Here is a 55,989-nt window from a genome sequence, read left to right as displayed (position 1 = left end):
CGATCCGGGCCCAGGCGGCGCGGGTCTGCCCGGCTCGTATCTCATCGTGTTCGGTCATGGTCTGGACCTTAACCACGGGGTACGACAACAGATGCTGCACACGAGGGAGCGTGGTGCCCGTCAGCGAAGGACCAGCTCGACCTGGAACAACTGGTGCGCCGGCGGGTTCGTTCCGCTGACCCGTGCGGGAGTTGAGGCTGTTCATGCAGGTCGGAGGCGCGGGCAGACGCTTCACTCGATCGTGGGGGGCCTGACGATTACTCGCAGATTCCAGGAGTTCTCTCCGCAATTTGCTTCCTTGCGACGGCTTCCGGGACTCGTCGTTTCTCCCTCATCACGGGCGGCGACGTAGCTGTGAAGGACCGTCCTGGGCGAGCAAGTGCAGCCGGAGCCGGGCGCTCCAGCGAGAGACCGCGGCGACCGCATCCGTGGAAGCCGAGCGGGCGCTCCTCCAGGACTCCCTCGCCGAGTACGTACGGGCCCGAGACGTCGCGGGCCTGGCACCACGGGCGCTGGAGTCGTTGATCCAGCCGGTGCTGGAGATCTGCTCGTACTACGACGTCATGCCGTGGCACCTGGCCGCGGCAACTGGACAAATACTTCGCGGGCCCAGGCAAGCGGCCGCGGCACACGACCGTCCGGTCGAAGATCAACCGAATCGACCCTTACTACGCCTTCCTTGAACAGCGGTACGCCGACGAGATCCACCGCCGGTTTGGCGCGGAGGTCCAGTCCCCCGTCGACTCGTTCAACCGGCCGGTCCACCGCGGGGACTTCGGGCTTCGAATCCCGCCGTCGGCCCGGGCGACGAAGGAGTTCTTCTGGTCGCCCGTGAAGTGGGCGAACCCAGGCACCCACACCGAGACGGCCGCCGTCCTCGTCACGGCGGGGGCAACCCTGTGATCCGCGTACCGGTCGAGCTTCCGCACCCCGGAGCCTTGGCGCCCAGCGCGCGCCCCCGCGCCTCGGTTTCCCCTCTTGGGTTCCCTCCGCGCAGAAGCTCGTGCGGGACCTGCCCGCTACCGTGAGACGTGTAGGTTCGCGTGCGACAGGGGGACGGACATGCCCGAGAGGACCACCGTTCAAGTTCCTTGCCCTGGCGGCGAGGAAAGATACGTCATGCTCACCAACGAGTTCACTACGGTCGGCGGCGTGGGGAATCCGACCAACACCGGCGACAACTACCTGATGCTGGTGCCCTGGGACCGGAACGGCCGGATGACCCAGGGCCGCGAGGTGATCGACGTCGGACAGCACCTGGACTGGTACTACGCGCCGTCGGGCGCCGTCGCCATCTCCGTGCACTCCGGCTCCAGCTGCCGGGGGCGCGCCCAGCTGACGTACGACACACCCAACACCTGAACACGAGGCAGGGGCCGCCCTCCGCGCTTGCGTTCAACCCGGGTCGAGCGGCAAGAGTCGCGTTCCACCAGCCGCCGGGCACCGGAGGAGCCCGTCGTTCGCTGCCGCCGAACTGGCTGGGGGCGACCAGCGATCAGGGGGTTTGGGCTGCTCGGGACGTGCGGGACGTGCGCGAGCCGGGGAGCGGTGAACGACCAGGCTATGTGCCCTCGGTGCGCCTGGCGTGGATCCGAGTGTCCTCGGGCCGGGACGGACGGCTGGAGCGAGACTCCGTGCCGCCGCTGCGCCTGGACCGTGCGGTGACACGGGCGGCCGTATGCGCCCCCCTGTCTGCTGACAGTCCGCCTTGGAGAGGACGACCCCTGGGTCTGAGGCAAGCTCCACGACGCACTTCCTGCCCCCGGCCGGCCGCGTCAGCTCGCCCTGGACATCGACGGGGCCGCCTGCCCGAGGCGAGGCCGCCGCGCATGCCCCAGGCCAAGCCCGGGCGGCGCGCGGCCATCCCCCCCGTGGTTACGGGCTCGGCTCCCCCAGCAGGTCCACGACGACACCCGGATCTGCCCGCCCCAGGTCCCCGGGCGACTCGGGCTCTCCCCCACCCCGGCCCGCCAGTCCGCCCGCACCCACGCGGCCCGCATCCGCGACCGCCACATCCCGGCTTCGAGGCCGTCTCCGCGCAGCCGCAGCAGATGGCCGACGAGCACCGGGTACGCGCCTGGGAAGCTGGCTACGGGTATCGGCGCGGAGGCAGCGCACGATATTTGGTGTGCACAGAGGGCTGGGTTGTCGTATCGTGCATGGGTTCCTGCGCCGGAACTTGTCGGCGGCGGTGATCAGGCTTCCTGTTCCTACTGTGTTGATCTTGAGGTGACTTCGTATTCCCCAGGCCATGTAGCGGTCCGCATTACCCCCACGTGCCTAGTCTTCGCACGTGTCCGGGGGCGGACGTCGCGCTGGCCTGAGTTGCGTCACCCTCCCCCGCAGTTCTCTGTCTTTCCCGGGTGCAGCTCTGCCGTCTGCCCCGGGTTTCGTGTTTTCCGGCCCCGGTGCGGCTGTCGGCAGGGCTCCCCGATTCCTTTGGATCAGGAGTTTCCCGTCGTGTCTTCCTCCGCGCTCGACAACGAGCCGCAGCACACCACCCAGCCCCCGACCCGCCCCTCACCTGGACTGTCGAAGATGGGCCTGGCGGCCTGGGTCGCCCTCTTGGTGCTGCTGGGCGCCGAACTGATGGACATGATCGACCAGTCGGTCGTCCTGACCGCCCTGCCCGCGATCCAGGAGTCGACCGGCGCCGGACCAGACGCGTTGCAGTGGCTGACCACCGGCTATTCACTGCCCGTCGCCGTCGGGCTGATCACCGGCGGGCGCCTGGGCGACCGCTACGGCAGGCGCAGGATCCTCCTCATCGGCACCGCCGTGTTCACCACGGCCTCGCTGTTGTGCGGGCTTGCCGCCGGGCCGGGCGTGCTGATCGGCGCCCGCGCCCTCCAGGGCGTGGGAGTGGCCATCATGGTCCCGCAGATCCTGGCGACCCTCCATGTCACCTTCGAGGGGCAGAACCGCAGCAAAGTGTTCGGTCTGTACGGGGCCGTCATGTCGCTCGCCAATGTCCTGGGTCCGGTGATGGGCGGTCTGCTGACCGAGGCGGACCTGTTCGGGCTGTCCTGGCGGCCGATCTTCCTGGTCAACGTGCCCGTCGGCCTCGCTGTGATCCTGCTGGGACGTCGGTTCATCCCCGAGTCGACCGTGAAGAAGGCAGACCGGCCCGACCTGACCGGCATGCTGCTGTCCGCGCTGGCCATCGTCCTGATCGTCTTCCCGCTCACCGAAGGGCACCTCCATCACTGGCCCCGGTGGTGCTTCGGCATGCTCGCCGCGGGCCTCCTCGTCTTCGGTGTCTTCCTGCGCCAACAGCAGCGCAAGCAGGGCAACGCACCCCTCGTGGCCCTGTGCCTCTTCCGGAGCCGGCAGTTCTCCGGCGGCATGGCCGCGCAGCTGATGCACGGCCTGCTGTGCGGGCTGTTCTTCATGACCTGGACGCTCTACCTCCAGCGCGGACTGGGCATGAGCCCCTTCCACGCGGCCCTGGCCTTCGTACTGCTGTCCCTCGGAGAGCTGGCCGGTGCCACGGTCACGGCGAAGAGCGCCGGGCGCTTCGCCCGCCGCCTGCCGCAGACCGGAGCCCTCATCACACTCGCCTCGACGGCCGCCTACGGGCTCCAGATCGGCGCAGGCAAGGAGGGCCTGACTCTGCTCGGGATGACCGCTCCGGTGGTACTGATCGGCTTCGGCCTCGGCATGGTCGGCGGCCCGCTCGCCGACATGTCGCTGGCCAGGGTCCCGCACGAGGACGCCGGGTCCGCCTCGGGCCTGTTCAATACCGTCATGCACCTGGGCATCGCCCTCGGGACCGCGCTGACCGCCTTGGTGTTCTTCGCCACCACCGGCGGCTCATCCGACGCCGGACTCAACCGCGACGCGTTCATCACCGTGCTGTGGTGGGTCGGCAGCCTCCTCGCCCTGATGTGGGCCCTGCTGTTCTGCCTGCCCAAGAGAGCAAACAGCCAGGCTGGCTGAGTCACCTTCGACGGCTGCGGTACCCAGCTCGGGCGCCGCAGCCCCTCGGCCGAGACGTAGGCATCGTCCAGGGGCCGTTCTCAAGCGAAGCCGGCCGGAGGGAACCCACGGCAGACTTGACGCTGAACCGGCACAGCTGCGACTGGTTCCCCGAGAGAGTCCTCCGAGATTCGGCGAACCCGTCGGATTCCCGTCGCCGTCCAGAGCATGACCCACGCAGGCACCCGGGAGGGCCACCTCGTCACCATGCGCCGTCGTCCCACCGCGGAGCACAGCGGAATCGCTGTGCGGTGCGCGATGGGGAGCGTCTAGAGTCAGCGCGGTTACAGGGGAGGGGACTTTCACAGGTGAGAAACGCAAGAGGGATGGCCGCCGGCATGGCCGTCGGCGTCGCTGTGCTCATGATGGCGGGCTGCGCGTCGAAGGCACAGTCCACCCAGGGCAAGAGCACAGGCACCTTCCGGCCCAAGATGTACGGGGGTGCTGGGGAGCTGCCGGAGAAACTGGCCGCGGACGGCACGACGATCGTGGTGGGCGATCCGGCCGCGGCGACCACGGTCCAGTTGTACGTGGACCCGCGCTGCCCGGTCGTCGAGCAGTTCGAGGCCATCGGTGCCCCGTCGCTGCGCGAGACGACCCTGCGCCGCGAGACCAAGACCGCCTACACCCTCGCTTCCTTCCGGGACGACCGCGCGGGAGGCGACGGCTCCAAGAGGGCCGTCAACGCCCTGCGTGCGGCGCTGGAGGAGGGCAAGTTCACCGAATACCACACCGTGCTCTTCGCGAACATGACCAGAACCGAACTCACCGGCGGCTACACCACCTCCTCCCTGCTGAAACTGGCCGGGCAGGTCAAGGGACTGCGCAGCACGCGCTTCGACACGGCCGTGAAAACGATGAAGTACCAGGACTTCGTCACCGCATCGGAAAAGGCATACGAGGCAGCCGGCGGCGACGACCCACGCGGCCCCGGCACCCCCACCGTCGCCATCAACGGCACGCAGATCAGCGACGAATGGAAAGGCCTGATCTACGAGAAGAAGACGTTCCGGCAGCTGCTGGACGCCTTCCGCGACTAGGTAGTTTCGTTTGATCCACCGGTCGTTGATCTGGGTGTGCCGTTAACAGAGGCGCAGGGGGCGCGGATCGAGCCGTTGCTCTTTCACCTGCCGGAGAAGTACGGCAACAGGCAAGGCCTCTCCAACCGGCTGCGCATGTAGGCCGTCGATGGCACCTGGGAGCGGGTGTCACCGCGCTGATGGCCCAGGCTGACGCCGGTGAGGACCTGGCCTGGGCGGCGTCGGTGGACTCCACTGGGTGCTGCGGGCTCACCAGCGGCCGGGGCCCGCGAAAGGGCCCGTCAGGTGGACCGGCCGAACACGCCGTCGGCCGGCCCCCGCGGCGGGGCCGCCGCCCAAGATCCACCTCGCGGCCGATGCCCGCTACCGGCCTCTGGCGTTCGTTCTCACCGCCGACCAGGCCAGCGATGCACCGGCTCTCCCCGACCTCACAGCCCGTCCGCGCAATCCCCGGCGGCGTGCTCGACCGCGCACCAGCCCGGCCCTGGCCCTGGCCCTGGCCGACAAGCCGTATTCATCCCGAGCGATCCGTGACCACCAGCGCAAGCGTGGCATCCGGGCGGTGATCCCGGCCCCGGCAGCCCAGCGTGACCACCGGCTGCGACGAGCCGGCCAGGGCGGCAGGCCTCGGCCTTCGACCGCGAGGCCTACAAGCAGCGCAACACCGCTGAGCGGTACATCGACCGCCACAAACCACGGCGCGGAATCGCCACCCGCCACGAGCAGACGGAGGCCACCTACCTGGCCGGACCGCACATCGCCGACATCTTCCTGTGGTCCGGCCCGCCGCTCCGAAGAGAAGTCCCTGAGGTCTGTCCGACGGGTCATGATCCGGAGCTGCCCCAACGTTTCACTCCTTGATCAGAAAGTCCTCCAGAGACTTGCCCTGCTCACTGATCGCCTTCCTGAGGACCGCGGGTGTACGCCCCTGCCCCGTCCATGTCCACGCCTCACCACTCTCGTCGGTGAACTGGTACCGAGCAGCCAAAGGCCGACTGATGCGCTTGGCACCCGACATCGCACTGAGCAGCTCATCGGAGTCGATGCCGTCCGCCAGCAACATCTCGCGGTACTGCTGGAGCTTCCTGTTCCTCTCGTCAGCCTCCACCTGCTCCGGGTACGCCTCCCGCTGACGCTCCTCAACAATCACTTCCAGCTTGGCCAGCATGTCCTCCAAGGTCTCCAAGGAGACCTCACGCGCCTGATCCCGCAGCGTGCGGATGTTGCTGAGTACCTTGAGCCCATCGGACACGGATACCCCTCCACCGATTCGGCCTGCCCGGCTCCTGTCGACCATCAAGGGCAGCCGATCGAGTGCCCGGGGCACACCGCGACAAACAGACCACCAAGTCCCTTCGCCCGCGGCGGGCCACCTCTCCCACACCACCCCGGCAGGATCCATCAGACAGGCCCTAGCTCAGACCCACGAGGCGAAGACCCACTGATGCCCGATCGTGATCCACAGGCGCACAACCCCGTATGAACCCCGGATGTCTGAAAGGCGCCGGAGGAGGGCTCTCCGGCGCCTTTCGGTACGGACATACGGAGATCGGAGTTCAGGTGGGCAAGAACGTCTGGAGAGCTGGCGTGGCCGGTGGCGCGGCGGCGGTGTTCACGGGCCTGGCCGCGGTGCCGGCCGGGGCGGCCGAGGGCGGAGCCTCCTTCACCCGCGTCCAGGTGAACGGCGGCAAGCCGATCGTGATCGGGGTGTCCGAGGCCGCGGTGCCCGCCTCCTTCCGGATGACGACCACCCGCAAGTGGAAGTGGTCGGCGGTGTTCCTGTACCGCGGCAACACGGAGGACCGACTGTGGCACGCCATCGAAACGAGTGACTGCCACGAGGTGAGCGCGGGTGTCTGCGACTTCAACGAGAGGATGTACTTCGACCCCACTGAGTGGGACATGCGCAACAGCGAGGCCGGGGCCTGGAAGGTCGCAGCCGAGGTGTCCTTCAAGGGCGGCGGCGCTGACACGGACGACAAGGGCCTGACCGTCTACGTCAAGCGCAAGTCCCGCCTGAGTGTGAACGCCGCACCCGAGCCGGTGTCCAAGGGCAAGCCCATCACCGTGACCGGCAAGGTGACGCGGGCCAACTGGGAGACGAAGAAGTACGCTTCCTACGGAAGCCGTCTGGTGAGCCTGCAGTTCAAGCCCAGCGGGGCCACCTCCTACACCACGGTGAAGAAGGTGCACGCCAACGGCTCGGGTGCTCTCAGAACGACCGTGAAGGCATCCCAGACGGGCGCGTGGCGCTGGGCCTACTACGGCAACACCACCACCGGCCCTTCGACTTCGGCCCCGGACAACGTCGTGGTGCGATGAGAAGCCGCCCTGATCCTTCTGAGGTGAGTACGTACTGGTCCTTCGTGTGACCGGGGGCCCCGGGCGGCTTCGGGCATGGCTTATGGGGGGCTCTCGCGTCGTGCAGGGGCCGGAGGAGCCGCGCGGAGATGGTAGTGCGGGGGCTTCGCGGCGCGGCACACTCGGGACATGGCCGACATCGAGGTCGATGACCACACCGTGCACACCTTCGAGGACCTGGCGCGGGACGCGGGGCTGTCCGGCCCGGAGTTTCTGGCGAAGGCAGCGCAGGAGAAGGAGCGCGCGCGTGCCCCGGAGGCCGGGGCCGCGGCGTTTCGCCGGGTGACCAGCGACCCGGCCACGGTCGTTGGCCTTCGCCGCCGAGTTCAGGGATCCGACCTCGGCGCCGCGCGGCACGAAGGCGGCCTGAGTGCCCGGTGAGTACCTGATCGATCATGGGTAACGCTTGAGCACCAGACGGAAATCCTGCTGGACGACTTGAGCGTCAACGACTTCTCGGTGCCCCGCCCCAAGGTCGATCCGCCCCGGCACGACAAGGGCTCCGGCGCGTGGTGGCGGGCCGCGGTGCTGCTGGAGGAGCGCGTGCCGCTGCGCCCGCGGCCCTCCCCCAACGAACTGTTCGCCTACGGCCTGGCCATCGCCTACCTGGAGCTGTCCGGGTACCAGGCGCACACCAAGTACGAGCAGTGGCGAGATCTGATCAGCGGCATCCGGCTGCTGCACCTGGCCGCCTTCCAAATCGCCGGCCGGCTGCCCGCGCTGCGGGCGACGTAAGTCTCCAGCACGGGCCCCAGGGCTCAGACGGGCAGGCCCGCCGCTGCGACGAGCGCGGGCACGCCGGGCGCGCCACTGCCCGGCGCCTATGCGGGTGCAGGGCCGCTCGCGTACCTCTGCGGGGGCGATGCGGACGGCGTGGAGGAATGCGCCCACGGCCTGTTCGGGACAAGCGGGCCGGTGCTGGGCCAGTCCGTCCCGGTGGGCCGCGACACCGGAAGCGAGGGCGAGCGCCCAGCCTTGGGGTCGGTATGTGTCTCGTGAGCGCACCGGGCTCATCCCGAGTCCAGCAAGGCCAGAGGGTCAGGTGGATGCGCGTATCGGTCCCCGGCCCTCCGCGCGCCGGTACCCCGACGGGCTGCTGCCCGGCCTGCGGACGGATCAGGGCAAACCATGAAGTACCAGGTCTCCGCCCGCCGTTCAGGAGTACCGTCGCTTCATGGACGACGCACGCCAGGAGTCCCCCGCGAAGCCGCGTCCCGACTACCCGCCCAAGGCCCCTCCCCCGCCGAAGAAATCCCCCTCGCAGCCCCCTCCCGACCCACCGACGCCGCCGCACAAGCGGGCTGGCGCGCCGCCTGCCCGCCGTCGCCCGGCGGCGCTCATCGCGAACCGGCGCGCCGCCAACTGGGCGCTGGAATCCGCTCCCTGGTCGCAGGCCAAGGCCGCGGCCAAGGTCGTCGGACAGCTGCGCTCCTGGGGACACCTCACCAGCGCCGCGCAGCGCGAGCAGTACGCCGCGGTGACCCGTCTCCTGGCGAAGACCGCACTCGGTGACGGCAGCCGGCGCATCACCGTCCACGTGGCCGACCAGGACGGCGCCGCACCCATCATGGTGCTCTCCCACCAGGACGGGCCCGGCCAGGAAGATGAGGCGCTCCTGGAGGAGGTCACCGGGCTCAGGGCGCTGTCCTGCGGCGCCGATACCGAACGCGACGAACCGGGGAACCGCCGCTGGGCCCTGCTGGAAGTGTGACCCGACCCGACCCGACAAGCGAGCCGTGACCGTGACGATGTTCTGGACCTGACGAGAGAGCTTCCGGGGCCGGGCTTTCTTCGGGGGCGGTCCGATGCTGCCGACTCCACCGGGCGGAACGGTTTGTTCCCGCCGAGGGCTGAACTATGATCCACGCGACCACCGAAATGATCATGGGGGAACCTGATGTTTCTGCTGTCCAAGCGCACCGTCGTCGCCGGCGCGGCCCTGGCCTCCGCCCTCGTCATGGGCGTCACCACGTCGGCCAGCGCGGCCACCGTCCCCTTCCACCAGTACTCCGGTACGGGCAAGGCCGAGATCGGCGGAACCTACAAGTACTGGAAGTCCGGAACCGCCACCGACGGACGGACCCTGTACGACGGCTCGTTCTCCGGAGCCACCGCCAAGGACCGCATGAGCGGTGACGGCTATGAGGCTGTCCTGGCCCTGAAGTACGACTCGTACGAGAACGGCGCCTGGCGCACGGTGAAGAACAAGGTCGCTGTCGTCAACGGCACCAAGTCCTGGACGTTCAAGAACAAGGACAACGTCTACGCCTACGCCTGCGACCGCAAGGTCGGCAAGGTCAAGCTCGAGAACTGCAAGCGGGCCTGGTAAAGCAGGTCAGCCGCAGCAGCAGGCCCCGCCCCGGCCCACGGTGCCGGGGCGCCCTGCCCCTGCTGCCTGACTCCAGCGGGAGTCGCCCAGCTCTCCTACGGACGCGGCGAAGCCTCGGCAGGCCGGCGCGAGTGGGTGCTCCGAGCGGCGGGTAGATATCCACGGTCAGCGGGATGGCGAGGGCAGAGGATGGGCGATGGCCGCTGCCGGGAGCAGGGTGTCGTTCGGCCGGGTGCCGGGGGCGTGGCCTCTTGTGGGGCATGCGGTGCCGCTGCTGCACTCCCCTTTGCGGTTCATCAAGACGCTCCCGGCGTACGGGGACCTGGTGGAGATCAAGGCCGGCCCCTTCCCCGTCCTGGTGGTGTGTGAGCCGGAGCTGACACATGAGTTGCTCGTACGAGATCACCACTTCGACAAGGGCGGGCCGATTTTCGAGCGGGCCCGCGAAGTGGTCGGCGACAGTCTGATCACCTGCCCGCACACCAGGCACCGGCGTCAGCGCAGGCTCACCCAGCAGGTGTTCCAGGCGTCCCGCATGTCCGCGTACGGGCAGGTGATGACGCTGCATGCGGATGAGGCCCTGTCCGGCTGGCGGCACGGGCAGAAGGTCAACGTCACCGACGCGATGATGGACCTGAACGCGCGGATCACCGCTGCGGCCATGTTCGGCGGCAGTCTTGCCCCTGAGGTGTTCCGTCAGGTGGTGGCCGACCTGCACACGGTGTTCAACGGCATGTACTGGCGGGCGTTCACTCCGCCTGGTGTGTCGTGGGTGCTGGCACCGTTCAACCGGCGTTACGACGCGGCGCGTGGGCGGCTGTACGGGGCGGTGGAGGGCATCATCGCCGAGCACCGCCGACGCGGGAAGGACCAGGGCGATCTGCTGTCGATGCTGATGGCGGCACGGGACGAGACCGGCGAGCACACGCACGAGGGTGACCGGTTCAGCGACAGTGAGATCGCCGATCAGGTGGTGGCGTTCTTCGTGGCCGGAGCGGAGACCACCGGCGCGACCCTGGCCTGGGCCCTGCACGCGCTGACGAGACATCCGGAAATCGAACGCGGGCTGCACGAAGAAGCCGATGCGGTACTCGACGGCCGGGCTGCGACCTTCACCGACCTGGCCGGCCTTCCGGTGACACAACGGGTGTTGCAGGAGACGCTGCGGTTCTACAGCCCGGTGTGGATGCTCACCCGCACCGTGACCGAGGACACCGAACTGGGGGGCCATCCCGTCAAGGCGGGGTCGGCCGTCATGTACTGCCACTACCTCATCCACCACCGGCGGGACCTGTACCGGGAGCCGTACCGGTTCGACCCGGACCGGTGGGCCGAGGAAGCGCCACCGGTCAAGCGCAGCGCGGTCATCCCGTTCGGGGCCGGACCGCACAAGTGCATCGGGGACAAGTTCGCGATGCAGGCGATGACGATCATCCTGGCCACGCTCGCGGGGCGGTGGAGGATGCAGCCGGTGCCGGGAAAGCGAGTGAGGCCGCGCGCTGTGGCCGTACTCAAGCCGGACGGGCTGGTGCTCCGGGCCCGGGCCCGCTGAGCGACCGGCAGGAAGGGGTGGCGGTGACGGCTTCAGGACTGCGGATCCCCTTCCGTCGGCGCATCGGCCCGGATCTGGAGCGGGCACGTGCACACGGCTTGGCGTGGGCCCGGAAGGTCGGGCTGGTGAACGGGGACCAGGCGGTGGCGTACTGGAAGGCCTGCGGGTGGGAGGAGCAGTCCAGCCTGTACTGGCCGTACGCGACCGGCGACGACGCCGATCTCGCGGTGGACGCGATCACCTTCTACTTCTTCTTCGACGACCAGTTCGACGTGGAGCTGGGTGAATATCCACGCGAGGTGGCACGCATCCAGAAGGACCTCGCGTCGATCACCTGGACGACGGGACAGACGCGGTCGACCGCGCCGGTCATGGTGGCGTTCGCCGACATCTGGCGCCGGTCGGTCCAGGGCATGTCCCGCACGTGGATCGAGCGGGCCGGGCGGCACTGGCGACAGTACTTCCACGGCCAGATCGGGGAGGCGGTCGCCCGCAAGCTGGGCACGCTGCACACGATGGAGAGCTATCTCGCGGTGCGCCGGTACACGGTGGGGGCGGAGACCTCCACCGACCTGATCGAGCGCCTCGCACACTTCGAGATCCCGGAGGACGCCACGGGGTGTCCGCACCTTCGGGTGATGCGGCAACTGTCCTCGGACATCCTCATGCACAGCAACGACCTGCACTCCTTCGCCAAGGAGGACGCGCACGGAGAGACCAACAACCTGATCACGGTCACGGCGCGGGAGCAGGGCATCAGCACGCGGTCGGCGCTGGCACGGGTGCGCGAGAACGGCAACGCGATGATCGACCGGTTCTGCGCCCTGGAGAAGGAACTGCCCAAGGTCATCGACGTCCTCGGCCAGGAGTACGAGGAACGGGTGCTGAAGTATGTCGACGGCCTGAAGGCCGGAATGTACGGATATGACGCCTGGGGCAACACCACCGCCCGCTATCTGGGGGATCTGCGGCCCGAGGTGGCCTTGTCGTACGTGGAAGACCTCACCAGCGACCGGTGAGCAGGGACGGGCCCGTCGTGCGTCCGACTTTGCTTCGTGGGCGCCGGCCGGATGGGCTGTGGGCGGGTCACGTATTTCCCCAGGCTTCGGGATCTGAGCGTCACGTAGTTCCCCCACCCCGGCGGCCACGAGTCAACCATGGGGGCGGTGACCGTGGGCGATCACGAGTCCCCATGGGGGCGGTGGCCGTGGGCAGTCCCCAGTCGGCAGCCGAAATCCGGTAGACGCGGCAGAGATACTGCCGTCATGGCGGTTACTCAGCAGCTCGCCCGCATCCCGTCGGGCTATCTCGCCGCGTGCCGCCAGGCACCGAAGGGGGCTACGGCGTGCGGGGGCGCATTGAGGAAGCCGAGGTCCAGAGCGGTGTCGCCGTACCGCTCTGGGCGTCCCTCAAGTGGCGCGCGTCCCCGAACTGCTCAGCCAGATCGACATGCCCCTTCTCCTCGACGCCCTGCCGGCCGACGACCGTGACGCCGGATCCTTGAACGGCCACGGGGCCGACCGCCTCACCGGCGGTCTGAGGGCGTACGTGCTGGAGCACTTCAACGCCTTGCGCGACTTCTACCTCGACGCAGCAAAGCGCCACCTGCTCATCGTGCTCTGGTGGGACTGACCCGTGACTCGCCCGGCGTTGCCATCATGAGTACCTGGGGATTACGTGACCGTCGGGCGGGGGGATTGCGTGACCGTCCACATGGGTCGCGCACGCGTGAGTGAAGGGTCATCCATGCGATCAGAGGCCGCGCCTCCTCCAAGTCTGCGCACGCCACAGGGGGCGCGGCGGCCGGGCTGAGGACGAGCCGGCCCTCGACGCGGAAACGGTTCACAGGTCGGCGGCGTCCAGCAGACGGAGCAGGGCCTTCTTGGTGCGGTGTCGGTGGCGTAGTGCGCGCAAGCGCTCGGTGAAGGCTTCGCTCGTGCCGTCGCGGTCTGCGAGCACGGACAGGTCCCCCAACAGCTGCACGGCGGCGGGGTAGTTGCGGCCCTTCTGGTACGAGATCATCTCGCTGATGCGACTCCAGGCACCCTCGGGGTCGTCTTGGATGGCAGCGAGGCGGCGCTGCCGGGCCGCGTGAGCCTGTTGACGTTCGGCCTCCTTGCGTTCGGCTTTCTCTTGCGCCTCGTGTGTGAGGCGCCCGGCGGCAACTGCGGGCACAGCGGCTCGCAGCTGGGCAACGGTACGGCCGGGCGCGAGAGGGGCCGCGCCCGGGTGGGCCAGGCGCAATTGTCGGCGCAGGTCAGTGATCGCGTAGGGATCGACGTCATGGAGGAGGCGCACCAGGGCGGCGTCCTTGTCCGCCTGCGGCAGCGTGGTGACCCAGGCCTCGTACGCGGCGCGAGTGAGGTCTGGGCCGGGGTGCGGGAGGGGCAAGGACGCTGCGGTGATCAGATCGGGGTCGATGCGCAGGAAGGCGACCAGGTCGGTGAGGGAGTCGGGGAGCGCAGCGAGGCCGACGGGAAGTGCGGGCTCGACGTCGTCGTCGTGCAGATCGCCGTTGTTGAGGCAGAGCAGCCAGGCCAGGTAGAGCAGACGCATGTCCCCGGCCGCGACGTCGAGACGCGCCTCGGCGATCGAGGGCAGCCATTCCTCCTCACGGCCGGTGTCGCCGTGGTCGTCGAAGCCAAAGAGGTCGTTGAAGTCCTCGTACTCCCCGTCCTCGTCATCGGAGACCAGCGTGATGAACACATGCTCGCCGACCTGGCAGGCGTCGGCTGACGCGCCGGTGCAGTACTGCTCGGCGACGTGCAGCGGAAGCTGGTCGGCGGGCCAGCGCAGGACGACCTTGCGACAGCCCCAGTTCGCGAAGTACAGGTGGGCGTCGTAGTACTTCTTCATGAGCTGGTCGCAGCTGCCCTTGAAGTCGCCCCACTGATAGCTGTTCACGAATGTGGTGCGGGTGAGCGTCGCGCGGGTGGTCAGCTTGCGGACCTCGGCGATCTGCTCGTCGGTCAGGGGCCGGTCGACGGCAAGGAACTGATAGTGCTGATACTCCGACATCGCGGCCTCCGGCCGGGGTTACGCTCCGCTGGTGTCCAGCCCCACGATAGGGCGACTCGGGAGGGAAGGTCCGGCAGCGAGGGCTCGCGCTACCAAGGGTCCGGACCGCGATCGCACGCATCACGGCGGCCGGGCGGTCGCGCTCAGCTCGGAGTGCCCTGCATGCCGAGCACCGCCTTGGCTGGCGGCTTGCGATCGCGCGTCGACGACACGGTGGTCGACGGCCGGCCGGAACCGCTATCCCGCGAACGAGGGCAACGCCTGGCCCAGTTCGTGCCACGGCGGGCGTGCCCGTCGACCACGAGGCGGGGCGGCGCGTCGCCGGGGTCCCACCAGTCGGCCTGCGTTCAGGGTGTGCCCGTCGACCACGACGTGGAGCGGCGCGCCGCCGGGGTCCCACCAGCCGGCCTGTGTTCTCCTCGCCCGCCACCCTGTCATCCCTCCCTCTGCTCTTCCGGTCCCAGGCATCGGCGGCTGATCTCTGCCTCGGCCTCGGGCCGCACTCGTGTCACCAGGTGGTTCACGTCGGCCTCGTGGTCGCCGAGCACTGCGCACTCGAAGCCGTCGTCCGCCGCCCTGTGCTCCTCGACCAACCGTACCGAGATCCCGGGGGGTGTCCGCTACCGCCTGTGGCGCAGCACATACCCACGCCCGTCCCCGCCGCCGGTTTCCACCGAGGGCGGGGTGAGCGGGAGCCTGGGCATGCCTGTGGTCGCCGCGATCCGCTCGTCCAGACACGGGCCGTACAGCGGGCCGTTGTTGAGCCGCCGATCCGCCCGGTGTCGGTCGCGGTCCCGGCACCTGGTCTCGGCCCGCCCGCAGTTCCTCCATGATCCTGACCTCGTATGCCTACTGCTTTCTGCCGCTCGCGGCTGCGCAGGATGTGCACGATGCCGCCACAACTGTCCTCCGCATGCTGCCACTACGCCACGCGCGGGGGCATCAGCGCGGGGACCACCTGTACGGGGCCCCCTGTGGGCGGCTCCTGCCCGGCTCCGGCGCAGGAGTCGGGCCACTGCACCCGCGCCGCCTGTCAGTCACAGCTCAGACGGTGGGCGCACCACCGTTGTGAGGGTGGTCCAGCCGGAGGACTTGTTCATCGGGTGTGACCATGATGCTGAACCGGGCCCGTACGGGCTGCCTCACGCGATCCACCGCAGGTGCGCTCGGACACTTGCTGGCACAGGTTGCGCTCGCCCCACCAGGTGTGTCCAGCCCAGGGTGCGCTGCTGGGAGCGGAGCATCATGAACGATGCCGTGCGTGTGAAGCGGCCCATCGCCTGGCCGTCGCCGGTGACGACGAGGCGGGCCAGCAGTCCGTGGCCGTAAGTGGGGTGCCAGGGCGCGACGATGACGCCGCTGGCCGGGTGTTGCGCACCCAGGCCTCTGGGAGGCGTTGGACCGCACAGGTGGCGTGCGCCCAGTCGAAGGGGGCGGCCGGCGCGTAGCCGTCGGGTCCGTCGGCGACGGCCAGGCGGAGGGGTAGCCGACGCGCGCGAGCACGTCGGCGGCACGCGCGGCGACGTCGTCGTCCACCTCGCCCGCAGGAAGCCCATAGGCCCAAGTCCCGCCGGAGCGGGCCACGGCCGTCCCGGGCCGACGCCGACCTCGTCGGGTAAAGCCTGTTGCGGAAGACCGGGTTCGGGCCCTCGGCAGCCTCGAGGACCGTCGGCAGCCCCTGGTTGAGCAGGCCAAGTCCCTTTCCGGCAAGCTCAGATCATGGTCCAGGGCAAGGTTGGGCATGTGAGCGATGGCGCGGACGGCGTGGTAGAGGCCGTTGCTGTCATGCCCCGGTGTCCGTCCTAGGGTGGTAAGCGGACCCGAGGACGGTGAAGGTCCGGTGTGGCAAAGGAAGTTGCTCACGAACCCGGCGCTGACAACCGCCGCAGGGGCCACCGCCCCGCTGACCCCCGGCCACCCCCGAGCCCGCCCCTGAGACACTTCAGGGGCATCCCCGATGCCGGGGTGGCCGGCCGGGTGGTGAGCTTGATCCATGCACCGACATCTGCGGTTCCCGACATCTCCGCGCGCCCTGTCCGCCCTTGCTGCCGCCGTGGGGCTGCTCTGCCTCGTGCCGGCACCTCCGGCTCTCGCTGACGAGTGCCGCCCGCCCCCGCGGCCGCACGCCCGGCTCCAGGCGGCCCTCGACCGGATCACCGGAGAAGGCACACCGGGCGTCGTGGCCCAGGTCAAGGACGCTCACGGCGTGTGGAGCGGCCGGGCCGGCGTGGGCGAACTCGACAACGGACGGCCGCGGAGCATTCATGACAAGTTCCGTGTGGCCAGCGTGACGAAGCCGTTCACCGCCGCCGTGCTCCTTCGGCTCGAAGCGCGGGGACGGCTCTCGCTCGACGACAGCGTCGAGCGATGGCTGCCGAAGGTGGTGCACGGCAAGGGCTACCGCCCACGGCACATCACCGTCCGGCACCTGCTCAACCACACGAGCGGCATCTTCGACTACAACATGGACGCGGGCTTCCGCGCCCGGTACGCGGGCGAGGCGTTCGACAAGAACCGCTACCGGAAGTGGACCCCCGAGCAGTTGGTGGGCATCGCGCTCGCCCACCGGCCGAACTTCCAGCCGGAGCAGGGCAGCAGGCCCGACAGGCCCGGGAAGTGGGACTATTCGGACACCAACTACATCCTCGCCGGAATGATCGTCGAGAAGGCCTCGGGGGTCTCATACAAGAAGGCTGTCGAGCGGTTCGTGATCGAGCCCCTCGACCTGCACGACACCAGCGTGCCCGACACCTCACCTCGGCTTCCCGGCCCGCACGCGACGCACTACTCCACGCTGTTCGAGGAGGGGCCACAGGCGCGGGTGCGTGACGTCACCGAGTTCAGCCCCACGGTGGCGTTCTCGGCAGGGCAGCTGATATCGACCGTCCGCGACATCAATACCTTCATGGCCGAGCTGCTGGGCGGCGGTCTGCTCCCAGCCGCCCAGCAGCGGGAGTTGCTCGACGCCGTGCCCGTCGACGGCGACAAGGGACACGGCGGCCCGCAGGACGTCTACGGCCTCGGCATCCGGCACTTCAAGCTCGCCCCGGGCTGCTGGGCCTGGGGCCACGGCGGCATGATCCCCGGCTCGGCCACCCGGACAGTGGTCTCGGCCGACGGACGGCACGCGATGACCATGAACAGAAACGGCGACTGGGGCGAGCAGGACCTGGAGGACGCAGCGGTTCGCACGGAGTTCTGCGACCGCTGACAGTACCCGGCACGACGGCATAGGGCAGCGCGACCAGTGAGCCGGGGCGAGCCCCACTGCCTGCGGCCGCACGGTGTCATCCGCAAATACTCAGCAACCCACAACGTCAGACCTAGCGGCCTCCAGGTGCACCCGCACGCGACAGAGCCCGGCGACACAACCGCCGTGAACAGCTGTCAGAAGTCGTCTCGCAGCCGCGCCAGGACACGGAGTCGACCGACGACAGCGGCCTGCGGCGTCGCGCATTTCGTCCTCTCAGGCCGGCAGAGGCCCGGTGCGGCTCTCGTGTGCGGCGCGCTCGCGGTCGCCGGGTCCGATGTCGTCGCCCGCGTTCGGCGGGCGGCCAGAAAGGACGGTGTCCAGGTGACCGAGCAGACCTCGCCATGGCGCCGGGCTGGCGCCGCGCCCTACCCGCGCGTCGCCGTCGGCCAGCCGTGGCCCCAGCCGCCCTGCACCATCGTCTGGAACGCCCATCCGTCCTCGGTGCGGACGAGCAGGTCGACGTAGTGCATGTGCTGCTCGCTGCCCTCGATGGTCATCGTTGCCTCCGTCTCGACGACCACGAGGTTCTCGCTGATGAAGCGGGGGGTGCGCGTCGACTTGAGGTCGAGTCCTGCTGTGCCCGTACCGATGGCCTGCTGCATGGCCTCTATGTACTCCGCGCGCGTCCACTGCCGCACCGTGGCGTGGCCGCCGGGCACGTCGGTGGCCAGGTTCATCGGGAAGACCGCCAGGTCTGCCAGTTCCTCGATGGCGCCGCGGTCGGCCAGCGCGTCGTAGGCGGCGAACCAGTCCTCGATGCTCTTCAGCTCTTCGGCGGTCGGCTGGTACATGGGGTTGCTCCTTGCTGTGTTGTTGTTCTGCGCTGTCGCTGTTGTGCTGGCCGCAGGTCAGTCCGTACGTCAGGCCGCGTCGAGGAAGTCGCGCGTGAGCTTGACGAGCCCGCTGGGGTCGGCGAACCAGTCCATGTGGCCTTCGTCGCCGAGTTCCACGAGGCGGGCGTCGGGGATACCGGCGGCCAGCTGCCGCGAGCCTTCCAGAGGGATCATGTTGTCCCCGCCCAGGCCGACGACCAGGGTGGGCGCCGTGATGCGGGGCAGCAGGTCGCGGATGTCCACGCGCGCGCCGAGGTCGATCTGGCGGCCGATGCCGGGCGGCGGCCATGCGTCGGCGAGGGAGTGGGCAAGCCCCTCGTGACCGAACCGGTCGAGGGCGGCGGCGCTGAAGCCGGTGAGTGTGGAGAACCGCTTGAACAGCTCGCGGTCGGTGTCCAGGAGCTTGCGCCAGGTGTCGAAGTAGAAGCCGTCCCGAGGACCGCCGGAGTGTGCCCAGCCGCCGACCAGGACGAGGCGCCGCACCAAGCCGGGTTCGGCCGCGGCCGCGGCTGCGGCGGCGACCGCTCCCAGGGAGAAGCCGAGCAGGTCGACCGGGCCCTCGACCGCGTCACGCGTCGCCGCGAGGACCTGGTCGGCGATCAACTCGACGGTCAGGTCCGATCCGTCGTCGGTGGTCTCTCCGCTGCCGCTGAAGTTGGGCCGCACGACCGTGCGGTCCTGACTGAAGGGCTCCACCACGTTGCCGAAGACCTTCTCGGCGTCGCCGCCGGTGCCGTGGACCAGGACCAGGCCGGGGCCCTGGCCGTCGACTTCGTAGTGGACCTGCGTGTCGCGGACCGAGGTGTAAGGCATGAAGCTCACCACTCACATGGCTAGTACTCGTTGAATGAGCGCTAAGGTAATGAGCACTTACCTGAGTGTCAATTAAGCCAGTGCTAAAGTAATTTGCACGTGGAACTTGGGAGGTGCCCATGACGGACGCGATGGACGCGGCAGACGCGGTAGACAGGACAGACGCGGCGGACGCGGTGGACGGCGTGATCGAGCAGTGGAACCGGGAGCGTCCCGACATCGACTTCTGGCCCGTCGGCATCGTCGGCCGCCTGATGCGCATCTCCCGTCTGTGGGACAAGGAGATCAAGGACTTCCTGGCAGGCCACGGCCTCGAACCGGGCGAGTTCGACGTTCTGTCCACGCTCCGGCGCTCAGGCGCACCCTATGAGCTGACCGCGGGCGCGTTCCTCAAGACGTCCCTGGTCACCACCGGCGCCATCACGCTGCGCGTCGACCGTATGCAGGGCAAAGGCCTCGTCGTCCGGACCCGTGCCGAGGGCGACCGGCGCTCGGTGAAGATCTGCCTCACCGAGCACGGCCTCGAGGTCATCGACCGCGTCCTGCCCCTGCACATCGCCAACGAGGCCCGCCTGCTCCAGGCCCTGGGTCCCGAAGAGCGCGAGCAGCTGGCAGCCACCATGAGCACCGTCCTGCGGTCCTACGGCGACCTTCCGGGCTCTCCCGCGGCGGGCAAGTAGGCCCCTGCTTGACCTGGACGAGCCACTTCGGCCGCCACCAGAGTGCCGTCGAAGCAGCAGGTCGCACACACATCCGTACGTGGGTGCTCCGGGGCGTCGTGACCAGCAGGCCCTGGGGCGCAGCTGTTGGAGCCAGGTGGGCGGGATGCGGTAGACGCTGGCGGTGGAGATGATCGCGTCATAGGGCGCACCGAGGGGATGGCCCCCTTCGCCACCCCCGGCCACCGCGGCCGGGTGGTGTCCGGCCTGGGCCAAGCGCACGAGGCCAAGGCGGTGAAGTCGCCCACCGCGGGCCCGGCGGGCGGGGGCGTCCGAAGCAGCCCTGTTCAGGCAGACTCTTTCGCCAAGCTCCAAGCGGGTTCGCTGGAGCCTAAAGCCGGTCCTTTAGCCTGCCGAGACGCTGAGAGGATCAGCACCGCACGCCGTTGAGGCGGCGGCTCAGGCGGACCTCATGGCCCCGGTACGCGCCCGTGGCACATCACCCGGGCGTGATCGGCCCGAGGTAGGTGCCGCCGGAGACGTCGATGGTCTGGCCGGTCACCCAGCGCCCCCGCGGTCCCGCCAGGAAGCCCACCACGTCCGCGACGTCTTCCGGCTGGCCGATGCGTCCGAGCGCGGTGATCGACTCGAGTCCGGCCACTGCCTCGGGCACCTCGGCGTAGTGGGCGATCATGTCGGTCAGCACCACCCCGGGTTCGACCGTGTTCACGGTGATCCCACGCCGGCCCAGTTCGTTGGCGAGCGACGGGCCGAGGGCGGCGAGCGCCGCCTTGGTGACGGTGTAGCCGATCTGGTGGGGGTCCGCGATCCGGGTGGACGCCGAGCCCACGTTGACGATCCGCCCGCCGTCCCGCAGCAGCGGCAGCGCCCGTTGGATCACGAAGACGGGCGTGCTCACGTTGATGGCCAGCAGCCGCTGGAACTCCTCCTCGGTGAGCTGCCCGATCGAACTGACCGAATGAATACCCGCGTTGTTGACCAGAATGTCCAGACCGTCCGCACCGTGATCGGCGAGCCCGGCAGTGAGTCCGTCGAACAGCCGGTCCACCGCGCCGCTTTCGCCGAACCGGGCCTGCACCGTGAACGCCCGGCCGCCGGTCTCGGTGATCCGTGCCACGGTCTTCGCAGCGGCCTCGTCGTTGCTGCCGTAATGGACCGCGACCAGCGCCCCCTCGGCGGCGAGCTGCAGGGCGATCGCCCGCCCGATCCCGCGCGAGCCGCCCGTCACCAGTGCGGTCCCGCCGTCCAACTCCCCCATGAACGCCTCTTCCCTCGTGATGTACCCGGCGTACCCGGTGTGCCTGGTCGGGTCCGAGAGCGATCAGCTTAAGGGGCCGCAATGGGACACGGTGCCGATCCTCCCGTGCCCGCCCAGTTCGGTGCCTGGGTGGCCCCAGGATCAGTTGTACGGCTCGCGAAGGTGGTCGCGGTCGGTGATCCGGCTGCGGGGGCGGATGCCGGGGTGGCGCAGGGCAGGTTGGTTGGAGCCGAAGCGATGCGGATCGTGCGCCTCCCCGGTGGTGCCAGCCCACTCCCGGGGGCCGGTACAGGTCACCGTCATGGGCACGCCCCGCGTGTCTGAGTGCCGCGTGCGATCGACGCCCCAGGGCATTCCGGGCCCGTCCAGGTCATCCGTGACGTCGCTGCCATCGGGGTTCTGGGCCGGGGGGAGCAGGTGCGGGACTTCGAGGTCCCCCTCGATCCCTGGCAGACCGTGCGTCTCGGTCCACGCATTGAGGATGTACCTGATAGATCAGGCGGGACCGCTCGCCGGGGCGGTAGAAGCACAGAGCGGTCACCGGGACCCGGCCCCGGGAACGTGCCCGGAGCCGGATGATCGGGATGTGCCAGCGTTTGGACCAGGTGCGGAGGTGGGCGGCGTCATCGAAAAGCCCGCCTCTCGGTTACCGCCGTGGAACCCAATGACGCCACGTGGCGAAGCGGCCGGTGACCGTCATCGCTGTTACGTCCACCTTCGCTCCTGATCCGCCGAGCAGTCCTTAGGCCACGGAGAGTGCCTTGACACCGGACAGGGTCGGGACGAGCTGGTAGTTCCCGTCGCCTGCGCCGCAGGACACCTGTGTATCAGCGGCGCCGGAGACATTCGTCCCGGCAGCGAACCGCCCGTCATTGCTCGTCACCACCGTCGTGAAGTGATTGCTCGCCGAGGACGAGTAGTACACGCACTGGTGCAGATTCATGTAGCTTCCCGAGGTCAGGTCCAGCGCCTTGACACCCGACAGGGTCGGAACGAGCTGGTAGTTGCCATCGCCCGCACCGCAGGACACCTGCGTATCAGCGGCGCCGGAGACATTCGTCCCGGCAGCGAACCGTCCGTCATTGCTCGTCACCACCGTCGTGAAATGGTTCGTCGCCGAGGACGAGTAATACACGCACTGGTGGACGTTCAAGTAGCGCCCGGAGGCGAGGTCCAGCGCCTTGACGCCCGACAGGGTCGGAACGAGCTGGTAATTCCCGTCGCCCGCACCGCAGGACACCTGCGTATCAGCGGCGCCGGAGACATTCGTCCCGGCAGCGAACCGCCCGTCATTGCTCGTCACCACCGTCGTGAAATGGTTCGTCGCCGAGGACGAGTAGTACACGCACTGGTGGCCGTTCAGGTAGCCCGAAGCGGCAGCCTCAGCCTGAGGCTGCTGCTTCGGTGCGGCAGGCGCGGGCGCCGTCATTCCCACGAAGGCACACACGCCCGCCGCGGCGGCGACCGCCGGCCTCCATGCGCGTCTGATCATCGATCGCATCATTGCCGCTGCCTCCTCAAGGTCCGCTTGACGCGGGCACCCAGACGCGCGTCAGAACAACGCCAGGAGAGCACCGACATCCGCCGCGGGTAATGGGACGAACGCAATAACCACCCCATCCAGTGACGTATCGATCAACCTTGCGCACCGCCGCGCTTACTCTTCCCGCGTGGTTCGTGGGCACCTCCGTCGACGCGGTATCCGTGCCGTCACTCCTCAACCCGCCGACCAGGTCGGGCATCGACTGCGGCAAGGCCCCGCCGGAGGCCGCCCGCCCGGCTTCGACGCAGAGACATACAAGGAGCGCATACCGTCGAGCGGTGCATCGCCCGACTCAAGCAGTGGCGCGACCTCGCCATGCGCACGGACAAGCTCGCCATCGCATACCGAGCCGCACTCCACTTGCCGCCGTCCTCATCCGGATTCGGCGCTGAAGGCGCCGAAGGTTCCGTCAGGCCAGCCCGTGGACGACGAGCCGGTTCTGCTCTTCGTCGAAGATGCCGGCCAAGACGTTGCCCTCCTGCCGGTGCCCGCTGAAGAGACCCCGCTTGTCGACGTGCACAATCAGGATGTCGTGGCTGTCGATCACTTCGGAGATACCCCGGGTCTCGATCGTGTCCGACCACGCGTCCAGGTTCCGGCCGAACCACTCCGGCAGCCCGCACGGCTCGCTCACCGCATCCCAGAAGTCGTCGAGTGTCTCGATCAACCGACCGCGCAGGCCAACGATCAGCTCGCTGTCTGTCATCGGAGCAGAATAACCAGCCCCGCCACGAGCCACTCACCGGTCAAGGGGGCAGGCTCTAGGCCCGGGCGAATTCACGCTCGAGGCTCCGTACCGTCTTGGAGCACTTGGCACTCGACGTCTTGCCGTACTTGTTCCGCGGGATCGGGGACACCCACTTGCCATAGATGAAGCCCTTACCGGGGCGCACGGCAACCACCCGGTACTTGTAGTAGTGCGGAGCGTTGGTGTAGCCGCACTTGGCATTCGCCTGGTGGCCGCCCTTCGACTTCCATGTCTTGCATTTGGGGACACTCATCGCCTCAGCGGGACTCGTGATGAAGGTGCCCGACATCAACGCCATGACGGCGACGCTCGCCGCGGCGGCCACGCGAAGAGAACGCATGCTTACCACTTTCGCTCGAATCGGATACAGGGAGGATCACGTGGGCGCTACGGGGCCACGAGCTGGTTTTCCTTGCCGATGCCGGAGGCATTTCCTTCGGTGTAGAGGCTGAGTTCACCGTCGGACCAGCGTACGACCGTGTCGTCCGGCCAGGGGTTGGAGCTGAAGTCCCCGCCAGTGACGAGCTTGGCGTGGGTCCAGAGTTCGTTGGGAGCCTTCCACCGGTGCTCGCCCCAGGTGTCGCCGGTGCCGGTGAAGTCGTCGTAGAGGGTGAGTTCGCCGTCCGACCAGCGCACGACCAGGTCGTCCTGCCACTTGTTGCCGCCGTAACGGCCGGCGGTGATGGCTTCAGCGTGCTTCCACGTGCTGTTCGGCGCGACGATCTGCTTCTCGCCGTGGAAGCCCTTCTCGTCGACGGACGGGTAGAGGGTGACCTCACCGTCGGACCAGCGCACGATCAGGTCGGAGCCGTTGTCGCCGGTGAAGTCGCCCGCGACGACCTGCTTCGCGTGGTCGGCCCACAGCTTGTTGGGCTTCATGACCCTGAACTCCTGGTCGAAGTAGTTCAGGCCTTTGTCCGCGCCCCGGTAGACAGTCAGCTCACCGTCGGACCACTTCACGAACATGTCCATGCGGTCTTCCGAGACGGGCCCCTTCAGGGCGAAGTAGCCCGAGGCCATGTCCGTGGAGTGCTTCCAGGTCGACGCCGACGGCAGCACGATGGGCGTCGGCTTCTTCCCGGCCGCGGCCGCGTCGTAGATGGCCTTGAGGTCGTTGTCGAAGTAGCACGAGTACGAGGTGTCGGGGCTGTGTCCCCCGGTCTTCCAGCCTCCCGTCACCCCGATGACCCGGGGCTCTTCGCTGCCCGCCGTGATGAAAGGCCCGCCGGAGGTCCCGGAGACGTATCCGTCGCAGTCGATCTGCGAGAAGGTGCCGCCCTTCCAGCCGTTCGCACTGCCGGCGGTGAACTTCTTCATGGGCGAGATGCAGTCCAGGGGGTCCTGCTTGGGCTTGAACCCCGGGTATCCGATCACGCGGGTCTTGGGGTGGTCGAAGCCGGTGCCGTAGCCGATCTTGATGGCGCCGACGACGTCCTGGAGCTTCTTGCCGTCGCTGCGGGTGCTGGTCTTGAGGAAGGCGAAGTCCAGCCCGGTGTGGTCCTCGTCGCCTCCCCGTCGCATGTATCGGGGATCAGCGTAGATCTGCCCCTTGGCGATGGGGAAGATGCCGTGGGGCTGGGGCTTGCTCTTGCTGTGCTGCGGGACGAAGACGAGCTTCTCCTGCCGGTCACTGCTGTCGAAGCAGTGCGCGGCGGTGAGCACCATGTTCTATCCCGGCGAGGGGACGACCGTACCGCCGCAGAAGCGGTAGAAGAAGTCGCCGCTGTCGTTGCGCTCGGCCCAGTAGAAGGTGCCCACTTCCTTGATGCCCTTGAACGGGTGAGAAGGGGAACGCAGCATCTCCTGGCGCGCGGCTTGGGCAGTTGTGCCTCGCGGGCCTGCTGCTCCTCGACCGGGTCAGCTTCGTCCATGCGCTCCGGGGTCCAGAACTTCTCCAGCTCGCTGGCTTCCTCCGTAGCCGGTTCGCCCATGGTCGGTTCGTCCGCGGTCGGTTCGTCCGTGGTCGGTTCGTCCGTCGCGGACTCGGAGGGCGCTGGGGCAGAAGGAGACGGGAGGCCGGGTTGCCCGGCAGTCGGGGCGGGGCTCGGCGGCAGGCGGGTGGAGGACGTCTCCGGCGCGGGACTGGTCGACGGGCCCGGACTGCCGGCTTCTGGTGCGGGCCACGTCGTGCCTGGCGTGGGATCAGCCCACGCGGGTGCGTGGATGGTGATGGTGGCCGCCATGGCAGCCACGACCGTCAGGCTGCGTCTCAGCCTCAACTTTCCCCCCTCGTACGGACGTACACCGTCGCACGATCGATTGGAGAGCACGGCAATGAGCCCACGTGCAGGTAGGAGGCGTCGGTACGCGGCCTCAGCCGCCGTCATGACCGCGGCAGTGCTGGCCGTCCCGGCGTGCGGAACCGACAGCGCACCGCAGTCATCGGAGAAGCACACCTCCAACCCGCCTGGGCAGCACGGCGACAAGACCTCCGGCTACCAGCGCGCCTACGCCGCCGGTTACGAGGAAGGCCGCAAGGTCTACGAGGACGGAGGCAAGGGCGCGGCGGTGGTGAAGTCGTGCACGGTGGCTGTGCCCGCCGTTCCCTGGATGCCGGTCCTCGCGCCGATGAGGACCGCGGGTCCTGGGTGAAGGGTTGTCAGGATGCCGTCCAGGGTGCGCCGAAGGAGCCACCGGCCGGTCCGCTGAGCAAGAGGGAAGCAAACCCCGCGCTCCTCAAGGACTTTCGCGCATGGGCGCGCACCGAGGGGGGTGGGCGCTGGGCCGTCACGCCGACCAGCTCTTCACCGTCAAGCTCACCGGACCTGACTACGACGTCGAAGTGCGCACCGATCACACCTCGCGGAGCCAGGCCGAGAAGTTCGCCGGCGCCTTCGTGGAATGGTGGGACGGAGATGACGGCCGCGGCGTCGCCAGGAGCGTCCTCATTCTCGATGGGCACAACCGGCGCATTGCCGTTCAGTCACTGTGAGGGAGCGTCCCGGCGGCCCACCCCACCGGCTCGTCATCGTGAACTGCCAGGTCCGGGCCAGCCGGGCCGGCTGATGCCCGCCCCTGACCTTTCGCGGCGTCCACCATCAGAGCGACCAGCTCGGCCTTGCCCGGCACGTACCGGTACAGCGCCCTCTTGGTCACACCCAGTTGCGCGGCGACCCGCTGCATGGAGACACCGGCCAACCCCGCCGAGTGGGCGATCTCGACCCCGGCCCACGCGACGCGGTCCAGGTCGCGTGCCGGCCTGGGGCCTCGCGCGGGCGTGGCGTGCGGACCCCGCGGCGACCGCGCCACCTCGGCGTGTTCGCCACCCATGGCTGTCGACTTCCCGCCCTGCCTCACCGACTCAACTGTGTCTACGGTGCACAGTACATATCGGTGTCCATGGGACACAGTTCGTCGAGCGGAGGGAAACCTCGTGACCTGGAACGTCCTCATCTCCGGCGCGAGCATCGCCGGCCCGGCGCTGGCCTATTGGCTGGGCCGCCACGGCTTCAAGTCCACCGTCGTCGAACTGGCCCCGGCCCTGCGCCAGGGCGGTCAGGCCGTCGACTTCCGTGGAGAGGCGCATCTGACGGTGCTGGAACGCATGGGCCTGCTTCCCGAACTGCGCCGCATCCAGACCGGTGGCAACCCGATGCGCTTTGTCGATGACCGGGGCCGCACGCTGCTGGACCTGCCGGCCGAGTTCGCCGGCGGTGAGGTGGAGGTGCTCCGCGGAGACCTGGCGCGAGTGCTGTACGAGCACAGCGCCCCCTGCGCCGAGTACGTCTTCGGCGACTCGATCGTCAGCCTCACCGAGACCTCCTCCGGCGTGCGGGCCGACTTCCACAGCGGTGTCTCACGCGACTTCGACCTGGTCATCGGTGCGGACGGGTTGCACTCCAACGTCCGTCGCCTCACGTTCGGGCCGGAGGAGGACTACGTGAGCCACCTCGGCTACTACGCCGCGACCTGGCAGCTGCCCAACGTCCTGGGAACGGGCAAGGGTTGGGTCGGGTACAACGTGCCGGGGCGGCTTGCATCCGTCGGCGCCGACCACCGGGAGCCGGCACGGGCGGGGGCGTTCTTCGTCTTCGCCGCGCCGGAGCTGTCGTACGACCGCCATGACCCGGAACAGCAGAAGCGTCTGATCGCAGACGCGTTCTCCGGCCTCGGCTGGGAAGTGCCCCGCCTGCTCGACTCCCTGCACCAGGCTCCCGACCTGTACTTCGACTCGATCAGCCGGGCGGACGTGAAGACCTGGTCCACCGGGCGCGTGTGCCTCGTCGGCGACGCCGCCTGCGGGGCCACCATCGGCGGCATGGGCACGGGGACCGCGGTGGTCGCCGCGTACGTCCTGGCCGGCGAACTCGCGCGAGCCCAGGGCGATCACCGGGCGGCCTTCGCCCGCTACGAGAGCAGGGTCCGCAAGTACGCCGAGGGCTGTCAGGCAGGCGGCGACCGCATCGGGAAGTTCCTCGCCCCCGCTACCGCCACCGGCCTACGGCTGCGCAACACCCTGCTGTCCCGGCGCCTGTTCCTGAACGGCATGCTCAAGATGGGCGAGAGAGTCAGCAGCACCGTGGCCCTGCCCGACTACCCAGTCGACGCCGGGCGGCGACGAGGTCCTCGGTTGGGGCAGCCCCGCTGACCTCGGGGCCGCCGGCGACCATGGCCGACCGGCGGCCCTGCGCGGCAGGGCCGCGGGACAGCGGCCTACGGCCGCTGCCTCACCCGGTCGACGATCCCCCAGTCCACCACGTGCGACAGCTGGGTGTACGTCTTCTTCCCGGAAGCCGAGGTCCGCTCGTCGCGGAAGCCCAGGAACGCGTACGACACCGGGTCGAAGATCAGGTACGTGCGTTCGTAGGACCCGCGCCCGGTATGGGCGATCCCCACCCCGGTCCGCCCGGCGGAGTCCTTCACGCCCGGGATCGTCCTGACGCCGGGCACAAGGGCCAGCGCCTCGTACGCCGCGGGGCGCAGTCCCTGGGGCAGCACCGGGTTCTTCAGGAGTTCACCGAGCAGCCAGTAGGCCTCGTACCGGTTGAGCTTGTCGAGATCTCTGATCGACCGGCCGTCGGACCGGGAGCCGTAGGAGACGATGGCCAAGGCGAGCTTCTCCGGGTCCTGGGGCAGCTTCCTCAGCTCGCTCCACTTCCGGGGCGGCCACACCCCGCCGCCCTTGCCCGCGGGCTCCTCCCACATCTCACGGCCCAGTTCCATGGACAAGGAGGGCTTGGAGACGTCCACCGAGTCCCACATCTCGTCGGTGTACGACTTGACCTCGCCGGTCTTCTGCTCCGTCTCCTTGATGATCCGCTTGGAGTAGATGAACTGGTCGTCGCGCGGCGCCACCGGCTCCTTCTCCTGCCGGCGCTCCCGCGCCGCCGCCTTGTTCAGGACCGTCGCGGCGGCGATCCGCACCCGCGGGGTGCTCGTGCCCGGTGTGCCGTCCTCGCCGGAGCCGTCCGTGCCGATCAGCACCGCCGTCCCGGTGACCGCCGTGGCGACCACCGCGGCCCCCGCGAGGCGCAGCACATGGCGGCGACCGGGGCTGCTGCCGGTGCGCCGGTCCGCGTGGACCATCGCGTTGAGCAGTTGGTGCCGGGCCCGGTCCCGGGCAGGACCGGTGAGCGGGGCCGCGTCCGCGTCCCACTCCCTCAAGAGTTCGAGTTCGTCATTCATGGTCGGATACCTCTCGCAGTGCCGTCGGATCGGATCCGCCCAATGCTTCGCGCAGCTTCCTGCGAGCCCGGTGCAGCCGTGATCTGACCGTGCCCACGGGGGTACCGAGGGCCTGGGCCGCCTCCTCGTAGCTGAGATCCCCCCAGGCCACCAGCAGCAGTACGTCCCGGTGCCGGGCGGGCAGCGCGGCCAGCGCCGCCGCCAGCTCGCGGCGTACGGCCCGCGCCACCACCCGGTCCGCGGCCCGGTCGGCCAGCGGCTCGTCGTGGTCGGCGAGGGCCGGGACCCGGGCCATGGCCTTGAACCGGCGGGCCTCAGCCCGCCGATGCCTGCCGACCAGGTTGGTCGCTATGCCGAACAGCCAGGGCCGGGCGTCGGCGCCCGCGCCGCGGGCCGGGTCGTAGCGATGGCGTTGCTGAAAGGCGGTGGTGAAGGTCTCCGCCACGAGGTCGTCGGCGGCCTCGCCGCCGAGGCGGCGGGCCACATAGCGGTGCACGGCGTCGGCGTGCCGGTCGAAGAGAGCGGCGAACGCCTCGGGCTCGTCCCGGGACCGCGCGATCACTGAGGCGTCGCTCTCCGCAGCGGCACGCGTGGTGCCGATGCCGACGCCTGGTCCGACGGTCATCGGGGCTCCTCTCGTCCAAGGGACGATGCTCGAATACTTGGGCTTTCACCTGTCCTTCGCCCCTCGCGCCGAAGCGGTTCCCTCTGGCCCCCTCGGCGACACCACAGTCTGCGGCCTGCCGTTCGTCCAGGACGCGGAGTCGGGCCGCGCGCACCTGCCCGTGCCCGGCCGGTCAGGCCGCGGGCGGGATGTTGTGGTTGACGCGGAAGAGGTTGTGGCGGTCGTAGCGGCGCTTGAGTGTCGCGAGGCGTTCGTAGTCCCGCGGCCGGTAGGCGCGGCGTACCCGCGTGGCGGTCGTGTCGTGGTCGGTGAGGAAGTTGGGCAGAGCGTGCCCGGTCAGCGAGGGGCCGAGGAGGTCGAAGGCCCGCTGCTGTCCGGCTTCGAGGGCGGTGTCCTTGGCCGGGTCCGGTGCCACGTCCGCGACGAACAGGTTGAACGCGGCATCGCGCGGCCCGACCGCGTTCGGGTGCTTCGGGGCACGCGCGAGCGCACCACCGAGGTGACGGATCTCGACGACCATCGGGGGCCGGTCGGCGTCAGGGCCCACGACCCGCAGCAGGCGCCGCAGCGTCACGTCGTCCAGCGCCCGCAGCGCACCGGCGCGCTCGCGTGTACGGATCGGGCCCGCCGGATCGGCGTAGATCTTCGCGATGTCGGTGTACGGCATCTCGGCCACACCGTCCTGGGCGGGGCCGAGGGCACGCAGCGGACGCAGCAGCTTCTCGCCCTCGGCCGCGTCGCCGGTGAACGCCACGCGCAGCTTGGCGAGGGTCTTGCCGCGCGGCGGCTCGGGGGAGGCCGGGCTGTCGGCCGGAACGTTCACGATCACCAGCGAGGTCGTCATCCGCTCGGTGAGGTCGCGGGTGAACTTCTCGTACGCCCTGAGCAGTTCGGGCACACCGCCGACGAACAGCATGTTCCCGCCGTACAGCCGTGTGAGGGGAAAGAGCGCCGTCTCGATCTCGGTGATCACGCCGAAGTTGGACTTGCCGCCGCGCACCGCCCAGAACAGGTCGGCGTCACGGTGCGGGGTGAGCCTGCGCCGCCGCCCCTTGGCGTCGACCAGGTCGACACGGGTGACGTGGTCGGCCGCGAAGCCGACCGTGCGTCCGATCACCGGAAGTCCGCCGCCGCTGATGTAGCCGGTGACGCTGACGTCCACCGCCGAGCCGCTGGCGGGCGCCAGGCCATGCGCGGCCGCCGCGTCGATGAGTTCGGAGAAGAGCACGCCGGGGCTCACCACGGCGGTGCGCTGGGAGGTGTCGATACGGATGCGCTTGAGCCGGCGGGTGTTGATGAGCAGCCCGCCGTGCGCGGAGCGGGAGATTCCGTGACCGGTGGCCTGCACGGCGATCGGTACGCGATGGCGCGAGGCGACGCGCACGGCGGTGGCGATGTCATCGGCATCGCGCGGCACGACGATCGCCGCCGGGTGGTGGTCGATGACCCGGTGGTACGCGGCGCGCTCCGCGTCGTACGCCGCGTCCCCGCGGACCAGCACCCGGTCCTCGGGCAGCGCGCGGCGCAGCTGTGCGGCCAGAGCGCGCTCGCCTCGGGGCGCGGCCGTGCTGTCCTGGGCGGACGCCGTGTCGGCGGCCACCGCACCGGCGGCGACGGCCAGGGCGCCGGCCCCCGCGGCCTTGAGCGCGGTACGGCGGCCGGGCTGTTGCTGTGGCACCTGGTGGTCCCCTGTCTCTCGTGGTATCTCGTGAACGCTCGTGCCGTACGGGTACGGCGACGCCGGGGGCGCCACGGAGAAAGCTGGCATCAGGTGATCAACAGCGGCTCAACGGTGGCTAAGCGCGCGGGCGTGCGGCTCCTACGGCCGCGGGGGAGAGCGCGGGGCACCTCCGGGTACGACGCGGGCACCCTGGCCGAGGACGCCTCGGCGCTTCTCACCGCACTCGGTGTCTCCTCGGCCGCGGTGGTGGGCATCGACGCGGGCACCGCGCCGGCCTTCCTCCTCGCCCTGCGCCGCCCTGGTCTCGTCCGGCGCCTGGTCGTCATGGAGTCCCTTCTGGGCCGGCTGCCCGGCGCCGAGGACTTCCTCGCCGACGGGCCGCCGTGGTGGTTCGGCTTCCACTCCGCCGCGCCCGGCCTCGCCGAGACCGTGCTGGAGGGCCACGAGGCCGCCTACGTCGACTGGTTCCTGCGCGCCGGTACGCTCGGCGACGGGGTGCGCCCCGCCCTCCGGGACGCGTTCGTCCGCGCATACACCGGCCGCCAGGCTCTGAGCTGCGCGTTCTCGTACTACCGTGCCCTGCCCGAGAGCGCCGTACAGATCGAGCAGGCGGTCGCCACTGCCCGCCTGACGGTTCCGACGATGGCACTGGGCGCTCGGCCCGTCGGTTCTGTGCTGGAACGCCAACTCCGCCCGGTCACCGACGATCTCACCCGACACGTCATCGAAGACTGCGGCCACATCATCCCGCTGCACCGGCCGCAGGCCCTGCTCGGGCTGCTGCATCCGTTTCTGGCCGGTGAGGATGCGAAAGCAGCGTGACCGGGCGGGGCTGGCATGCGGTACACGCTCTATCGAGGTGTTCACCCGTGCCACCAGGGCGTCGTTCAGGCGGGTGTCGAGGATCCGGTGCCACGGCCCTTCGCCCTGGCCATCGGGCATCCCGCCACACCGGCCGGTGAAACCGAGGCGTCGACCTCGCAGGCGGAGGCGAAGCCGTCGCCGGAGGTGGCCGCCTGGCGGGCCGCGCAGCAGGACCGCACCACCGGCCGTCGTGATCGCCGAGACGAGAGCGGTTCTGCGTGTTCTCCGGGCACGCCGAAGCGGCGCGCTCGTGGCACGCGAGTGCCTCGCCCCCCCCACACAGGAAGCCGGATCCGGCAACCCCACCGATCACCAGTGACACACAAGCTGTCACAGGAAGCACACAAATCGGTGCGGTATGCCCCTGAACATCGACTCTATGCAGGCCGGAATCGGCCCCGCCACTTCGGCCGCCCATACGGGATATAAAGACCTCAATCACCCTAATGGAGGCCGGGAATTGTTGCTGCTGCACGCGAGTTCAGGGCGATGCTTGGCCGAAATTCTCCGGTGCTGACGCTTCCCTGGGTTTTTGACGTAGGAGACCAGCCACTTTCGGCCAGGTCCAGACCTATCGGGAACACCCCCGGACCGCGGAATCAACGCCTACACGCTGGTCACGACGCCCCACGGGCGAGCGGAAAAGTTGTCTCAAGGCGAACCGGCGCAGATCGGGTGCTGATGTGACCGTGCTTCACATCATGCACACTTACGCCGTCCTGCATGCGTGGTCCCCCAGCCCGCGGCAACCACCCCTGCTGTGAAGGACCCTTCCCGGATGCGTACGCCCGGCAGATGCCCGCCCGCCTCATGTGCCACCCGACGACGCCACCACCAGGGCCGGCTCACCCGAGCCGTGCAGTGGGCCGGCCGCCTGCTGTGCTGGAGCCTCGCCGCCGGCATGACCACCGCCGCCACCGAGCTGCTCTTCACCCCGGAGGCCGGTTGGTGGCCTGCCCTGTGGCCCCTGCCCTGGTATCTCACTTGCTTCACCGCATTCGCCTGGGCAGTCCTCCGTGCCCGCGAGAAGGCCGCACAACACCCGCCGGACGAGGACACCCTCCCGGATCAGTTGGACCAGGCAGCGTAGTTGCGGACCACACGGGACGCGGCCGCGGCGATCCGGCGCCTATGTCCCGACTTGGCCAGGTGAAAACCGAACCCGCAGGGCCCGCCTCTCGGCGCGTGACCGAATCGGGGCTTCCGCATCCTCCGGTCTCGGCGCAAGGCTGTCTCTGCCGCTCGCTCCGTATCCGAGCGGAGCAGGCCCGCACCCCCTTTCCCCAGGGCCTGCGTCGGGCTCCGCCCTGAGCGCATCCCCCCTCACGCGCGGGGCCCGACCCTCCCGGGGGCGGGAGGGATGGCGTAGCTCGCACAGGGCAAGAGAACCTCAGAATCCGGCAGTCCCACGTACTGATCGGAGGCCCGCCGTGCCCGTCACCGCTCCCCCCGCGCCCGCGCCCCTCACCGATCAGGTGCGGGAACTTCAAGAACAAGTCGAACAGCTGAAACAGGCCGTGCACTCGCACGCGGTCATCGACCAGGCCATCGGCGTCGTCCTCGCCGTCGGCCGGATGACACCCGAGGAAGCCTGGGACGTCCTGCGCGAGATCTCCATGCGCAGCAACACCAAGCTGCGCACCGTAGCCGAACATCTGCTGTCCTGGGCCCGGAGCGGGGAGCTGCCGGCCGCCCTCCGCGCGGAGCTGGCCCGCCAGTTGACGCTGCGCGAGGCTGCCTGTGCGAGAACGTCCAGCGAGGCGTGATCGCCTGGCCGAGCCGGGGGAAGCTCGTGCTGTGAGTCTCTCAAGCCACGCTGACGCACCCGGCGTACTCAGGTTCGCCACCCGGGCTGTGTCACCGATCCAGGCCTCCAGAGCCCGTGCAGCCACACGACCCGGCGGGCCCGCAGCTGACCGGACCGAGCGCAGACGAGGGCCCGCATCGAAAGTGGCTGGCTGTGACTCCGTGGCCTGTGTTTCCATGCCCGAGTGAACATCGAAAGCTCCGGGGTGCCCGGCGAGAGGCCGAGCCGCTGGGTCCGGCAGCGGGCTGACAGCGACATCGAGGAGTGCGTACGGGTCCTCGCGGAGGTCCACGCGCGCGACGGCTACCCGGTGAACTGGCCGGCTCATCCCGGCCAGTGGCTGTCACACGGTTCCCTGCTGGGCTCCTGGGTTGCCGAACTCGAAGACGACCTGGTGGGGCATGTCAGCTTGTCGCAAGCCGACGAAGGCGACCTGGCCCCGCAGTTGTGGAGCGAGCGCAACGGGGTGAGGCGGGCCATGACCGCTGTGGTCAGCAGGCTGTTCGTTGCCCCGCAGGCGAGGGGACATCGGATCGGTGCGCTGTTGATCGGTCAGGCTGCGGAGGAAGCGCGGCGTCGTGGCCTGCATCCGGTGCTCGACGTGGTCGCGACCGACACCGCGGCGGCCGCCCTGTACGAGCGGCTGGGCTGGGAGCTGATGGCCACGGTCGAGCAACAGTGGAGTCCGCGCCAGAAGGTGACCATCCGCTGTTACGCAGCGCCGTCGTGACGAGGGTCGGTCACAGCCACTCGTTGAGGGTCGCGCCCGGGGCGGTCGCCTCGTGGCGGACCGCGAGCTTGTCGTGCCTCGTGGCCACGGCCCCCGGCGCCTTTTGAGGCGATCGATACCCTGGCCATGCTCGCCCACACCATCCTGGCCGTCCTCGCAGCCCAGGCCACCGAAAAGGGGGCTGCAGAAACGACGCCACCAGCACTGTCCCCGTCACCGTGGCAGAAGTCCGGCGACTCCTGGACGTACTACTTCCCCACCCCAAACCCCGAGGCGACCCCATCGCACACGCCCTGAGCTGGTCTGGCCGGCGCAGACGCCACCAGGTCACCGCCCGGCGCTGCCACTACCGGAGAAGAACCAGCACAGCCAACGATTTCTGACTGGAGTACTAGGGCTGTTCGGCGAGAGGGCCTGGCCGCGGCTGAGACGGAAGGGCCTGGTAGTGCTTCGTCAGGTCTGGTCGATGGGGCTACTCAGGAGCGTGTTGGACGGGTGGAGGCAGATGAAGTGAAGGGTCTGCGGGCGGTGTTGGGACTGTTCGTCGTCGATGTGTTCGCCTCGGTGCCGCGTGAGGTCCAGCGGGCATGGGGCAAGTGCTGTCTGCGCGGGATGATGCTGGACGGTCGGCGCAAGAGGAGCCGCCTGCCCGCCACCACACCGGTCACCGTTGCGAGGAGCTGGGCCAAAATGCGCTGGCGCATCGCGCATGACTACCGCGAACTCAGGCCTTCCCGCCCGGGCTGGGTGGAGTCCGCGTACAGGGCCAGTACCACGGAGCCGCCGCACCGTACCGCCACCGCTGGTCGTGGGGTGCCGCGAGGCCCGGTGTCGAGGTCGGCGGTGTGCCATGCCCAGCCGACAGAGCGGCAGGGGCACGCCGCCCCAGCATGCGGGCGCGCAGACCGGGCGGGAGCAGGAGAGCTTGACCGCGCCAAGGGGGCCGGAGGGCAGTTCGCGGGTCTGCTCGGAGAGGACGGTCGTGTATGTGTCGCCTTCCAAGACAGAGGCTGTGGTCTGCATGAATGTGACGTACACCCCTGCTCTTGACGCACAACCCCCGCCCTCACCCACCGGTCTCCCTTAGGTCCAGACCAGCACCTCCAGGAGAGATCTCCCGTATGACCCTCCGCACTACCCCCGGCCGACTGGCCGCCGCCACCGCGGTGGCCGCCGGCCTGACGGTCGGCTTCCTCGCCGTCCCCACGACGGCAACGGCCGTCCCACCCCCTTCCCGGCTGGCCGGGGACTTCAACGGTGACGGCTACCGCGACGTCGCCGTCGCCGCCCCAGCGGCCACCGTCGGTGGCAAGGCCTGGGCGGGGCAGGTCGTCGTCACCTACGGCACAGGCCAGGGTCTTGCCTCGACGTCACGGCGGACCGTCATCAACCAGAACTCCCCCGGCGTTCCGGGCGCCGCGGAGAAGAATGACGAGTTCGGCAAGCAGCTCGCCGTCGCGGACCTCAACGGTGACGGCTACAGCGACCTCGCCGTGTCCGCCCCCAAGGAGAAGGCGGGCCGGAACGAGGCCGCCGGGGCTCTGGTGGTCGTATGGGGCTCCCGCAAGGGTCTGTCGGGCGCGACGACGGTGAAGAACCCCCAGCCCCTGTGGGGGAGCTACTTCGGCATGGGGCTTGCCGCCGCCGACTTCACCGGGGACGGCAAGCCGGACCTGGCCGTGGCCGCGCAGAGCGACACGGGCCGCAACGCGTACCGGATCCGCCTGATCCGCGGCCCGTTCACCAAGCAGGGCAGGACCGGCAAGGTCACCACCTACCAGGCCCCACTGGAGCGGCCCGGCCTCACCGCGGGGCACGTCAACGGTGACAAGAAGGCCGATCTGATCGTCACCGGCCAGCAGACCGACAAGGACGTCCTGGGCGCCGCCGTCTTCTACAAGGGCACCGCCTCCGGCCTGGCCAAGGGCGCCAAGCTGCGCGCGGGCACGACAGCCGCCGTCGGCGACCTGGACGGCGACGGCTACGGCGACATCGTCCTCGGCAACCCCGACGAGCCGGACGACGAGCCGTCCGGCTCCAAGGGCGGCGAGATCAGCGTCATCTACGGGACGAAGTCCGGGCCGAGCAAGACCCGGCGCAAGACCCTGACCCAGAACACCCCCGGGGTCCCCGGCACGTCAGAGGCCTACGACAACTTCGGCAAAGCCGTGGCGATCGGCGACTTCGACGGTGACCGCCGCGCGGACCTGGCGGTCGGCGTGGACGGCGAGACGTACGGCAAGGACCCCTATATCGATGGCGCGGGTGCCGTGGTCTACCTGCGCGGCTCGGCCTCCGGCCTGACGACGGCAGGCGCGACGGCCGTGCACCAGGACAGCCCGGGCGTACCCGGTACACGCGAGACCGGCAACAGCTTCGGCGAGGCGCTGCTGGCCAGCGATGTCAACGGCGACGGCCGTGCCGACCTCACGGTCGCCTCGTCCCAGGCGCACTCCGACGAGGGCGCGATCTGGCACCTGCCGGGCGCCCAGGGCCCCGTCCCCTACTCCACGACGGCCTCGACGGGATTTGGGCCGGGGCAGCTCGGCCTGTCCAAGAAGTACTCGTCGTTCGGCGCCATGCTCGCAGGCTGACGCACCCAGGTGCCGGGCGGGTCTGTCCCGCCCGGCCCATGGAGCCGGCAAGCCGACGGGCGGCGAGCGTACGGCGTGAAGACGGCATCACTCACTGCTCCCAGCCGCGGTACGCCGTGTCGATGCGGGCCGACACATGGGGAATGCGCGGCAGTGACCCGCCTGCCGAAGGCCTCTCCCCCCCCGGCCGGACGGACAGGCCGAAGGCCTCTCCCGCCGGACGGACAACGGTTCTCGCGAGTAGCCAGCCCTATCTCCCAGGCCCTGCGGGGGCTCGGCGCACGAAGCTTGGGCGTCTCCCCGTTCAGACGCACTCTCATCCGGCCGGTGAGGAGGGAGAGGGGACGACCCAGAATTCGGGGAGGTGGTCGGGGCTGATGGTGCCGAATTGGCCGAAGGTTCCCAGGATGCCGATGTAGAAGATCATGATGGCGTTGGTGACGCCGATGACGGCGAGGACGGGGATGACGCGCTGTAGAGGGCGAGGCGCGGTGACCGCTGGTTCGAAGAAGTGTGTTCCCTTGGTCTTGTACCAGTAGTAGAAGGTGAGGTAGCTGAGCATGAGAATGCTGAAGGAGATCGTTTCGTAGAGGGGGAACTGGTGCCAGGTTCCCGGGAAGAGGGTGAAACCTTTGATTCCGCTGTCCCAGCGGAAGAAACCGAGGGAGTAGAAGAGCGGGTCTGCCGGGAGCGTGAAAAGGACGCAGGTCCCGACGAAGACGGGGATGAAGCGCGCAGTGCTGAGCCGGCGGCGGTTACGAAGCCGGATGAGCAGGCTGCAGGCGGTCATCCCGGCGACGGCGCCACCGACCCAGGCGGTAATGAGGATGAGGGGCTGGGTGGGCTCATGGTGTGCCGGCGCACCCGCCCACCCGGGGGTGTAGGGAGCCCAGGAAGAGATGACCCCTACGCCGTGGGCGTTGTACTGCATGACTTGGGCCCGCAGGTTGGTCAGGGGTTCGATCCACAGGGACAAGAATGTCCCGAGGCACAGCGCGAGTTCGAGGTTCATGCGGCCTTCTCCGCGCATGCGGCGCAGGTAGACCACGAGGCCGACGACGACGATGGCGCTGTAGAACGCGCCTACCGCCAGTTCGGTGATGATGGGGAAGTTGTTGTCAGAACTTCGGGTCGGGGCGAGCCGGTAGCCGCCGTCGAGCAACCAGCGCCCGTAGATGACCAGTTGGATCACCAGGCTTGCCACGCCGAGACCTGTCCAGGCGGGTCGGGGCAGCAGGAACCAGCCGTCCTTGGCGACGGGAGTAGTCGTCGGTTGTGGCGGGGGTGCGGTGTTGCTGGTCAACGCAGGCTCCTCTCCGTGGCGCCTTGCAGGTGTGACCACAGGGTGCGGGTCAGGATGGGTGGTGCCAGCAGTGAGCGTGGTGGCCGCAGCAGGTGGAGGACGTCGAGCACCGCCCGCTGGACCTGCGGGTAGGTGGTGGCGGCAGCGAAGACCTGAGGGGCGTACCGGGCACTGAGTCGCTGGAGTGATGTCGGCGGGCCCCCGTCGGTGGTGGGCCAGGCCAGGTCGGTGGCCGTGGCTAGTTGCCAGGCCCAGGCGGTGATGTGAGCGAGCCGGCGGTGGAATCGTGTGGCGAGATCGGCGCTGCCACGCCCGGTTCTGCAGCAGCGGGCCAGGAGGGCGGCTCCCGCGGCGGCGGTGCTCATGCCTTGGGCGTAGATGGGGTTGAGGCTGCAGACGGCGTCACCGAGGCGCACGAGGTTGGCTGGTTGGGAGTGTGCCTGCTCGACGTAACGGCGGCGGTTGGCGGTGGCGTGGGTGACAGTGATGGGAGTCAGCGGGGTGGCCTTGGTGAGGGCGTTGACGACGGCTGGGGTGGGCAGGCTGCGGACGAAGCGCAGGAAGTCGTCCTCTGTTCTGGTGGGACGGTGGGCATTGACGCCGAGCAGGCTGACGGTCCACCGGTTGCCTTCGACGGGGGCCAGCACGGCGCCGCGGGGCCGGTGGGGTGCGGCGAGTTGGACGTAGCAGGCGTGCCAGTCGGCGCTGTGGTGTTCGGGGATGACGTATTGGCGGCTGGCGTAGCCGACGTGCGCGTCGATGACGACCTCCGGCACCGGTGGACAGCCGAGTTCGGCCAGCCAGCGGTCGGCGCGGGAGCCCCGGCCGGTGGCGTCCACGACGAGATCGGCGTCGATCGGGGTGGGCGTGGCGTGAAGCCGCACGCCGGTGACGGTGGTCGTGTCGCCGACGAGTCCCTCGGCGGCGCGCCCGGAGCTGAGTACGACTTTGGAGTGGGAGAGAACGCGTTGGCGCAGGACGGATTCCACCAGGAGCCGACTGGCTCCCTGAATCCGCAGAGGTGAGGGGAACCGCGCGCCCCAGCCCGATGGGTTGTAGATCGCGGCGTCCGCACCGAAGTCGAAGGTACGAGCACCGGCCGCGACCAGGTCTGCCGCGAAGCCGGGCAGCAACTGCTCGATCTCGCGCAGCCCTCGGCTCACCAGCGCGTGCACGTGCGGCGACTGCGGCACCCCCGGCCGCTGCCGCGGCCCTTCGGGCAGCTGGTCCCGCTCCACCACGACGACCTCGTCGACGTGGTCCGTCAACGCCTGGGCAGCCAGCAAGCCGGCGATGCTGCCGCCGACAACGACCGCTCGCATCACGTCACCTTCCTGTCGAGGGAAGCCGGAGGCGCCGCGACATGGCCGAGAGCACGACGCGCCGCGGCGCCGTCATGGCGGCACCGGCTCCGGGCGGGTGGTGCCCGTCGCGGTGTCGGTGTGGCCCATGCGCTGGTCGATCCATTCGGCGAGTGCGGCGGGGGTGGGGCGGACCCAGACGACACCGGGATCAAGCACGATGCCGAGGCTGCGGCCGAGTCGGTTCTGCAGTTGGAGGGCGCCGAGTGAGTCCACACCGAGGATGACCAGGCTGGTGGACGCGGTGATATGGCGAGTGGTGCCGCCCAGGACCTGTCGAACGCAGTCGATGATGTGGCGTTCGAGGATGCCGCGTCGCTGGTGACCGCCGGTGGCGGTCATCAGTTCCGCCACGACGGGCCTGCTGCCCTCGTGGTCGGCGGTGTCGGCGAGGTGGGCGAACAGGGTGTTCGCGGCGGCGTGGGGATACGGCTCCAGCCAGCGGTCGAGGTCCACCGGAGCGTAGGCGATCTGGCCGTACCCGGCGATCACGGCCCGTTCCAGCGCGTCGGTGCCGTCGGCGGGGCTGATCAGGCCCAGGCCGCGCTTGGCCATGTGCTGGCCGCGCCCGATGTCGCTCCACGCGCCCCACTGGATGGTGGTCGCCGGCAGTCCTTGAGCCCGGCGCCATGCGGAGAACTCGTCCAGCCACGTGTTGGCCGCGGCGTAGGCGGCCTGACCGGGTGAGCCCAGCAGTGCCGCGCAGGAGGAATAGTTGACCCAGAAGTCCAGGGGGGTGTCATGGTGCTGGGTGGCCTCATGCAGTGCCCAGGCTCCGTCGGCCTTGCCGCGCCACACCCGGGTGATGAGGTCGGGGGTGAGGGTGGTCAGGGTGGCGTCGTCGACGACGCCTGCGGAGTGGATGATGCCGCGCAGCGGCTGCCCGCCGGTGGCGGTGACGGCGCGGTGGGCGGTGCCGGGGTCGGCGAGGTCGCCCACGACGACGGAAACCCCGGTGCCGCCGTGGCGGATACGGTCCAGGACGGCCTGGACTTCGGCGGAGGGCGCGTTCCAGCCACAGATCACCACGTGTCCTGCGTGGCGTGCGGCCAGCCACCGGGCCGCGGTCAGCCCGAGTGCGCCCACCCCGCCGGTGACCAGGTAGGCGCCGTCAGGACGTACGGGCGTCTCCCGTGCCCACGCGGGTGCGGGCGCGGGCAGACCCAACCGGAGCCGGGCCAGGTGGCGTACGCCCCGGCGCCAGGCGATCTCTGTGGGTGGATCGGCGGCGGTGCGCAGGTCACGGGCGATGTCGGTGGCCTCGACGCTGCCGTCGGTGCGGACCATGCTGGGGGCCAGGTGCGGGCATTCGTAGACGGCGCTGCGGATGAGGCCCGGCAAGCCGCCGACGGCCGGTGACGGGCCGCCGTCGGTGGTGCGCAGCGCGATCCACAGGCGCGGCGGTCGCGCCAGCGTGGCAAGCTCGGCCAGGACGGCGGCAGCGCGGGTGACCTGAGCACGGGCGTGAGTCGACGACGTCCCGTGGAATCCCTTTGCGGGATCGGCCGGCGCGATCACCAGGCCGTCGTAGTCGGCTGTTGCCTCCTCGGCCTCGTCGTGACGTAACTGTGCGGCGAGCCGGTGGGGGAAGGTGTCGGGGTCGGTGAGGGCGTGGGTGAACATCCGGGTGCCTTCACCCAGGGCCTCGGCGAGGTCGCGGCCCCAGTCGGCGTCCGGCTCCGCCACGACCAGCCACCGGGTGGCGCCAGCCGTACTGCCGGCGTCTCGCGCGAGCGGAACCGGCTCCCACGCCTGGTGGGCGACCCGCTGCTGGAAGCGTTGCTCGGGCGAGGTGATGTTCACCAGACGCAGACCGTCGATCTCAGCGGTAACCACACCCTCCAGGGTGGTCAGCACCGCGCTCGCGCAGAACTCCAGGCGGCTGCCGGCGGTCATCGTGACATGGGCCAGCCGGGTGTGGCCGACTCGGCCGTGGACGCGGATGTCGCCGATGCCGGCGACCATCACCGGTCCCGGCTCGGTGTCATGGCGCAACAGCCAGATCGCCGCGGCACTCTGCACCATCGCGTCGATCAACGCCGGGTGGGCCGTCATCGTCCAGGCGGACACGCGCGCCGCGTCGGGGATACGGATCGTGCCGATCGCCCGGGTGTTGTCCTCGTGCAGCCGCAGGCGTTCGGTCGCGGCGAACGCGGTGCCGTGCTGCACGCCGTGGCGTTCCTCGAAGCGCCGGTACAGTACCGCGGGCGCCACGTCCTGCCAGTCGGTGTCGTTCTCGGGCGGCGTGCTGAGCGTGGCTTCCGGCCGGGTGGGCAGCGCGCGCACCGTGGCGCGGGCATGCACCACCGGACCGCTCTGGTTCCCGGCCAGCACGATCGCCTCGTGCTCATGCTCGTGCTCGCGGTCGCCGGTGGTGAGCGTGAGGCGCGTGGTGACCGTCGGTTCCGGTGCGAGCACCAGGGGCGTGTCCAGACTGAGACCAGCCAGTGCGACGTGCTGCGTGTCGAGGACGCGCGTGGCGGCGGTGAGCATCATGTCGGCGATCGCGGTCCCCGACAGCACCGGCACACCGGCGACCTGGTGATCGGCCAGCCAGGGCACACGGGCCGGGCTGATCGGGGTCTGCCAGAGGTGCCGCCCCGGATTGTCCGGATCGTGCACGTACCCGCCGAGCAAGGGGTGCTGGTCGGCCCCGACCAGACGCGGCGCGATGAGTTGGTAGGGCGGCTCCGTGCCGCCGTGCCTGATCCGCCGCCATGTGGTGGGCGGGAGTTCCGCCAGTGCTCCGTCGCGGTAGCGGCGGGACCAGTCGACGTCGGCACCAGCACAGTGAGCGCTCAGCAGGTGGGTCAGGAAGGTGTGGCGGTCAGGGGCGTCGCGGCGCAAGGTGCCGAGCGCGACCGCTTCTTCGACACCGAGGTCGCGGGTGGTGTCGGTGATCGCCCCCACCGCGAGCGGGTGCGGCGAACTCTCGATCAGCAGGCGGTGCCCCGCGTCCACCGCCGCGACGCACGCGGCGGCGAACCGGACGGGACGGCGGAGGTTGTTCACCCAGTACCGGGCGTCGAGCAGCCCCGGATCGCAGGGGTCGTCGGTGACTGTGGAGTAGAAGGGCAACCGGGGCTGTCGAGGGGCGAGCCCGCTCAGGGTCTTGTGCAGCTGGTCGAGGATGGGGTCGACGTGTGCGGAGTGCGACGCCACGTCGACGTCGATCATCTTGGTCAGGACGCCGCGACCAGTCCACTCCCGCACCAGAGCGGCTATCTGTGCCGGGGCGCCGGACACCACGGTGGCCTTCGGTGCCGCGAGCACCGCGATGGACACCCGATCGGCCTGGGCACGGTCGAGATCGGTGGCGACCTCGTCGGCTCCCATCCGCACCGACGCCATGGCGCCACCGGTGATCGTGCTCATCAACGCCGACCGCCGGCAGATCACCGCGGCGGCATCGGCCTGGGTCAGCGCCCCAGCGACCACCGCCGCCGCCACCTCGCCCATCGAGTGCCCGATGACACCGGCCGGCTGCACCCCCCAAGATCGCCACAGCGCAGTCAGCGCAAGCTGAACAGCGAACAGCGTGGGCTGCACTCGCGCGATCCCGCTCAGCCGCGCGGGATCGCGGAGCATCGCCCGGAGCGAGAACCCGCTCTCGGCCTGTACCAACGGTTCCAGTGCGTCGATCGTCCGGTGGAACGCCGGTTCAGCGTCCAGCAGGCCCTGGCACATGCCGGGCCACTGCGATCCTTGTCCGGTGTAGACGAACACCGGACCCGCGTGCCCGTCGGGCAGCAGCACGGGACCCGACACCACCGATTCGCTCTCCAGCCCGTCTCCCAAGGCCCGCGCGGCCTGGACGATCTCGGCCCGGTCCGCGGCGATCAGCCCAGCGCGGTGCGTCGCGTGCCACCGGCGCGTGTTCAGCGTGTGGGCGAGATCGGCCAGCGGCGTCACCCGGCCCGCGGTGTCGTTGCCGAGCCAGTCGGCGAGGCCGGTCGCGTTGCGCGCCAGGGTTTCCGACGAACCCGCCGACAGCAGGTACACCTGTGGGCCCGCTCCTGAGGCGGGGGCCTTGGCGCCGGGCACAGTGGCTGAGGGGCGCCGCGAAGAACCGCTGCGGGTGGGCGCCTGCTCCAGCACGAGGTGCGCGTTGGTGCCGACCAGTCCGTACGAGGACACCGCCGCCAACCGGGTCCCCTCCGGGACCGGCCACTCCCCCAAGGCGGTGGGCACGAACAACCGGGACTTCGCGCGCCGGGTGATCTGCCGGTTCCACGTCTGGAAGTTCAGGTTCGGCGGAATCAGACCGTGGCGCAACGCCTGGACTGCCTTGATCGTGCCGGCGATACCCGAGACCGGCTCGGTGTGCCCGATGTTGGTCTTGACCGAACCCAGCGCACAAGCACCTCGGCCGACCCCGTACACCGCGTCCAACGACTCGAACTCCACCGGATCGCCCACCGCGGTGCCCGGGCCGTGGGTCTCCACCAGACCCACGGCACCGGGATCGACGTCCGCGCGCGCCACCACCCGCTGGAACAACTCCTGCTGCATCACGGTGGACGGCGCAGTCAACCGGCCCGACCTGCCGTCGTTGTTCGTCCCCGACCCCCGGATCACCGCCAGCACCCGATCACCGTCACGCCGAGCGTCGGCCAACCGCTTCAGTACCAACGTCCCCGCGCCCTCTCCGCGCACGTAACCGTCGGCGCGGTCATCGAAAGCGTGGCAATGCCCTCGCTGGGACAAGAGGTACGGTGCTTCCAGGTGGTGGGTCTCCGGCGAGATCATCAGCATCACCGCACCGGCCAGCGCCAGTTCGCAGTCGCCCGCGTTCAACTGCGTGCACGCTACGTCGACCGCGACCAGACCGGACGAACAATGCGTGCCGACCACCATCACCGGACCGCGGAGGTCGAGTCCGAACGCCACGCGGCCGGCGGCACCGGCATGGAAGTTGCCGAACAGGTACAGAGAATCCAGCGCCTCCTGGACGGGCCTGGCCTCCCGCCAGATGTTGTCCGGCGAGTACACCCCCATGTACACGCCCGTACGTGTTCCCCGTACCCGGTCGATCGGGAGCCCGGCGTGCTCCACCGCCTCCCACGACACCTCCATCAGCATCCGAAACTGCGGGTCCACCCACGGCGCCTCCACCGGAGCCACCGAGAACGCCTCCGGGTCCCACGACCACGGATCACCCGCGACGAAGCACCCCACCCCGTAACGATTCACACCATCGGGATGCTGATGCCCCTGTAGCCGAGCCGCGTCCCACCGCCCCGCCGGCACCGGGCCGACCGTCTCTCGTCCACTGGCCACCAAGTCCCACAGACCGGTCGGTGACCCCACACCCCCCGGCAACCGACACCCCATACCGATGATCGCGACAGGGTCCTCAGCCGACGCTGCCATGAATGCGACACCCCCATACTGTTCAGCTCACGAAGCCGGACTCGACGACAACCTCCGCACAGCCACCGGCGGCCGCCGCGGCCCACAGGCCCTCCTGAAGCGGCCGCGCCTCCCGGACCCCGGCGCGCTCCACAGCCTCCCGGCCCCTTCCAACAGCAGCCGGAATGCGGATCCACCCACGGCTGCTCGTTCGGGGCCGGCGAGGACGCCTGCGGACGCCTGCGGACGCCTGCGGGACCCACGCCCGCCCATCCCCGTCCAGGAAACAGCCGCGGTCCGCGCGAACCATCAGCCCCCGATCACGCATCGCCTTCAGCCACGCCGCGTCCCACCGGCACCGAGCCCACCGCACCCCGCCCCGCGGCCATGTGCGACCACAACTCCGCAGGACTCAGTACACCGCTCGGGCACCGGCAGCTGATCCTGGCCCGCGCGACCGGCTCCACGCTCGCGGCAGACATGGCGCACCCTCCTACCCGGCGGTCGCCCTGCTGTAGACGAACCTGTACACCGGCACCCGACAACCCGCCACCAACTCCATCTCCCCAGTGGGCTCGAACCGCTGATGCCGCCGCAAGGCGCGCACGCGGGGCGCTCGTGGCCAACAGCGCGCAATGCCCGGACATCGCACGCCTGGCACATGCACCCGCTTGCTCGTGCGAGATCCCATGAGTTCCCCTGAGTCCTGCCGAGTCCCTGTCCTCGTGACCAGGGGGTTCTGTCTCCTTGGGGCGTTCTTCGAGCTGGTGACGTAAATTCAGGATTCTTGAGCTGTTCTCAATTCGTCCGATCGGTCTGCGATCAGGGTGAAGGTGAGGAGTCTCGGGTTGGCGCTGGCAGCCGTACGCGACCTGCGCGAGTTCCGTGATCCGGTCTCGGAGGAGGAACTGGAGCAGTTCGAGACCGACGTGCTTGCCGGGGTCGTCCTCGCGCGGGATTCGGCGGGGCTGGCGGACGGCACCATCCGAGGGGACGTCGGGCACCTGGACCAGATGCGGGCCTGGTTCGGCCGACCGCTGTGGGATATGGAGCCGACCGATGCCGAGGGGTACTTCGGGAAGGCGCTGCGGGGCTCGCCGAGCGGCACCCGGCTGGCTCGCGCGCAGGCGCAGACCACGTACTTCCTGTTCCTGGAGGTGCGGCACAAGGTCGAGATCCACCGCATGACCGGGTGAGTCGTCGAGTGCCCGGTCGACGAGATGAACCGGCCCCGCGGCTCCAAGGACGCGGCTTCGCGGATCCCGCCGACCAAGCCGGAGATCAAGACGCTGGTCACCAGCTGGGGCGGAGAGCCGGCGACGCCCGGCCGGCAAGCTCTGGACCACCCGGGCAACCCGCAACCTCACCGCCACCCTGGAACGGCTCCGTGTTGACCGTCAGCTCGAAGAGGCCCTGACCCACGGCGCCGACCCGCTCCACCTCGCGCTCGTCTTCGGCATCGACGAGAAGACCGCCATCCGCTACGCAGCTTCTCCAGGCCGAGATCGAAGCCGGGGTATCGCCAAGGTGAGCCCAAAAGGGGTCATTTCGGTCAGGCCATGCCGACCGACCAGGGACGGGACACCTTCGTGTCCGTTGTGGACAGCTTCGGGAGTCGTGGGCCGACTCAGCGGGCCGTCGGAGCGGGCAGCGTGACCGCCTCGCGCAACTCGTCGGAGGCCTGGGTGATGAGCTGGGAGAGGGAGGCGTCCGGGGAGGTCAACCAGCGGGACGTGGCGCGCCGGTGGATCGCGAGCACCACGTCGATGATGAAGCGCGCCTTGCCGGGCTCGACGCCGCGGCGCTCGAGCGCCAGCGCCAGCGCGTCGGCGATGTCGGCGAGTTTGATCAGATCGCGCTCAGCCAGTGCCGGGTTGGCGGCGATCACTCTGGCACGGCGCAGCAGGAACTCACGCGGGCGAAAGATCTCCTCGGCGGTTCTCAGCGCGGTCAGCAGCGCCTCGATCGGGGTGAGGTCCGGGTCGGCCGCCTCGACCTGGGCGACGAGGTGGGCCTCGAGTTCGTTACCGGCGAAGAGGACTTCCCGCTTGTCGGGGAAGTAACGGTAGAAGGAGCGCTCCTTCAGACCGGCGGCGCCCGCGATCTGCGCGACCGAGGTGCGCTCGAACCCCTGCGTCTCGAACAGCTCGAGCGCCGCGCGCTCGAGTCGGCCTTGTGCGTCGGATTCCCATCTCGGCATGCCCACCAGGGTACGACAACAGCATCTGTTGTCACGGTGCTATCGTCGATGACAACAGATGCTGTCATCACTTGAGGGATCGCCATGAAGGCTCTTCAGTTCGACCGGTTCGGGTCCCCGGACGTGATCGTGCTCCGCGACGTCCCACAGCCGGAGCCGGGACCCGGTCAAATCCGGATCGCCGTGCGGGCGTGCGGCCTGACACCGGCCGACTGGCACGTCGTCGACGGTCTCCTCGCCGGCCATCTGCCGCCGCTGCCGCGCGGGCTCGGCCTCGAGATCGCAGGCACCGTCGACGCGCTCGGCGAGGGCGTCACCGGCGTCCGGATCGGCGACCGCGTGTTCGGCCCGGCCACCTTCGACGGCCCGACGGCCGGTGCTGCCGAGTACGCGCTGATGCCGGCCTGGGCACGCATCCCCGACGGCGTCACCGCCGAGCAGGCCGCCGCGTTGCCGATGGCGGCCGAGACGGCGTGGCGCGCGCTCGACGACCTCGGCGTCCAGCCGGGTGAACTGCTGCTCGTCCACGGCGCGGGCACCACCGTGGGTGAGGCAGCGGTGCGCTTCGCGCTGCACCGGGGTATGCAGGTGATAGCCACCGCCGGGCAGACCCGGGCAGCAGCTCTGGAAGAGATCGGCGCCCAGGTGACCGCCTACGGCGAGGGCATGGCCGAACGCGTCAGGGCACTGTCCGGAGGCCACATCGACCGCGCCCTCGACGCGGCGCCGACCGGCGGCCGGATCGACCGCGCCGACCAGCCAAGCCCGGCCGGCGGTTCACTGCCGACGCTGATCGGGCTGACCGGGGAGCCCGACCGTGTCCTCACCGTCTCGGACTTCGCCGCCGCGGCCGAACTGGGCGTCCGGACCACCACCGAGATCCGCTACGACCAGATGGACGAGTTCGCCCGGCTCGCCGGCGAAGGCGTCCTGGTCATACCGGTCGCCCGCACCTACACCCTCGACCAGATCCAGGAAGCGGCCGAACTCAGCCAGTCCCGCCGCCCCGGCGGCAAGCTCATGCTCGTCCTGTGATCGCCCTGCCGGCCTGACAAAGCGAGACCACCTCGACAAGGAGCGGAGTTACTGATCTCTTCGGGTTGTTGTCGAGTGGCGGGCCGTTCTGAGTCTGGTGCCGGTGAGGCAGCCGTCGATCAGGTCGGGGCGGCGCTGGATGTGCCGTAGGCCGCGGCGGAGGGTGCGTTCGAGGTGGTCGTCGTCGGTGAAGGCGACGTTGGCCAGTGGGCCGTGCGGCAGGAGTGACCACACGCCTTCCACCGGGTTGAGATCCGGTGCATAGGAGGGCAGGTGGACGATGGTGAGCCAACCGTGCTCGTCCGCGTACTGGCGCATCCCGGCGGTTCGGTGGGTGTTGAGATTGTCCCAGATGAGGACAATGGGAGCTTTGAGCTGGATGTGAGCGCGGACGACGAGGTCGCGGTAGTCGGTCCAGGCGAAGCTGTTGCGTCCCTTGCCCCGATGCTTGCGGTGCCGACGGGGCCGGTAGATCAATCGGGAGGGCTCGCCTGGCCGATATCAGCACAGCGCGGCAATCGAGTAGCGGCGCCAGGACCGGCCGCGCACCCGCACCACCGGCGTGTGTCCGTGCCGGCCCCAGGTGCGGGCCCGCGGCGGGGTCATCCCGAACCCCGCCTCGTCCTCGAACACGATCCAGGCCCCGAGCGCCGCCGCAGTCATTCCGCCTGCGGCCACACGTCCTTCTTCCACAGCTCGACGGCGTGCTCGTCCCGTTCCAGCGCCCGACGGGCCGGCGACTGCCAGGACCAGCCGTGCCGGTGCAGCAGCCGCCATACCGCCGACGACGAGACGTTCAGGCCGAACCGCCACAAGATCAGTGCCCGGATGCGGGTCAGAGTCCACCGCTGGTCTTCCCAGCCATGCTCGGCCGGGCCTTTGGCCAGTTCCTCCTTGAGTTCGGCGAACCGGTCGTCGGTCAGCCTGGGGAGCTTCGGCGGTCCGGCCGAGGCGAGGGCCGCCGCCCTGCCCTGGCGCCAGGCCCGCCGCCAGCGCTCCACCGACCGCTCACTCACCCGTAGGTTCTTCGCGATCACGGCGTTTCTCTCGCCCCGCGCGAACCGCTCACCGGCCTCATACCGGATCCGTTCCCGAAACTGCCGTCGCTCGGCGGTCAGCCCGCCACCCTGCGCGTACCGCATACCACCGGCCTACCGCAGGGATCACCACCCGTCACCCATCACGACAACACCCCGACAAGCTCAGTAACAGCGGGATGACAGCGGCCGTTCGGCCCCTGTAACCCGCTCCGTCACAGGGTGGGGCCCATGAGCGATGAGAGTACGAAGGCGACGATCGAGGTCGTCGGTTTACGTAAACGCTTCGGTCCCCAGCTGGCTCTGGACGGGATGACGTTCACCGTGCGACCCGGGCGGGTGACCGGCTTCGTCGGGCCGAACGGCGCGGGCAAGTCCACCACCATGCGCGTGATCCTGGGCCTTGACGCAGCTGAGGAGGGAAAGGCCCTGGTCGGCGGGGTACCGTACCGCACCTTGCGTCGTCCGCTCCGGCATCTGGGGGCCCTGCTCGACGCCTCCGCGCTCCAACCGAGCCGCACCGCCCGTAACCACCTGCTGTGGCTGGCCCACTCACAGGGCGTGCCGCCCCGGCGCGTGGACGAGGTCATCGAACAGGCCGGCCTGGGCACGGCGGCCCGGCGCAAGGCCGGCGGCTTCTCGCTGGGCATGCGCCAGCGCCTGGGGATCGCGGCGGCGCTGCTCGGCGACCCGCCGGTGGTCATGCTGGACGAGCCGTTCAACGGCCTCGACCCCGACGGCATCGCGTGGATGCGCGGCTTCCTGGCGGAGCCGGCCCGGCAGGGCCGCGCCGTCCTGGTCTCCAGTCACCTGATGGGCGAACTCGAAGACACCGCGGACCACCTCGTGGTGATCGGCCGCGGCCGGGTCGTCGCGGACACCAGCGTGTCCGAGCTGCTCGCCGAGGCGTCCGGTGACCGGGTCACCCTGCGTACCTCCGCGCCTGCGCGCGCCGCCCACGTCCTGCGCGGCGCGGGCGTCACCGTTCTCACCACCGGCGCCGATGCCCTCGGCGTCACGGGCCTGCCCGACGAGGAGATCGTGGCCCTGCTCGCCCGGAACGGGGTGCCCTTCTCCCAGGTGTCCGCGCACCGGGCGACGCTCGAAGAGGCGTACATGGACCTCACCCGGGACGCGGTGGAGTACCGGGGCGTCCCGGCGGGGGAAGCCACGCGATGACAGCCACCCTCACCCCTCGCTCCCCGGCCACGAAGGGCGCTGAGCGGAGCGGGTTCGTCAGGACGCTGCACGCCGAGTGGACGAAGTTCCGTACGGTACGCGGCTGGGTCCTCGCCATGGCGGGGGCGCTCCTGGTGACGATCGTGGTCGGCCTGCTCGGCACGGCCGCCCCCGGCGATGGCGGCGCCGACTCCGCCTCGTATCCGAAGGGTCCCGGCGGCGAGGCCGCCAATGACAGCTTCTACTTCGTCCGCAAGACGCTCACCGGTGACGGCACTCTCACCGTTCCCCTGCGGTCGCTGACCGGTGTGGTCGACAACGGGGTCGGCAAGTCGGCCCCGGGCGTCCAGCCCTGGGCGAAGGCCGGGATCATCGTGAAGGAAAGCCTCGCCCAGGGATCCCCGTACGCGGCGGTCATGGCAACCGGCGGTCACGGCGTACGCATGCAGTACGACTACACGCACGACACGGCGGGCCCTTCCGGCAAGGTCACCCAAGAGTCACCGCGTTGGCTGCGCCTGGTCCGCTCCGGTGACAGTCTCACCGGTTCCACCTCCACCGACGGCTCCCACTGGACCAAGGTCGGCCGTGTGAAGCTGCCTGGGCTCGCGCGCACCGTACAGGCCGGGCTTTTCGCGACGTCGCCGGAGGCGAAGCAGGACACCGGGGCGGGCGCGGGCTTCAGCCCTGCCGTGGCCACCGGCACCTTCGGCCGCCCCGCACTCACCGGCGACTGGTCCCGGGGGGCGTGGAGCGGCACACAGGTGGGCGGCGACGCCGGCACCTCCGGCAGCTACACGAACACCCTCAAGGGCGGCTTCACCCGCACCGGCGGCGGGTTCACCGTGACCGGGGCCGGTGACATCGCACCGGTCGTCGGCGGGCCCGTCATGGGCGTCGGCTTCTCCGTCGAGAACTTCCTCGTCGGCACCTTCGCCGGGCTGATCGTGGTGATCACCGTGGGCACGGTGTTCATCACCGGCGAGTACCGGCGCGGTCTGCTGCGTACGACCATGGCGGCAACTCCCCTACGAAGCCGGGTACTTGGTGCCAAGGCTCTGGTGGCCGGGGGTTGCGCGTGCGCCATCGGCCTGGTCGCCGCCGCGATCACCCTTCCCCTCGGGGAACACGGCGCGCGAGGCCGGGGCTTCCACGTCTTCCCCACCACATCGGCAACCGAAGTGCGCGTCGTGGTCGGCACCGGCCTGCTCTGCGCGGCCGCCACCGTGCTCTCCCTCGGCGTCGGTGCCCTGCTGCGGCGCAGCGGCACGGCTGTCACCCTGGTCGTCGCGTCGATCGTGCTGCCCTTCTTGCTTGCCACCTCCGGCGTACTGACCCCGGGCGTCTCGGAGTGGCTGCTCCGGGTGACCCCGGCCGCGGGCCTCGCCATCCAGCAGACCCTGCCCCAGTACGCGCAGGTGCTCAGCGTGTACGAGCCGTCGACCGGCTACTACCCGCTTGCGCCATGGGCCGGCTTCGCCGTGCTGTGCGGATACGCCGCGCTCGCCTTCGGTCTGGCCGTGGTGCGGCTACGCGGGAGGGACGTATGAGTCTCCTGAGCAGCGCACGACTCACGAGCGCGGCGGAGGGTGCGTGGCGCGGGGTCTTCGGCCGCGCCCTGCACGCGGAGTGGACGAAGCTGCGCACGGCAGGAGACATGGGCAGGTTGCTCCTGCTCGCCGTCGCACTGACCGTGGCCGTCGGCTGCGGCACCGCCAAGGCCGTGAAGTGCCCGGACGCGGGGTGCGGCCAGGACGCCGTCAAGCTCGCCCTGACCGGCGTCACCGTCGGGCAGGCGGTCATGGCCGTCTTCGCGGTACTGGCCGTCAGCGGCGAGTACGGCACCGGCATGATCCGCACCACGTTCACGGCGGTGCCGAACCGGCTCACCGTCCTCACCGCCAAGGCGACGGTTCTCACCAAGGTCGTCCTGGCCTCCGGGACGGTTGCCGTCCTGGCCTCCCTCCTCGTCGGCCGCCGCATCATGCCCGGCAACGGATTCACCCAGGCGCACGGCTGTCCCCCGCTGTCCCTGGCCGACGGCCCGACCCTGCGCGCGGCCGTGGGCTCGGTCCTCTACCTCGTCCTGGTCGCCCTGATCGGCCTCGGCGTGGCGACGGCGGTACGGGAGGCGGCGACCGCCATCGGGATCGTGCTCGGGCTGCTCTACCTCTTCCCGGTCGTCACCCAGGTGGTCAACGACCCGGAGTGGCAGCGCCACCTCCAGCGGTTCTCGCCCATGACCGCTGGACTCGCGGTCCAAACCACCCTCCATCCGCACGAGCTGCCCATCGGCCCATGGGCCGGCCTGGGCGTGCTCGCCATGTGGGCCGCGGTTGCGTTGCTGGTCGGCAACCTTCTGCTGCGCAGGCGTGACGCTTAGCCGCGCCGGGCTGTCCGCGAGCACGTTGGCTTCAGGATGCCGGCCCGGGCCCACTGCCCGTCGCCGATCGGGCCGCTTCCGCCTCGGGCATGGTGCGAGGGCGAGGGGTGAGTTCATGTCCAGCAGACGATGGAGCGCGCGGTGACGTGAGCGGCGTCAGGAGGCGACGGGCCGGCCCCCCGGAGTCAGTGCTGGATCAAACCACCGACCGGGACAGGAGCGACATGGCCGGTTGCCGGAACGCTCTGTGCCAGGGCGGGCCCGACGTCGACCAGCGATGGCCGGCGCAGGCGAGCGACGCCGGGGATCGGAGTCCAAACCGACTCAGAGGTATCGCCGTCCGGTTCGGGCCGGAGCCGGCCGCCGGTGATACGGACCTGGTAGAAGACGCCGGCGTTCTGCTGCTCGGTACCGGCACGGGCCTGGGCCGCGGGGATCACACTTGAGTCCACGCCCAGCAGGCGTTCGAAGCCTCCCCGGCATGGCCGTTCGCGCCCGCGCCGCCCCGGCCCCCGCCCACATCGCACACGTGGCTACCCGACGCGGCGGCCCAGGTCGGCGCGGCTTGCCCCCTGACGGTCGGTGAAGACGGAGTGCGCGTACTGCGTCACGAGGCGGGGTCGGCCGTCGGGGTGCCCGTGGGGGCACCGAGCGGTGGGTGCTCGAGCACGCGGGGCTTGTACTCGACCAGCTGGATGCGGCCGTCGAAGGTGCGGTGCTCGCTCATCTCCAGGGCAACATCCGGATAGCCGTCGTAGATGCGCTCTGCGCCCGTGGCCCCGGTGATCACCGGGAACATCACGACCCGGAAGCGGTCGACGAGTCCGGCTCGCAGCAGGGACCGGGACAGACTGAGGCTGCCGATCGTGCTGAGGAGACCCGAGCCACTCGCCTTCATGGCGCGGACCGCCTCGACGGCGTCGTCGCGGACGAGCGTGGAGTTGGCCCACGTCAGTGGCTCCTTGAGCGAGGAGGAGAACACCACCTTGGACGCTTGCGTCAGCTCGTCCACGGACGCCTCTTCTTCGGGCCTGAACTCGTCTTGGCCGTCCGGGACCTCGCCTGCGGCGAAGCCCGACATCAGGCGGTAGGTGTTCGCCCCCATCAGATAGGTGACTTCGGGCTGCTCTTTGAGCCACGCGAGGTACTCCGGGCCCTCCAGGCCCCAGAACCCGGGCCATCCCTCTCCCGACGCGTGGCCGTCGAGGGAGGTGATGAAGTCGACGAGGAGTTCCGACATGGCAGTGTCCTTTCTTCGGGTGTCACGAGCTTGGACCGGTCGGACGCCACAAACTCATCGGCCGCGCCGTGGAGTAATGCGAGAGCCCATGACACCGCAGCCGATCAGGTCGCGGAGTGGCGCTGCTTCGGGGCCCGGAGGCCTACATGGCTGCCCTCCGCACGCACGGGATTCGTGGACAGGTCGTCGAACGGCTGTTGGTACTGGCTACGATCCGTTTCGGGCCGGTGGAGTTTCTGACAGACAAGCAGGCCGGGACGTACGGAACATTCGGGCGCGTGGGCACCTGGGCCCGCATCAGGGCGAGCGAGCGGCGACCCGCCACAGCACGGTGGTGAACGCCTCGCAGTTGAGTCGGCGTCGGGCGTGCCGCCGGTGGTGGCGAAGACACCAGGGCGGTCGGCGCGGTGCCGAGGGCGATGCCCAGACGCATGGCGGTGTTGAACAGGCCCGACGCAGCCCCGGCGTCCTCGTGCGGCACCCTGGCCGGCGACATGTTGGATGCCCGGCAGGTACGTGGCGTACCGGGCCTGGCGTGCTGTGGCCCTCTCACCGTGGTCGTCCTCGCGGGCGGCCGGCGTGGCGCCGCAGGCGCGGCTGGTGGCGGGCCTGGCCGGGTGGGGGCCGGCCAGAGCCTGTGGTGAAAGTGCAGGACACAGCCACGCGGGGTGATTTCCTAGGCGGGGCCGGTCTGTTGGCGAGCGGAGGGCACGAGTGTCGGTGGATGAGTCGTGGGAGAAGATCGAACGCTGGCTGGACCAGTATGCTCCGCAAGAACAGCCCCTACCAGGGCCGTGCACCCGCCCCGAGTTGGACGGCCTCTACAGCGCGCTCGGCGTGCGGCTGCCCGAGGATGTTGAGCAGTCGCTGTTACGGCACAACGGGTCGGGGCTCACCGATGTCATCCCGTCCACATACACGCTTCACAGCGTCCAGCAAATCGCTGACGATCACCTTGGAACGCTCAAGTACCGGGTGAAAGACGATTGCTATGGCTCGCACGACAGCCGCTTGATCGTGCCGATCGGCGCGCTCGGCGAGATGCAGCTCGTCGTCGACACACAGACAGGACATCTCGGGTCATGGGACATCGAGGAGACCGGCTACCGCTGGTTCGAAGGCCCGGGGTGGGCATCCCTTTCGGCCGCGCTCGACGTCACAGGCAACGCCCTGGCATCCCCGCCCCCGTGGATCGCAGTCATGGGCGACGGTGACGAGTGGCGGGCCATCGACATGGACACCGATTTCCCGGGGACACTGGTCTGGGCCGACGTGAGAGGCTGAGGTCCGTCGCGAAAGTTGATCTTGATTGTGGATGATCAGGCCCTGTGGGGCGTGGAGATCTGACGATCGACCAGTGGGCGACCTGAGCCGCTGTTGCCGCGAGGCATCAAGTCGGGCCGTCCACCGGTATGGACACGGCGGCAGCGATGGACGGCATGCGGTGGCGGACCGGGGCGGGGGCCTGATCACCTAGGTTCTGTCGTCAAATGTCACGCCCACATCAGGAGTGAGGCGAGGGTGACTGCTGCGTGGTAGGACTCGGCGGTCTTGTCGTACCGGGTGG

General features: G+C 69.7%; 50 protein-coding genes and 7 pseudogenes (1 of these 57 only partly in view). 31 read left to right on the top strand and 26 right to left on the bottom strand.

Annotated elements, in window-relative coordinates:
• Nucleotides 1-58: the 5' portion of an SMI1/KNR4 family protein gene (locus AC07GB_RS29860; RefSeq protein WP_478850819.1), read on the bottom strand. Its footprint begins 593 nt before the window's first position; the window shows 58 of its 651 coding nt (coding positions 1-58); its start codon is at nt 56-58; its stop codon lies beyond the left edge, outside the window.
• A gap of 1,061 nt (nt 59-1,119) precedes the next feature.
• Between AC07GB_RS29860 and AC07GB_RS29855 the strand changes: the two genes are divergently transcribed.
• The 4 genes and pseudogenes from AC07GB_RS29855 to AC07GB_RS29840 all read left to right on the top strand — a co-directional run.
• A complete protein-coding gene (locus AC07GB_RS29855) occupies nt 1,120-1,362 on the top strand; it encodes a hypothetical protein (protein WP_478850817.1) in 243 nt (80 codons plus the stop codon).
• A gap of 1,098 nt (nt 1,363-2,460) precedes the next feature.
• Entirely contained in the window at nt 2,461-3,939 is a 1,479-nt protein-coding gene (locus AC07GB_RS29850; RefSeq protein ID WP_478850815.1) for an MFS transporter, read from the top strand.
• Between the two features lie 347 nt (nt 3,940-4,286).
• Nucleotides 4,287-5,018, top strand: a complete 732-nt coding sequence (locus tag AC07GB_RS29845) for a DsbA family protein (protein WP_478850813.1) — start codon at nt 4,287-4,289, stop codon at nt 5,016-5,018.
• 238 nt (nt 5,019-5,256) lie between these two features.
• Nucleotides 5,257-5,631 (top strand): annotated as a pseudogene (locus AC07GB_RS29840) (transposase); the annotation flags it as partial.
• Between the two features lie 237 nt (nt 5,632-5,868).
• Here the strand turns inward: AC07GB_RS29840 and AC07GB_RS29835 are convergent.
• Complete coding sequence (locus AC07GB_RS29835) at nt 5,869-6,270, bottom strand: H-NS family histone-like protein (protein ID WP_478850811.1); 402 nt, start codon at nt 6,268-6,270, stop codon at nt 5,869-5,871.
• 308 nt (nt 6,271-6,578) lie between these two features.
• Between AC07GB_RS29835 and AC07GB_RS29830 the strand changes: the two genes are divergently transcribed.
• From AC07GB_RS29830 to AC07GB_RS29795, 8 genes are all read left to right on the top strand, one after another.
• Nucleotides 6,579-7,340: a hypothetical protein gene (locus tag AC07GB_RS29830; RefSeq protein WP_478850809.1), complete on the top strand. Its 762-nt coding sequence runs from the start codon at nt 6,579-6,581 to the stop codon at nt 7,338-7,340.
• A gap of 168 nt (nt 7,341-7,508) precedes the next feature.
• Nucleotides 7,509-7,760, top strand: a complete 252-nt coding sequence (locus tag AC07GB_RS29825) for an antitoxin MazE7 (protein WP_478850807.1) — start codon at nt 7,509-7,511, stop codon at nt 7,758-7,760.
• Nucleotides 7,761-7,817: 57 nt separating this feature from the next.
• Nucleotides 7,818-8,114, top strand: a complete 297-nt coding sequence (locus tag AC07GB_RS29820; RefSeq protein WP_478850805.1) for a toxin Doc — start codon at nt 7,818-7,820, stop codon at nt 8,112-8,114.
• Between the two features lie 439 nt (nt 8,115-8,553).
• Nucleotides 8,554-9,090, top strand: coding sequence for a hypothetical protein (locus AC07GB_RS29815; protein ID WP_478850803.1), 537 nt, complete (start codon nt 8,554-8,556; stop codon nt 9,088-9,090).
• 186 nt (nt 9,091-9,276) lie between these two features.
• Complete coding sequence (locus AC07GB_RS29810) at nt 9,277-9,708, top strand: hypothetical protein (protein WP_478850801.1); 432 nt, start codon at nt 9,277-9,279, stop codon at nt 9,706-9,708.
• Nucleotides 9,709-9,904: 196 nt separating this feature from the next.
• Nucleotides 9,905-11,260, top strand: a complete 1,356-nt coding sequence (locus tag AC07GB_RS29805; protein WP_478850799.1) for a cytochrome P450 — start codon at nt 9,905-9,907, stop codon at nt 11,258-11,260.
• 125 nt (nt 11,261-11,385) lie between these two features.
• Nucleotides 11,386-12,279 (top strand): terpene synthase family protein, encoded by an 894-nt coding sequence (locus AC07GB_RS29800; protein WP_478850797.1) that lies wholly within the window; start codon nt 11,386-11,388, stop codon nt 12,277-12,279.
• Nucleotides 12,280-12,673: 394 nt separating this feature from the next.
• Entirely contained in the window at nt 12,674-12,892 is a 219-nt protein-coding gene (locus AC07GB_RS29795; protein WP_478850796.1) for a hypothetical protein, read from the top strand.
• Between the two features lie 210 nt (nt 12,893-13,102).
• Here the strand turns inward: AC07GB_RS29795 and AC07GB_RS29790 are convergent, their stop codons facing one another.
• From AC07GB_RS29790 to AC07GB_RS29780, 3 genes are all read right to left on the bottom strand, one after another.
• Entirely contained in the window at nt 13,103-14,278 is a 1,176-nt protein-coding gene (locus AC07GB_RS29790; RefSeq protein ID WP_478850794.1) for a hypothetical protein, read from the bottom strand.
• Between the two features lie 434 nt (nt 14,279-14,712).
• The gene (locus AC07GB_RS29785; RefSeq protein ID WP_478850888.1) at nt 14,713-14,883 is read right to left on the bottom strand and encodes a DUF7686 domain-containing protein; all 171 of its coding nucleotides are present in this window, start codon (nt 14,881-14,883) and stop codon (nt 14,713-14,715) included.
• Between the two features lie 638 nt (nt 14,884-15,521).
• The gene (locus AC07GB_RS29780; RefSeq protein ID WP_478850792.1) at nt 15,522-15,842 is read right to left on the bottom strand and encodes a hypothetical protein; all 321 of its coding nucleotides are present in this window, start codon (nt 15,840-15,842) and stop codon (nt 15,522-15,524) included.
• A gap of 429 nt (nt 15,843-16,271) precedes the next feature.
• Here AC07GB_RS29780 and AC07GB_RS29775 point away from each other — a divergent pair, with 429 nt between their 5' ends.
• On the top strand, nt 16,272-17,489 hold the full coding sequence (locus tag AC07GB_RS29775; RefSeq protein ID WP_478850790.1) for a serine hydrolase domain-containing protein: 1,218 nt from the start codon (nt 16,272-16,274) through the stop codon (nt 17,487-17,489).
• 407 nt (nt 17,490-17,896) lie between these two features.
• On the opposite strand, the gene AC07GB_RS29770 is transcribed toward AC07GB_RS29775, so the two are convergent.
• Nucleotides 17,897-18,322, bottom strand: a complete 426-nt coding sequence (locus tag AC07GB_RS29770; RefSeq protein WP_478850788.1) for a nuclear transport factor 2 family protein — start codon at nt 18,320-18,322, stop codon at nt 17,897-17,899.
• Nucleotides 18,323-18,391: 69 nt separating this feature from the next.
• Nucleotides 18,392-19,177 (bottom strand): alpha/beta fold hydrolase, encoded by a 786-nt coding sequence (locus AC07GB_RS29765; RefSeq protein ID WP_478850786.1) that lies wholly within the window; start codon nt 19,175-19,177, stop codon nt 18,392-18,394.
• 119 nt (nt 19,178-19,296) lie between these two features.
• On the opposite strand from AC07GB_RS29765, the gene AC07GB_RS29760 reads away from it, so the two are divergent.
• Complete coding sequence (locus tag AC07GB_RS29760) at nt 19,297-19,857, top strand: MarR family winged helix-turn-helix transcriptional regulator (protein ID WP_478850784.1); 561 nt, start codon at nt 19,297-19,299, stop codon at nt 19,855-19,857.
• Nucleotides 19,858-19,983: 126 nt separating this feature from the next.
• On the opposite strand, the pseudogene AC07GB_RS29755 reads toward AC07GB_RS29760, so the two are convergent.
• The 4 genes and pseudogenes from AC07GB_RS29755 to AC07GB_RS29740 form a co-directional block, all read right to left on the bottom strand.
• Nucleotides 19,984-20,082: pseudogene (locus tag AC07GB_RS29755) on the bottom strand (methyltransferase domain-containing protein); the annotation flags it as partial.
• Nucleotides 20,083-20,335: 253 nt separating this feature from the next.
• Entirely contained in the window at nt 20,336-21,115 is a 780-nt protein-coding gene (locus AC07GB_RS29750) for an SDR family NAD(P)-dependent oxidoreductase (RefSeq protein ID WP_478850782.1), read from the bottom strand.
• A gap of 141 nt (nt 21,116-21,256) precedes the next feature.
• The gene (locus AC07GB_RS29745) at nt 21,257-21,418 is read right to left on the bottom strand and encodes a hypothetical protein (protein WP_478850780.1); all 162 of its coding nucleotides are present in this window, start codon (nt 21,416-21,418) and stop codon (nt 21,257-21,259) included.
• Between the two features lie 439 nt (nt 21,419-21,857).
• Nucleotides 21,858-22,607 carry a hypothetical protein gene (locus tag AC07GB_RS29740; RefSeq protein ID WP_478850778.1) on the bottom strand — a complete coding sequence of 250 codons (750 nt, stop codon included), beginning with the start codon at nt 22,605-22,607 and terminating at the stop codon, nt 21,858-21,860.
• 160 nt (nt 22,608-22,767) lie between these two features.
• On the opposite strand from AC07GB_RS29740, the pseudogene AC07GB_RS29735 reads away from it, so the two are divergent.
• Nucleotides 22,768-23,021, top strand: a pseudogene (locus AC07GB_RS29735) (IS5/IS1182 family transposase); the annotation flags it as partial.
• 46 nt (nt 23,022-23,067) lie between these two features.
• On the opposite strand, the gene AC07GB_RS29730 reads toward AC07GB_RS29735, so the two are convergent.
• Genes AC07GB_RS29730 through AC07GB_RS29715 form a run of 4 tightly spaced genes read right to left on the bottom strand, consistent with a single transcriptional unit; the run spans nt 23,068 to nt 25,206 of the window.
• Nucleotides 23,068-23,364 carry a barstar family protein gene (locus AC07GB_RS29730; protein WP_478850776.1) on the bottom strand — a complete coding sequence of 99 codons (297 nt, stop codon included), beginning with the start codon at nt 23,362-23,364 and terminating at the stop codon, nt 23,068-23,070.
• 55 nt (nt 23,365-23,419) lie between these two features.
• Complete coding sequence (locus AC07GB_RS29725; RefSeq protein WP_478850774.1) at nt 23,420-23,746, bottom strand: hypothetical protein; 327 nt, start codon at nt 23,744-23,746, stop codon at nt 23,420-23,422.
• A 47-nt stretch (nt 23,747-23,793) separates the two neighbouring features.
• Nucleotides 23,794-25,071 (bottom strand): trypsin-like serine peptidase, encoded by a 1,278-nt coding sequence (locus tag AC07GB_RS29720; protein WP_478850772.1) that lies wholly within the window; start codon nt 25,069-25,071, stop codon nt 23,794-23,796.
• 3 nt (nt 25,072-25,074) lie between these two features.
• The gene (locus AC07GB_RS29715) at nt 25,075-25,206 is read right to left on the bottom strand and encodes a hypothetical protein (protein ID WP_478850770.1); all 132 of its coding nucleotides are present in this window, start codon (nt 25,204-25,206) and stop codon (nt 25,075-25,077) included.
• A 525-nt stretch (nt 25,207-25,731) separates the two neighbouring features.
• Between AC07GB_RS29715 and AC07GB_RS29710 the strand changes: the two genes are divergently transcribed.
• Both AC07GB_RS29710 and AC07GB_RS29705 read left to right on the top strand, forming a co-directional pair.
• Nucleotides 25,732-25,998: a hypothetical protein gene (locus AC07GB_RS29710; protein WP_478850768.1), complete on the top strand. Its 267-nt coding sequence runs from the start codon at nt 25,732-25,734 to the stop codon at nt 25,996-25,998.
• A gap of 100 nt (nt 25,999-26,098) precedes the next feature.
• Nucleotides 26,099-26,338 carry a hypothetical protein gene (locus AC07GB_RS29705; protein WP_478850766.1) on the top strand — a complete coding sequence of 80 codons (240 nt, stop codon included), beginning with the start codon at nt 26,099-26,101 and terminating at the stop codon, nt 26,336-26,338.
• Here AC07GB_RS29705 and AC07GB_RS29700 read toward each other — a convergent pair.
• Entirely contained in the window at nt 26,326-26,676 is a 351-nt protein-coding gene (locus tag AC07GB_RS29700; RefSeq protein ID WP_478850764.1) for a TetR/AcrR family transcriptional regulator, read from the bottom strand. The genes AC07GB_RS29705 and AC07GB_RS29700 overlap by 13 nt on opposite strands.
• A gap of 103 nt (nt 26,677-26,779) precedes the next feature.
• Between AC07GB_RS29700 and AC07GB_RS29695 the strand changes: the two genes are divergently transcribed.
• The gene (locus AC07GB_RS29695) at nt 26,780-27,994 is read left to right on the top strand and encodes an FAD-dependent monooxygenase (protein ID WP_478850762.1); all 1,215 of its coding nucleotides are present in this window, start codon (nt 26,780-26,782) and stop codon (nt 27,992-27,994) included.
• Between the two features lie 65 nt (nt 27,995-28,059).
• Here the strand turns inward: AC07GB_RS29695 and AC07GB_RS29690 are convergent, their stop codons facing one another.
• The 3 genes from AC07GB_RS29690 to AC07GB_RS29680 form a co-directional block, all read right to left on the bottom strand.
• Nucleotides 28,060-29,031 carry a CU044_5270 family protein gene (locus AC07GB_RS29690; RefSeq protein ID WP_478850760.1) on the bottom strand — a complete coding sequence of 324 codons (972 nt, stop codon included), beginning with the start codon at nt 29,029-29,031 and terminating at the stop codon, nt 28,060-28,062.
• Nucleotides 29,024-29,656: an RNA polymerase sigma factor gene (locus AC07GB_RS29685; protein WP_478850758.1), complete on the bottom strand. Its 633-nt coding sequence runs from the start codon at nt 29,654-29,656 to the stop codon at nt 29,024-29,026. Before AC07GB_RS29685 ends, AC07GB_RS29690 begins: the two co-directional genes overlap by 8 nt.
• 172 nt (nt 29,657-29,828) lie before the next feature.
• Nucleotides 29,829-31,334 carry an FAD-binding oxidoreductase gene (locus AC07GB_RS29680; RefSeq protein WP_478850756.1) on the bottom strand — a complete coding sequence of 502 codons (1,506 nt, stop codon included), beginning with the start codon at nt 31,332-31,334 and terminating at the stop codon, nt 29,829-29,831.
• 132 nt (nt 31,335-31,466) lie between these two features.
• On the opposite strand from AC07GB_RS29680, the gene AC07GB_RS29675 reads away from it, so the two are divergent.
• The 7 genes and pseudogenes from AC07GB_RS29675 to AC07GB_RS29645 all read left to right on the top strand — a co-directional run bounded on the left by AC07GB_RS29675 (nt 31,467) and on the right by AC07GB_RS29645 (nt 37,332).
• Entirely contained in the window at nt 31,467-32,159 is a 693-nt protein-coding gene (locus AC07GB_RS29675; protein ID WP_478850754.1) for an alpha/beta fold hydrolase, read from the top strand.
• A gap of 820 nt (nt 32,160-32,979) precedes the next feature.
• Nucleotides 32,980-33,291, top strand: coding sequence for a hypothetical protein (locus AC07GB_RS29670; RefSeq protein WP_478850752.1), 312 nt, complete (start codon nt 32,980-32,982; stop codon nt 33,289-33,291).
• Nucleotides 33,292-33,631: 340 nt separating this feature from the next.
• The gene (locus AC07GB_RS29665; RefSeq protein WP_478850750.1) at nt 33,632-33,967 is read left to right on the top strand and encodes an ANTAR domain-containing protein; all 336 of its coding nucleotides are present in this window, start codon (nt 33,632-33,634) and stop codon (nt 33,965-33,967) included.
• Nucleotides 33,968-34,192: 225 nt separating this feature from the next.
• Nucleotides 34,193-34,738, top strand: a complete 546-nt coding sequence (locus tag AC07GB_RS29660) for a GNAT family N-acetyltransferase (protein ID WP_478850748.1) — start codon at nt 34,193-34,195, stop codon at nt 34,736-34,738.
• A gap of 117 nt (nt 34,739-34,855) precedes the next feature.
• Nucleotides 34,856-35,035: pseudogene (locus AC07GB_RS29655) on the top strand (IS701 family transposase); the annotation flags it as partial.
• A gap of 198 nt (nt 35,036-35,233) precedes the next feature.
• Nucleotides 35,234-35,374 (top strand): annotated as a pseudogene (locus tag AC07GB_RS29650) (IS701 family transposase); the annotation flags it as partial.
• 485 nt (nt 35,375-35,859) lie between these two features.
• On the top strand, nt 35,860-37,332 hold the full coding sequence (locus AC07GB_RS29645) for an FG-GAP and VCBS repeat-containing protein (RefSeq protein ID WP_478850746.1): 1,473 nt from the start codon (nt 35,860-35,862) through the stop codon (nt 37,330-37,332).
• Nucleotides 37,333-37,648: 316 nt separating this feature from the next.
• Here the strand turns inward: AC07GB_RS29645 and AC07GB_RS29640 are convergent, their stop codons facing one another.
• From AC07GB_RS29640 to AC07GB_RS29630, 3 genes are all read right to left on the bottom strand, one after another.
• The gene (locus AC07GB_RS29640) at nt 37,649-38,635 is read right to left on the bottom strand and encodes a spirocyclase AveC family protein (protein ID WP_478850744.1); all 987 of its coding nucleotides are present in this window, start codon (nt 38,633-38,635) and stop codon (nt 37,649-37,651) included.
• The gene (locus AC07GB_RS29635) at nt 38,632-39,957 is read right to left on the bottom strand and encodes an FAD-dependent oxidoreductase (RefSeq protein WP_478850742.1); all 1,326 of its coding nucleotides are present in this window, start codon (nt 39,955-39,957) and stop codon (nt 38,632-38,634) included. Before AC07GB_RS29635 ends, AC07GB_RS29640 begins: the two co-directional genes overlap by 4 nt.
• Before the next feature lie 72 nt (nt 39,958-40,029).
• A complete protein-coding gene (locus AC07GB_RS29630; RefSeq protein ID WP_478850740.1) occupies nt 40,030-45,369 on the bottom strand; it encodes a type I polyketide synthase in 5,340 nt (1,779 codons plus the stop codon).
• An 827-nt stretch (nt 45,370-46,196) separates the two neighbouring features.
• Between AC07GB_RS29630 and AC07GB_RS29625 the strand changes: the two genes are divergently transcribed.
• Nucleotides 46,197-46,544 (top strand): hypothetical protein, encoded by a 348-nt coding sequence (locus tag AC07GB_RS29625; protein ID WP_478850738.1) that lies wholly within the window; start codon nt 46,197-46,199, stop codon nt 46,542-46,544.
• A gap of 431 nt (nt 46,545-46,975) precedes the next feature.
• Here AC07GB_RS29625 and AC07GB_RS29620 read toward each other — a convergent pair whose 3' ends face one another.
• A complete protein-coding gene (locus AC07GB_RS29620; RefSeq protein ID WP_478850736.1) occupies nt 46,976-47,548 on the bottom strand; it encodes a TetR/AcrR family transcriptional regulator in 573 nt (190 codons plus the stop codon).
• Nucleotides 47,549-47,632: 84 nt separating this feature from the next.
• Between AC07GB_RS29620 and AC07GB_RS29615 the strand changes: the two genes are divergently transcribed.
• Nucleotides 47,633-48,583, top strand: a complete 951-nt coding sequence (locus tag AC07GB_RS29615; RefSeq protein WP_478850734.1) for an NADP-dependent oxidoreductase — start codon at nt 47,633-47,635, stop codon at nt 48,581-48,583.
• 48 nt (nt 48,584-48,631) lie between these two features.
• On the opposite strand, the pseudogene AC07GB_RS29610 reads toward AC07GB_RS29615, so the two are convergent.
• Nucleotides 48,632-49,725, bottom strand: a pseudogene (locus tag AC07GB_RS29610) (IS630 family transposase).
• Nucleotides 49,726-49,851: 126 nt separating this feature from the next.
• Between AC07GB_RS29610 and AC07GB_RS29605 the strand changes: the two are divergent.
• The 3 genes from AC07GB_RS29605 to AC07GB_RS29595 are packed head-to-tail and all read left to right on the top strand — an operon-like array spanning nt 49,852 to nt 53,182.
• Nucleotides 49,852-50,799 carry an ATP-binding cassette domain-containing protein gene (locus tag AC07GB_RS29605; RefSeq protein ID WP_478850732.1) on the top strand — a complete coding sequence of 316 codons (948 nt, stop codon included), beginning with the start codon at nt 49,852-49,854 and terminating at the stop codon, nt 50,797-50,799.
• Nucleotides 50,796-52,349 (top strand): ABC transporter permease subunit, encoded by a 1,554-nt coding sequence (locus tag AC07GB_RS29600; RefSeq protein WP_478850730.1) that lies wholly within the window; start codon nt 50,796-50,798, stop codon nt 52,347-52,349. Before AC07GB_RS29605 ends, AC07GB_RS29600 begins: the two co-directional genes overlap by 4 nt.
• The gene (locus AC07GB_RS29595; RefSeq protein ID WP_478850728.1) at nt 52,346-53,182 is read left to right on the top strand and encodes an ABC-2 transporter permease; all 837 of its coding nucleotides are present in this window, start codon (nt 52,346-52,348) and stop codon (nt 53,180-53,182) included. The genes AC07GB_RS29600 and AC07GB_RS29595 overlap by 4 nt, the downstream gene beginning before the upstream one ends.
• A 185-nt stretch (nt 53,183-53,367) precedes the next feature.
• Here AC07GB_RS29595 and AC07GB_RS29590 read toward each other — a convergent pair.
• Both AC07GB_RS29590 and AC07GB_RS29585 read right to left on the bottom strand, forming a co-directional pair.
• Nucleotides 53,368-53,655: pseudogene (locus tag AC07GB_RS29590) on the bottom strand (NUDIX hydrolase); the annotation flags it as partial.
• A gap of 134 nt (nt 53,656-53,789) precedes the next feature.
• Nucleotides 53,790-54,422, bottom strand: coding sequence for a dihydrofolate reductase family protein (locus AC07GB_RS29585; protein WP_478850726.1), 633 nt, complete (start codon nt 54,420-54,422; stop codon nt 53,790-53,792).
• A gap of 714 nt (nt 54,423-55,136) precedes the next feature.
• Between AC07GB_RS29585 and AC07GB_RS29580 the strand changes: the two genes are divergently transcribed.
• Nucleotides 55,137-55,706: an SMI1/KNR4 family protein gene (locus AC07GB_RS29580; protein ID WP_478850724.1), complete on the top strand. Its 570-nt coding sequence runs from the start codon at nt 55,137-55,139 to the stop codon at nt 55,704-55,706.
• Nucleotides 55,707-55,989: the final 283 nt, after the last annotated feature.

Source organism: Streptomyces sp. NPDC045778, from assembly GCF_056431945.1.
The sequence above is the reverse complement of the archived record's forward strand: the minus strand, read 5'-3'. Positions and strand labels throughout refer to the sequence as shown.

What these genes read in the sequence shown, in the direction of transcription:
- AC07GB_RS29635 (WP_478850742.1), bottom strand. Translation starts at nt 39,957, where the DNA reads ATGCGAGCGGTCGTTGTCGGCGGCAGCATCGCCGGCTTGCTGGCTGCC.
- AC07GB_RS29765 (WP_478850786.1), bottom strand. Translation starts at nt 19,177, where the DNA reads ATGCCTTACACCTCGGTCCGCGACACGCAGGTCCACTACGAAGTCGAC.
- AC07GB_RS29710 (WP_478850768.1), top strand. Translation starts at nt 25,732, where the DNA reads ATGACCGCGGCAGTGCTGGCCGTCCCGGCGTGCGGAACCGACAGCGCA.
- AC07GB_RS29825 (WP_478850807.1), top strand. Translation starts at nt 7,509, where the DNA reads ATGGCCGACATCGAGGTCGATGACCACACCGTGCACACCTTCGAGGAC.
- AC07GB_RS29720 (WP_478850772.1), bottom strand. Translation starts at nt 25,071, where the DNA reads ATGGTGCTCACCGCCGCGCACTGCTTCGACAGCAGTGACCGGCAGGAG.
- AC07GB_RS29790 (WP_478850794.1), bottom strand. Translation starts at nt 14,278, where the DNA reads ATGTCGGAGTATCAGCACTATCAGTTCCTTGCCGTCGACCGGCCCCTG.
- AC07GB_RS29775 (WP_478850790.1), top strand. Translation starts at nt 16,272, where the DNA reads ATGCACCGACATCTGCGGTTCCCGACATCTCCGCGCGCCCTGTCCGCC.
- AC07GB_RS29645 (WP_478850746.1), top strand. Translation starts at nt 35,860, where the DNA reads ATGACCCTCCGCACTACCCCCGGCCGACTGGCCGCCGCCACCGCGGTG.
- AC07GB_RS29595 (WP_478850728.1), top strand. Translation starts at nt 52,346, where the DNA reads ATGAGTCTCCTGAGCAGCGCACGACTCACGAGCGCGGCGGAGGGTGCG.
- AC07GB_RS29770 (WP_478850788.1), bottom strand. Translation starts at nt 18,322, where the DNA reads ATGTACCAGCCGACCGCCGAAGAGCTGAAGAGCATCGAGGACTGGTTC.
- AC07GB_RS29725 (WP_478850774.1), bottom strand. Translation starts at nt 23,746, where the DNA reads ATGCGTTCTCTTCGCGTGGCCGCCGCGGCGAGCGTCGCCGTCATGGCG.
- AC07GB_RS29730 (WP_478850776.1), bottom strand. Translation starts at nt 23,364, where the DNA reads ATGACAGACAGCGAGCTGATCGTTGGCCTGCGCGGTCGGTTGATCGAG.
- AC07GB_RS29745 (WP_478850780.1), bottom strand. Translation starts at nt 21,418, where the DNA reads ATGACGGTGACCTGTACCGGCCCCCGGGAGTGGGCTGGCACCACCGGG.
- AC07GB_RS29630 (WP_478850740.1), bottom strand. Translation starts at nt 45,369, where the DNA reads ATGGCAGCGTCGGCTGAGGACCCTGTCGCGATCATCGGTATGGGGTGT.
- AC07GB_RS29585 (WP_478850726.1), bottom strand. Translation starts at nt 54,422, where the DNA reads ATGTCGGAACTCCTCGTCGACTTCATCACCTCCCTCGACGGCCACGCG.
- AC07GB_RS29815 (WP_478850803.1), top strand. Translation starts at nt 8,554, where the DNA reads ATGGACGACGCACGCCAGGAGTCCCCCGCGAAGCCGCGTCCCGACTAC.
- AC07GB_RS29855 (WP_478850817.1), top strand. Translation starts at nt 1,120, where the DNA reads ATGCTCACCAACGAGTTCACTACGGTCGGCGGCGTGGGGAATCCGACC.
- AC07GB_RS29690 (WP_478850760.1), bottom strand. Translation starts at nt 29,031, where the DNA reads ATGAATGACGAACTCGAACTCTTGAGGGAGTGGGACGCGGACGCGGCC.
- AC07GB_RS29685 (WP_478850758.1), bottom strand. Translation starts at nt 29,656, where the DNA reads ATGACCGTCGGACCAGGCGTCGGCATCGGCACCACGCGTGCCGCTGCG.
- AC07GB_RS29740 (WP_478850778.1), bottom strand. Translation starts at nt 22,607, where the DNA reads ATGATCAGACGCGCATGGAGGCCGGCGGTCGCCGCCGCGGCGGGCGTG.
- AC07GB_RS29750 (WP_478850782.1), bottom strand. Translation starts at nt 21,115, where the DNA reads ATGGGGGAGTTGGACGGCGGGACCGCACTGGTGACGGGCGGCTCGCGC.
- AC07GB_RS29705 (WP_478850766.1), top strand. Translation starts at nt 26,099, where the DNA reads ATGGGCGCGCACCGAGGGGGGTGGGCGCTGGGCCGTCACGCCGACCAG.
- AC07GB_RS29600 (WP_478850730.1), top strand. Translation starts at nt 50,796, where the DNA reads ATGACAGCCACCCTCACCCCTCGCTCCCCGGCCACGAAGGGCGCTGAG.
- AC07GB_RS29620 (WP_478850736.1), bottom strand. Translation starts at nt 47,548, where the DNA reads ATGCCGAGATGGGAATCCGACGCACAAGGCCGACTCGAGCGCGCGGCG.
- AC07GB_RS29715 (WP_478850770.1), bottom strand. Translation starts at nt 25,206, where the DNA reads ATGCTGCGTTCCCCTTCTCACCCGTTCAAGGGCATCAAGGAAGTGGGC.
- AC07GB_RS29670 (WP_478850752.1), top strand. Translation starts at nt 32,980, where the DNA reads ATGCGTACGCCCGGCAGATGCCCGCCCGCCTCATGTGCCACCCGACGA.
- AC07GB_RS29760 (WP_478850784.1), top strand. Translation starts at nt 19,297, where the DNA reads ATGACGGACGCGATGGACGCGGCAGACGCGGTAGACAGGACAGACGCG.
- AC07GB_RS29810 (WP_478850801.1), top strand. Translation starts at nt 9,277, where the DNA reads ATGTTTCTGCTGTCCAAGCGCACCGTCGTCGCCGGCGCGGCCCTGGCC.
- AC07GB_RS29805 (WP_478850799.1), top strand. Translation starts at nt 9,905, where the DNA reads ATGGCCGCTGCCGGGAGCAGGGTGTCGTTCGGCCGGGTGCCGGGGGCG.
- AC07GB_RS29605 (WP_478850732.1), top strand. Translation starts at nt 49,852, where the DNA reads ATGAGCGATGAGAGTACGAAGGCGACGATCGAGGTCGTCGGTTTACGT.
- AC07GB_RS29700 (WP_478850764.1), bottom strand. Translation starts at nt 26,676, where the DNA reads ATGGGTGGCGAACACGCCGAGGTGGCGCGGTCGCCGCGGGGTCCGCAC.
- AC07GB_RS29615 (WP_478850734.1), top strand. Translation starts at nt 47,633, where the DNA reads ATGAAGGCTCTTCAGTTCGACCGGTTCGGGTCCCCGGACGTGATCGTG.